We start from the raw sequence: 57,671 nt of genomic DNA, 5'->3' as shown, positions 1-57,671 counted from the left end.
GAAGGTAGTAAAGCCAGACAAGTTTTAGTACCAGACCTTACGTCTCTAGAAGTATTTTTAAATGAAGAACAAAACAAATAAATAAGTACAATGAAAAATTATTTTCTTTCTGTTTTTATGATTTTTGCTTTCGCGCAAGCGGTAACAGCACAAGATGCTAAGGCAGATAAATTATTAAGTGAAGTAGCAGAAAAATTTAAGTCTTACAAAAATGTAGCATTTACCTATAAAGGGAATTTTAAAAATCCTAAAACAAGCACAGATATGGATGTGCAAGGTGATGCAAAGCTAGAAGGAGAAAAGTACAATGTGAATTTTTTAGGCACAACGTATATCTTTGATGGTACAAAGCAGTATGCTGTAAACTCTGAAGACGAAGAAGTGACTATTTCTAAAGTAAGTAATGACGGTAATCAAATGATTACCCCTTCTAACATCTTAACTTTTTATGAAAAAGGATATTCTAAAAAATGGGATATCGTACAAAATGAAGGTGGTAGAAAAATACAGTTCATAAGACTTACTCCTATTAAATCAAACTCTGAATATAAGAATGTTTTACTTGGTATAGATGCTAACACAAAGCATATTTACAAAGCCATTATTACAGAAAACTCTGGAACAGTAGCTACATTTACATTAAAGTCATTAAAAACTAATGAACCTTTACCTAAGAATTCTTTTACCTTTGATAAAAATCAGTACAAAAACTGGTTGATTCAAGAGATGAACTAAATTGAAGATATTAGATCGATACATATTAAGCCAATACATAAAGACGTTTTTAAGCGTCTTTATTGTGTTAATGTTTATTCTTATCCTGCAAGCTATATGGTTATACATAAAAGAGCTAGCTGGTAAGGATCTCGATGTATTAACTATTGCAAAATTCTTATACTACTCTACTCCTGTTGCGGTACCTATCGCATTACCTTTAAGTGTGCTGCTAGCCGCTATATTAGTTTTTGGTAAAATGGCAGAGAATTATGAATTTGCCGCAATGAAATCTAATGGAATTTCACTGCAACGTGCGATGCGCTCCTTAACTTTTGTTATTCTAGGTATAGGAATCACTTCTTTCTTATTTGCTAATTCTGTTATTCCATGGGGTTACTTTAAACAAAGAAATCTGCGCGGTAACATTGCAAAAATGAAACCTGCCATGGCTATAGGACAAGGAACTTTTAACCAATTAGGAGATATAAATATTAAGGTAGGTAAAAAGTCTGGAGAAAACGGTGAGTTTTTAACCGACGTGATTATCCATAAAAAGAACCCTAGAAAAAATGGTAACTACACCGTCATTAAAAGTAAAAGTGGTGAGTTAAAAAGTTCTTTAAAGTCTAACATTATCCAATTAGTACTAGAAGATGGTAATTATTATGAAGACCTTTTTATAACAGAGCCTAAAAAAGCCAAAACGTCACCATTTGTTAAAACAGAGTTTAAAGAATACGCCTTAAACATAGATGTATCTAGATTAAACAAAGTAGATATAGATGATGAGTCTGTGACTGACAATCATAGAATGCTTAAAATTAATGAGCTATATAATCGTATAGATACATTCTCTCTTGCACTTACCAATAATTATAAAATATATAGAAGTAACCAGCACAGAACATGGGCACCTAGCACTATGGATCGTACTGCTGCGTTAGATACTATAAAAGAGAATCCTGAAGATTTACTGGCTAGCCTAAAAATATTTGACCAGCGTAGAGCACTGGATGTGGCGATGAGTAAAGTGCGTAGTCAGAAAGCCGCAGTTCAAAATAGAGAGGATCAAATTAAAGGAGAAGAATCTAGGCTTGCAAAACATGAAATAGAAATTCACAAGAAATATGTATTAGGTGTTGCCTGTATTATATTATTCTTTATAGGTGCTCCACTAGGCGCAATTATAAGAAAAGGTGGTATGGGACTACCATTAGTAATTGCTACTTTATTCTTTTTAACCTATCATTTCATTGGTATTTTTGCAGAAAAAGCAGCTACCGAGGGTGCATTCCCTGCATGGTTAGGTGCATGGTTAAGTACATTCATTTTATTCCCTATAGGTATTTACCTTACCTACAGAGCAACTACAGACCAAGGTATATTTAGTAATGAATTCAGCTTTAAGAAGCTGTTTTCAAGGCTTAAAAAACGCCCAAAATCTCCTAACGCTACCGCTTAATCGTTATCTTTGTAAGGAAGTCTTAAATACATAAATAATCATATTTAAGATGTTTTTTTAAATCAATAATTCCTTATGATTACTCAAGAAAAAGCCGCTCCTACCTTTCAATTAGACCGCATAGAAGATGCTATAGAAGATATAAAAAATGGTAAAGCCATTATTGTTGTAGATGATGAAAATCGTGAGAACGAGGGTGACTTTGTTGCCAGTGCTAGATCTGCAACACCAGAATTAGTGAATTTTATGGCCACACATGGTCGTGGATTAATCTGTGCCCCTATTACTGCATCTAGATGTAAAGAACTAGACCTAGCCATGATGGTGGTAAATAATTCTGATCCTATGGAAACGGCTTTTACCGTTTCAGTAGATTTAAGAGGCCATGGTGTTACGACTGGAATAAGTGCTGGAGATAGAGCATTAACTCTACAAGCAATTATTGATAAAGATACACAACCACACGACTTAAGTAAACCTGGACATATCTTTCCTCTAAAAGCTAAAGATGGTGGGGTACTAAGAAGAACAGGACATACAGAGGCAGCCATTGATTTTGCAAGACTTGCTGGTCATGAACCTGCAGGATTTATAGTAGAAATCATGAATGAAGATGGTAGCATGGCTCGTCTACCTCAATTAATAGAAGTTGCAAAAAAGCACAACCTTAAGTTAGTATCTATAGAAGATCTTGTTGCTTATAGAATGAAACATGATAGCCTTATCGTTAAAAAAGAGGACTTTATGTTAAAAACACGTTTTGGCGAATACCGTTTACGTGCTTATCAACAAACAACTAATGATCAAATTCACATAGCACTTACTCTAGGTGATTGGGAAAAAGAAGAAACCGTTCTTACACGTATGAACTCTACACAGGTTAACAATGACCTATTCTCTACCCTAACTAGTGATGCTGACAGAAAGATAGACGCAATGTTTGATCAGTTAAATAAAGAAGGTAAAGGCGCGATAGTATTCATTAATCAGCAGTTTGAGCCAGAAAACATGTTAGGTCGATTAGAAGAACTTAAAGAGCTCCAAGAAAACGGCGGTGTTAAGGCTCCTAGACGCAATCTTGATAATAAAGATTATGGGATAGGTGCACAAATACTTCATGATTTAGACATTACTAAAATTAAGTTGATGACTAATTCTGAGCAAAGTAAACGCATAGGTATAATAGGTTATGGACTAGAAATCATGGATACCGTTTCTTATTAGTTTAATTAAAATACCGCTTTCGCGAAAGCGAGACCAACATCATGGCATTTAATAAAATAACAGAGCAAGATTCTCATTATAATCATCTAGAAAAGATGAGCCCTAGAGAGCTATTACGTAGTATTAATGAACAAGATCAAACAGTAGCGACAGCTGTGGAAAAGGTGATTCCACATATTGAATCACTGGTGAAAGAAATTGTTTCAAAGATGAAAGCTGGAGGCCGATTATTTTATATAGGTGCTGGAACTAGTGGTCGATTAGGTATACTAGACGCTAGTGAATGCCCTCCTACATTCGGTGTTTCTTATGATAAAATTATAGGGATTATTGCTGGTGGTGATACAGCAATTAGAAAAGCTGTAGAAAATGCTGAGGACGATGAAAAACAAGCATTTAAAGATCTAGAAAAGCATCAAATAACTACCGATGATGTGGTTATAGGAATAGCCGCTAGCGGTACTACTCCATATGTTATAGGCGGTCTAGAGACTTGTAATTTAAATGGCATTACTACTGGATGCATTACTTGTAATCCAGGCAGTCCATTAGATAAAGTTGCTACACATCCTGTTGCAGTAGTTGTAGGCCCAGAGTTCATTACTGGCAGCAGCAGAATGAAAGCTGGTACGGCACAAAAAATGATTCTTAACATGATCAGTACCAGTGTTATGATTCAATTAGGCCATATAAAAGGAAATAAAATGGTAGATATGCAGTTAAGTAATGATAAGCTAGTAGATCGAGGTACACGTATGATTATGGAAGCGACAGGAACAAATTATGAAATTGCTAGAAAATTATTAATCGATCATGGTAGTGTAAGAAACGCTATTGAACATCAAGGAATTTGTTAATATTATGTCGCAAACATCTACAGATAGAGAAGTTTTAGGTAAAGGAGTTAAAAAGCTTGCAATAAGCGTGCTTTTTCTGTTTGCCGGTCCTATCCTTATATATATAGGAGCAGGATCTGAACATCCTATTATATTTCTAATGCCAGGGATAGTATTTGCATTACTGGCCATAGTATTTATATTTCAAGGAATCAATCTTATATTAGATTCTATGTTTAAATCAAATAAAACCAGATGATCAAAAGACACCTATTACTTGCATTTCTCATCATATTAACCAGCTGTAAAACAACCGAAAAAGAAAAAGAAGACAGCAGTGAAGCTAACACAGAAAACGTATTATCTATTCAAGGTAAAGCTACTAATCCAGATGGTATAAGTGGTAACATAAATATTATGGGCTATTTTGTAGAACCAGTAATAGGTGGTGAAATAACTAACAATGGTGCTTTTAAAATAGATTTACCTCAAGACTTTGATGTAGTTACGCATGATGCGTTTAACACATACAATTCTTCACCTGATGCAGAATATAATTTAGAATTTACTAGCGCCTTAGATAGTTTTCCAAATGCTAGCGAGTTGGATTTTACTGGTAAGGAAGAATTAATAGCCTATGCTGGTAAGTTCTTCAGATTTGAAATAATAACACCAGAAAAAACTAATTATATTTTTTCAGGTTCTAGTCAAAACTTTGTGGACTACGCGGTAGGAATAAGTGATGCTATTCCAGAAAAAGGATATCAACATTATTACATTTTTGCTAAAGGGCCTATCTCTATAATAGGTAATCAGGTTTCAGAAAATCTTTTTGAAGATGGCACCGACGAGACTTACTCTAGAACAGATTCTTATCAATTAGACATTCAGGAAGGATGGAATTTAATTAAATACGAAGTTTTATCTTTAACAAATAGCACTACCGGGAAATCTGCTATTGCAGAAACTAAAGTATCTACAGAAGATTTAACAAGTACTGAAATGACATGGCTAGTTAAATAGATAGAAAAGACATAGAAACAACGTTAAACGCATGTTAATATCGACAAAATACAATCTCTTAATTACTGACTATCAATATGTTAGGTTTTAAGATGTTAAAAATCGATTAAATAACACCTTAGAGCGAAAAAAACAGTTATTTTATTCTCCAAGTCTTCTTTTATTGTAGTTTTGCCATGTAAAAAAAACATGATGAAAAAACTATTACTTTTATTTATAGCCGCATTTACTATCGTTTCTTGTTCTATCGAGGAGACTAATGAAGATAGAGCAGATCTTGTAGATGTAACAGCGTTAAGCGAAGAAAGATTTATCAACTTTATGGAAGAAGACGCGTTATCTAACGGTTTAATTCCAGAAGCAATTAATCCAGATGCATCAGTTTATCCTTATGACATAGAATCTATTGTAGCCGTAAGCGATTTAAATAAATTATTACCTATTACAAATCCTGATTTTGGTAATTGTGTAGATCAAGATGGTGTTGACCCAGCAACTGGAGATAACGCTCTTAACTTTAAAATAGCAAAAGTACAAGATGGTATTTTAGGAGGTATTATCAGCACTAACACTAGATTTACTTACACATTAGAATCTACAGATGGATGGTATATCTATTCTGTATTTATGAATATCGATGAAGATTGTGATGATCTTCCATTAACTGCAGACGGTACTCCTAATGTATGTCGTTTCAATATCAGAAACTGTTTCGGTAGTAGAAAAACTAAAGTAACTTATACTTTTTCTGACAGCTGTATAGATGAATGTACTTGTAACTCTGTTTATGCGGTAGTATATAGACTTGATGACAATGGTCGTGTTAGTGAAAGTAAAGGAATTTGGATTGATGGTGACCAAGTTGGAGACTCTGCTGGAACTACAAATTCTTTCTGTAAAGATGATTGTGGAACAGGAGGAATTTCTAACGACAACTAGTATTTAATCGTAAAGTTTCAATTTTACATATATTCAAAAAAGCGTCCTTTAAGGACGCTTTTTTTTTGTTTATAATATAATTAATCTATAAAGAAACGTTTAGTTAAAGCATGATGCATTTTCGTAATTTTGAACTTTCTAAAAACACCATCTTGAAAAAACTCCTTTTCTTTATAGTTCTACTCATCTCATATACTGCAGTTGCTCAGCAAACAGTTAATGATTCTTTAATTAATGTTACCGGTGGCCTAAGAGAAATTAATGAAGATCTATTCCCTGGCGCAGTAATTTATTCTGGTAATGACAGAAAACAAGTGTTCGTACAACACAAAGGCATAGAAATGTGGTGCGATCGTGCTGTTTTATATCAAAAAGATAATTTTATTAGAATATTTAGAAACGTACGCATTCATCAAGGAGATTCTATAAAGATGAATTCAGAATATGCTGAATATAATGGCACTTCTCAACTAGCTTTTGCCAGTGGTGATGTTTTTATGAGAAACCCAGAAACGACACTGAAAACAGACACTTTATTCTTTGATCGTGCAAAGCAGGAAGCTTATTATAGAAGCGGTGGTACCGTAAAAGATACTGCTAGTACTTTAGAAAGCAGGATTGGACGTTATTTTATTAAAGAAAAACGTTATCAGTTTCTGGACGATGTGACTGTAACAAACCCAGAATACACCATAGATAGTAATCACCTTAACTTCTACACAGACACAGGACACACTTACATGTATGGACCTTCTACAATAAAAGGAAAAACCAGCACCGTATATTGTGAAAGAGGTTTCTATGACACTAGAAACGATGAAGGATATTTTATAAAAAACTCAAAAATAGATTATAACAATAGAACCGTCACTGGAGATAGCCTCTATTTTAATCGAGGTAAATCATTTGCTAGTGCGACTAACAACATAGTGGTAACCGACACTATTAATAAATCTATAATTAAAGGACACTATGCAGAAGTTTATAGAGCAAAAGATTCTGTCTTTATAACTAAAAGAGCCGTTGCCATTTCCATTCAAGATCAAGATAGTGTATATATACACGCAGACAGATTAATGGTCACAGGTCCAGAAAACGACAGAATAGTAAGAGGTTTTTATGATGTACGTTTATTTAAAAGCGACTTGAGCGGTAGATGTGACTCTATCGTTACTAGGCAAAGTAATGGACTTACTAAAATGATTACTAAGCCAGTGTTGTGGAGTGGCAACAGCCAGATGACAGGAGACAGCATTCATATTCAAAGCAACACCTTAACAGAGCGCCTAGACAGCTTGCACGTATTCTATAATGCTTTTATAGTAGATCAAGATAGCAGTGGTGGTTTTAATCAAATTAAAGGAAAGGAACTTATTGGTAAATTTAATGACTCTAGCCAGTTAGAAGTCGTTAATATTAACAAGAATGTTGAAAATTTAATCTATTCACGCAATGATCAACAAGAATTGATAGGTATCAATAAAGGTACTAGTGGTAGAATGGAGATTCTTTTTGAAAACAAAGAAATGACCGTTATCACAAATTATGATAATCCAGAAGATAATACATATCCTCCAGAAGAATTACCTGAAAACGCTCGTACTTTAAGAGGTTTTAAATGGCGAGGCGATGAAAGAATAATATCAAAAGAAGATCTTTTTAGAGATAAACCTAAACCTATATTGACCCCTATTCAAGGAATACCATTACCAGATATTGAAGAAGATTTTTTCAAAAAAGAAACACCATTCAATATCAATAAAAATTCAAGATTAAAAGAAGAAGATCTTAAAACCAGATCTACAGATACTCCTGATGCTATAAAGGAAGAGAAAGAAAATGAAAAATGATTTTTATACTTACCAAGCACAAACCACACCCTATGCACCTGGAATAGAAATATCCAGTGCAAAGGGAAATTACATCTATGATAAATCTGGAAAGAAATATTTAGATATGGTTGCAGGTGTAAGTGCGCTACCATTAGGACATTGTCACCCAGCCATTGTAAAAGCTATAAAAAAACAGGTAGATCAATACATGCATGTCATGGTTTATGGAGAATATGCTCAAGAACCAGCTGTATTATTGTGTAAAAAACTAGCCTCTCTCCTACCAGCTCCATTAGAAACTACTTATTTAGTAAATAGTGGAACCGAGGCTATTGAGGCTGCTATAAAATTAGCTCGTAAAGTTACAGGTAATTCACAAGTTATCGCTATGAAAAATGCCTATCATGGTAACACCTTAGGATCACTTAGTCTTATGGATTTTGAAGAGCGCAAAGCTCCTTTCAGACCATTACTTCCAGGTATCTCCCATATCAATTTTAATTGCCTGCAGGATTTAAAAAAGATTAATGAAAATACCGCAGCTGTAATTATAGAAAGTATTCAAGGAGGCGCCGGTTTTAAAATACCTAGTAACATCTGGGCACAAGAACTAAGTAAACGTTGTAAAGCTACCAACACTTTACTTATCGTAGACGAGATCCAACCTGGTATAGGTCGTACAGGCAGCATGTTTTATTTTACTCAATTAGACATTGTACCAGATATTGTCGTGACCGGTAAAGGACTTGCAGGAGGGCTACCCATTGGCGCATTAACCGCGAGTAGAGAACACATGTCTCAATTTACAAATTCACCGATGCTAGGACACATAACCACATTCGGAGGACATCCAGTAATTGCTGCGGCTGCACTAGCCACTTTACAAGAGGTTGAAAATGGTGGATACATGTCAGAAATGTTAGATAAAGAGTTACGCTTTCGCGAAAGCTTAACACATAAAAACATAAAGGAAGTAAGAGGCAAAGGTCTTATGCTTATAGCCCTATTGCCCGATAATAAGTTTACAACTCAAATAGTGGAAGAATGTAGAAATCGCGGTGTGATTTTTTTCTTATTATTATTTGAAAAGCGCGCTATTAGAATAACTCCACCGTATACCGTAACGAATTCAGAAATAGAATTTGCTTGTAAAACACTTATAGAAGTTACTGAAAGCTTCTATCCCAATTAACCCTAAAAAACTCTGTTTATAAGTTGTTGACAAGAGAAATCTTGTTTGTGCCTTTAATTTGGCAAAAAAATTGAACTTAGTAAAACATGAATTTTTAATATTCTATGTATGCATTTTGATTTAAATGATGATGAAGGTTTGAGCATAAAAAAGTTTGAACTCATGTTGAAGTCCAATGAGGTTGGATTCTTTGACAGTGGAGAATTTGAAGAGATAATTGAACATTATCTCGATGAAGGGAAAATGGTTTTAGCTCGCAAAGCCATTAGTTTAGGTATATCACAGCATCCATCGTCTGCAAATTTGAGGCTATTCAAGGCAGAGATGTATATTTTTGACGATCAGTTTACTCAAGCCGAAGAGGTTCTTAATGAGTTATTTGAAATAGAACCTCAAAATGCTGAAGTTTACATACAAAAAGCTAATATTTATTCTAAAACTGAGAGGCATGATAAAGCAATAGATCTATTAAAGATAGCTTTAGATTTAACGCTAGATCAGGCAGATGTCTATAATCTTATAGGAATGGAATTTCTTTTTATAGAAGATTACTCTAACGCCAAGGTTAATTTCATGAAATGCCTAGAGCTGGATGACACAGATTATTCTGCTCTTTATAATATCATTTATTGTTTTGACTTTTTACAAGAAAATCAACAAGCTATAGATTTTTTAAATTTGTTTTTAAATAAAAACCCTTATAGTGAAGTTGCATGGCACCAAGTAGGCAAGCAATATTTTGACATAAAAATGTATGAAAAATCATTAGCTGCTTTTGAATTTGCTATCATATCAGATGATCATTTTGTAGGTGCTTATTTAGAAAAAGGAAAGGTTCTTGAGAAGTTGGGCAGGTATAATGAGGCTATAGAAAATTATCAGATTACCTTAAAACTTGATGACCCTACATCATTTGCTTACTTGCGACTAGGTAAATGCTTTGAAAAACTAGGTGTAGATGAAAAAGCCATACACTACTTTAAAGAAACAGTGAAGGAAGATCCTTTACTAGATAAAGGATGGTTAGCCATTGTTAATTTTTACACCAAACGCCTCGATTATCAAAAAGCCCTGACCTACATTGAAAAAGCAACTGAAGTGGACAGTGACAATGCTTTGTTCTGGACGAAGTATGCATCTATAAACAGAAGGCTTAATTTTATAGAAGAGGCTGAATATGGATACAAGAAAGCTATTGAACTAGGTAATTATGAACTTTCTACATGGATCGATAGATGTGATCTTCTATTATCATTAGGCGAGTTAGACACCGCTATATTAAATGCTGAAAACGGATTAGAATTTTATCCACAAGAAGCAGAACTACTTTACAGAATCGCTGGCCTTTATTTAAAAAGTGGTGATTTAATAAAAGGAAAGTTTCATTTACAAAATGCTTTAAAAAATAATGCAGGGTACAAAACTATTCTAGAAGAGCTATTCCCAAATGAATACAAACTTCTAGATGTCCAAAAATTATTAAATAATTAAATTATGTTTTTCTTTAATAAATCTGTTTTTTTAGTCGATTTCCTAGAAGACGTTGTTGATATTCATAATCACATCTTGCCAGCTATAGATGACGGATCTAAAGATCTAGAAATGACGCAAGAAATGATAGGTCATTTTAAAGAATTGGGTTTTAGAAGCTGTATTGCAACACCTCATACCATGGAAGATTATTATGGGAATGATGCAAATGGGATCACTAAAAAATTTAATCAAACAAAACTAGCCTTAGACGCAAGCAATCACAGAGATTTTATCATTTCTGCTGCTTCCGAGTACATGATGGATGGTGAATTTGAAAATTTAATTGACACTAATAATTATTTATGTCTTCACCAGAATTACATCCTGACAGAGTTATCTTACTTTCAAAAACCTAACAACCTTGAGGAGTTAATTTTTAAAATGTGTCAAAAAGATTTAAAACCTATACTGGCACATCCAGAGAGATACCGTTATATTAAATCAATAGATGCCTATCAAGATTTAAAAGATCGAGGTTTTGAGTTGCAACTCAACTTACTATCCTTAACAGAACATTACGGAGAAGATTCTTTTCAAAAAGCTAAATCACTTCTTGATAAAGAGATGTATGAGTTTATAGGAACAGATGCTCACAAGCCTTCTCATTTAGAAAAAATAAAGATCATAAAAATTAAAAAGAATCAAATTGATTCAATAAAAAAGCTTGTGGAAAACCACAAGCTTATATTTAATATTTAAAATAGGAAGATCTTATTCAAAAGATTTTCCTTTTGAGAACTTCTTTTTAAGAAGGTCTAACCATGTTTTCTTTTCTTCTCCATAAGCATACCCATACTTATTACCATAACCGAAGTTAGCTAACTTAACGTTGTTTACAACTACCGCTACATTACTCAATTTCCCATCTTCAATAGTATCTGCAACAAATTCTAATAAAGAAGTGTCTGTATAATTTGCTCTTGTAACATAAGTTGTAACATCAGCATATTTATTAATCAATAAGGTATCTGTTACTAATATAGTTGGTGCGCTATCAATAATTACCAGATCATATAAAGACTTAGCCTCTTCAAATAAGTCCTTAGTTCTATCTTGCATCCATAATTCAGCTGGATTAGGTGGTATAGCTCCCGAAAGAATGATATCAAGGTTAGGATTAACCTTAGAAGTCATTGCTAACTCTTCTACAGTCAGTTGGTCATTTGTAAGATACTCTGTAACTCCTTTTGTTCTCTTTGATACGTTGGGTAAATATCTATGTAATTGAGGGTTTCTAATATCACCACCGATAAGTAATACTTTCTTTCCAGAGTATGCAAATGTATTTGAAACATTATATGAAACAAGTGTCTTCCCTTCACCCTTGATGGTAGAAGTTACCAAAATGATTTTAGTACCATCATGATTTAAAGCATTCAACTTATATTGAAGGTTGGTTCTTATAATTCTAAAAGACTCAGCTAAGACAGATCTATCGTTAGGAACAATATAATCGACACTATCCTTATCTAACTTAGGTACTTCACCTAATATATTAGCATTAGGTAAACCTCTCTCAACATCATTTCTAGACTCAATTTTGTTATAGAAAATGGACCTTCCATAAATTATCGCACCAGGAAGAACGAAACCAATTAGCATCATACCTAGATAAACAATTCTAGGCTTTGGTGATATTGGAGTTTTAGAAGCTAATGCAAAATCAACTATTTTAGCTTTAGGAGCAGTAACTGCAAGGGAAATAGCTGTAGTTTCTTTCTTCTCATTTAATAATAAATAAATAGCTTCGACAACTTCTCTGTCCCTTTCTATATATCTAGCTATTCTTTCATTTTCAGGAACTGTAGAAATTTTACCAGAGACAGAACCTAATTCCCTAGTCAGGCTTTGCTTTTGAATTTCTATGGAATTAATAGTATTGTTCAGAGATAAAAGAATAGCTTGTTTTAAGCTATCAATTTCGTCTTTTAACCTTTTAAGAATTGGATTCTCAGCTGTAGCATTATCTTTATACCTATTGTATTCTTGAACTAATGCATTATAACTAGAAGACGCTTGTTGAATGTTTAGATTTTGTAAACCAATATTTTCAGGAATAAAATCATAACTCTCTTTATTCAATTTATTCTTAATTAATCTAGCGATCTCTAACTGAGTCCTAGATTCAACTAATTCTCTAGTAATTCCAGCAGAAGACTCCAGATTTAAAGCAGATTCAGCTACTAAATCCGTTAATCTTTCCGTGGTTTTAAAAGTCTGTATTCCACGTTCTAAACTATCCAGATCTTTCTGAATATCGGCAAGGCGTTCATCAATGAATTTGGCCGTATTCTGAGCTACTTGATTCTTATCCTTTATAGCATCTTCATTAAAAACTGATACTAAATTATTCAGAATGTCTTCCGCTTTTTCTTTTACTGGATCCACTAAAGTAATTTCTAAGACACTTCCTCTTTTATCAGCTTTAGAAATATTTAGTTTAGATTTGAGAGATTTTGTAACATCGTTAATCGGTTTAATCGAAACCAATAAGTCCTTCCAGTTTTTGTCTTCTACTTCATTAATGTGGGAACTACCCCTTGAGTGATCGAAATCTGGTACTACTAGTAAATTTAATTCATTCAACTTAAAGGACGCACCATAATCATGTGTCACATAATTTAAATCTTCAATGAATTTGATTTCAAACTTAGTTTCATCTACATATCTAACCATTAGATCTATTGACTCAGGAATACCTCTAGATAAGGAATCATTTAAAATTGACAACTTTATAGGACTGTTCTTATAAACATTAGTAGACTTAATATTTCCAGTACGCGTATATACGATATTCAAATCTAGATTAGAAACCACATCATTTATCAACCTATTAGAATTTAAGATTTCTATCTCATTTTCTACGGTGTTAAATGAGCCACCTAAAACATCAATATCTCCTAAAGCAGAAAGCTCAGATAATCCACCACCACTCTGAGTATCTTTTATTAAAATTTTGGTAGATGCTACATATTCTTTACTGGCATATCTTAAATAAACAAACCCTAACAATAAAAAGATAAAAACACTGATTACAAACCAGGGCCAATATCTTAAATATTGATTAATCTGATCTTTAAGTGAAAGAGCCTGATTAGTCTCCATATTTGTAGTACTACTCATGTATTAATTATTTGAAAGAACGACTATTAATGATAACAATACCGATGCTACCGAAACGTAGAGAGAGGCGTTTCTATTAAAACCAGCTGCCTGAACTTGAGCATTATTAGGTTCTACTATGATCACATCATTTTGCTGAAGGTAATAATATTCAGAACCTATAAAATCAGAATTAGTAAGGTCTAATTTATGAACTTTTTGAACACCATCCACATCTCTTAACACGGTAACATTTTTTCTATTACCATAGATGGTTAAATCACCAGCCATTCCAATAGCCTGAAGTAAGGTAATACGATTATAATCAAAATTATAGTTTCCTGGTCTCGTCACCTCGCCTAAAACGGTAATCTTAAAATTAACAACTCTCAAATCAACAGTTGCATCCTTAACATATTCTGCTCTCAATCTATTTTGAATAGTATCAGTTAAATCTTTTCTGCTTATTCCTGCAGCCGTTATATCACCTAATAAAGGAAATGAAATATTACCCTCATTATTAACAAGGTAACCAAGAAGTTTATTTTGAGAAGTGATCGTCAAATCGTTATTAGCCGTTGGGTTTACAACTTGGTTAAAAGGCTGTACTAGTTTCATGTTCTCACTAGTCACGATAATTCTAAGAATATCATCCTTTTTTATAATAGATTCGTAATTCAACTCTCTTTCTGTTAACGCAGAGTCAATATCTTGAACATATAGAATCCTATCTTTGGATACACAAGAGGTGACCAAAGCTACAAAGATTGATATTAAAGATAATTTAATTAAAAAATTTTTCATTTTGCAAAGATACTTATTTCTATAATTTTACTTTCTTGTCTAGCAATTCAAACACGCTGTTTTTACTAATAAATTCAGGTACCATTTGCTTTATTTTCATAACTACTAAATCATCATTAAAATCCTGAGTTGCTATCTCAATTTCTTTTAGATAATTTGTCACTTTTTCGTAAATGTAAGGTTCGTCCTTAGCAACCATAATCTTTTGATGATGTGTCGGTAAGGTCTTAGAATCATCACTTAATAATTCTTCAAATAATTTCTCACCAGGTCTTAACCCAATTATTTTTATATCAATCTCTTCATATGGTTTAAAGCCTGATAACTTAATCATACGTTCTGCAAGATCCATTATACGTACAGGTTTTCCCATATCAAATACAAATATCTCACCTCCATTCCCCATAGTACCTGCTTGTAACACTAGTTGACAAGCCTCTGGTATAGTCATGAAATATCTAATAATATCTTGATGCGTCACTGTAACAGGACCACCGCTTTCTATTTGTTTCTTAAAATAAGGTATTACAGACCCATTAGAACCTAATACATTACCAAATCTTGTTGTGATAAACTTAGTAGAGCTATTAGAGTGTTGTTGTAGCGATTGTACATAAATCTCTGCAGCTCTTTTACTAGCTCCCATCACATTAGTTGGATTCACAGCTTTATCTGTACTTACCATTACAAATCTCTCGATTCCTTTACTAACTGCTAGATTTGCTAGATTAACCGTACCTAATATGTTAACAAATACTGCTTCTCTAGGATTGGACTCAATCATAGGAACATGTTTATATGCCGCAGCATGGAAAACAACCGAAATATCATTAGCTTCAAATACCCTTTCTAACCTTTCAATACGCCTTACATCTGCAAGAATAAATTTAAAGGCTACATTAGGAAACTTTTCTTTCAACTCTAGCTCTAGATCATACAAAGGAGACTCTGCTTGATCTAATACGAGTACACATTTAGGATTATAATCAGAAACTTGTCTTACAATCTCACTTCCTATAGAACCTGCCCCACCAGTGATTAAAACAACTCTATCTTCTAGATAATTAGAAATTTGACTATCATCAAGATGAATAGCTTCCCTCTCCAAGAGGTCTTCTATCTGAATCTCTTTGATCTTAGTACTAACATCTTCCTTATCTGTCCATTGTGTTATATCAGGAACATTAAATATTTTCAAATCATTTGCCAGCGCCTTATCCACCAACTCATTTTTTTGAGCTATAGATAATTGAGAACCAGCGATAATAAGCCCATTCACCTTCATAGGTGCGATTTTATCATAAAACTTACTACCATATTTAACGATAGGTTTCCCTAAAATTTTAATACGTTGATGATCATTTTTAAAAGAGATAAAACCGGCTAGGTTAAAACTTTGTGTCTTAGAAGTCGTTAATGCTTCAGCTAGTGCGATACTATCATCATTTACCCCTACTATTAAAACATCATAAATTTTCTGTTTACCATGAGACACAAAAGAGTACAATCTTTTAACCATCACTCTAAATAACAACAAAGCAACAAAGGTAGTTGTCATGTTGATAATCAAAAATGGCATTAAAAATATTTTCTGATCATAGATAAAATAATAGCCGTAATTCACAACTACTATTACCGTAGTACTGGCTATACAAGCAAATGCTATTTTAAATATATCTACAAAAGTACTGTGCCTAATAAGACCTGAATACGTACTAAATACAAAGAAAGATGCTAAATAAACAAGGGTAAAGAAAACTGCTTGTTGATAAATAGAAAGCACTTGATAAAAGCTAGTAGTAATATTTTCTACTACTAAAAATGAAACATAGAAGGATAACACAACTAGAAAAACATCTATTGCGACTACCATCCAACGTGGTAAATATCTCAAGTTTTTGAACTGCAGAGAATTATCTCCATTCCAAAAGATTTGAGCCAATCTATTTTTAAAGTATTCTATTTTCATTTTCCCTTGCGGCAAAAATAGTATAAAAAAAAGGGCAATGCGTTAAACATTGCCCTTAATTTATATAAGTTTTGCAGCTTATTATTTACGTAACAATTTTTTACCGCCTATAAATAAACCCTCCATTGTAGCAACTACTAGCCCTGGTAATACCGCCACATCCTCCACCTCAGGATCAAATGCTGCTTGAGCATTTGTTAAAACTGAAAATGTGACGATTACAAAAATCGCAAGTAAAATTTTATTTATTTTCATCTTTAGTTTTTTATAATTTTCTTTGTTGTCGCAACATTATCTTGTTCTATTTTCAACAAGTAAATTCCATTTTTCAGACTATTCATGTTTGTAACTTTTTCAATGCCGTTAGTCGATTCTTTTTGATAAGAAGCAATTAGTTGACCTAATGTATTATAAATAGAAATTTTCACAGACTCACCTACGATTAGGTTTCCAATGGTAACGTTATCTTCATTTACAGGGTTAGGATATACTTGTACCGCTTCCGCGAAAGCGATATCACCAACAGATAATGTGCTGTTTAAAAACTTCAATTCAAATCTGTTTTCATCCACACTAGCAGCAATAGCAGTATCAAAACTTATAGAGACTAGATTACTACCATTAACCATTAACGTCTCAGTACCTAAGAAATGATCTACAAATAAAGTTTGAAGATTAGTAAGTGCATTGTTGATGTCAAAAGTGTAATCAATAGCTGTTAAACCATTTAATTTTAAAGGTATCAATTCATTATCTACTGGCTCTAGTCTCTCGATAATACTCAATGAAGAATTCATTGCCTCAATAGATAAATTCTCATCAGGGTTTTGAAGTTTTACAGCACCCTTTGCGGTAAACGAGTTAGCTGCACTCAAATTAAATGACAGTAAAACACCATCTCTAGCTTTACCTGAAGCCAATTCTTGATCTGTATATAAAGAAACAGATATCTGTTCATTTACATTAGAATTACGATAGGTATTAGTAGTTTCAAAGCTAGTTGACTTATGAGACTCCTTGAAAGAAATACTTGGCGCAAGTGCAGCGGCATTGTCCCCATCTTCTGCCGTAGTAACAAAAAATGCCTGACCTGGCTGTACGAACTCACTAACCTCAGATGTTGTATTACTATTCCCTAATACAAAGTCATGAGTCACATAAGCACCTCTAGTCCCAATAGTTGGATCCCAAGCATAATACTGATTTACATCTATATCCACTGTAGCAGCATCATTTAAAACGCTATTTAGATTCACTTGCGCCTGGTATGGATTACCTACAAAATTAAAACCACCATCTGTAGTTGATAAACCAGTCGTTGTAAAATCTCCTAAGTACAATGATCCTTTAGAAATCAGAGTAGTACTTGATGACATAACATCAGCAGTTGTTAAAGAAACACTGCGATCTCCTCTAATTAAAACACGCATAGCATCACCTGCAGTTAAACTAGTAGAATTTGTAGCAGAAGTACTTTCCCAAAGTTGTGTATCTTCATTAAAGCTAAATGCAGATGGATTATTAGATCCAGACACATCAAAACCGTCAGCCATTGATCCACCTGTAATATGTGTACCATTTCCTGTTACATAACCTGCATCACCTACATTTAAACCACCTTGTTGCCAGTTATCATAAACGCTTCCTGTCATATTCACAGAAGAACCTATAAATCTAAATGCTCTTTGAGCAGGATAAAACTGCTCTACTTTCACATCTCCAGTTACTGTCCCAGCGACCACCTCTCTTACTACGGCGCTTTTACCATCTATAGATTTTAAAGTCAAATTATCATTTGTTGTTAAATCGCCTGAAATTAAATTTAAGAATCCATTCAGCTCAGCTGTATTGTTCAAATTCACATCACCTAATAAAGTTAAGGATTCTAAAACTCCACTTAAACTAATCTCTTGACTAGAAGGATTTGCAATCAATTGAATATTATCTAAAGCAATCTCATCAGAAGAGCCACTACCACTATCTGCAGAAGACCATGCTAATACATAAGTATCACCTGCAGCGATATTTAAACCTGTTAGGTCCATTGCAACTGCATTACGTTTCCATTCTTCAATCGCGTCTTGTCCTAACATAGAAGAAAGTGCCGCATCTGTCACCTCAGTAAGTGAAGATGTGTCTGCACCATGAGAAAATCTAAAATCATTTGCTCTATTCTCGTTATCAAATACATAAAAATCATAAGCCACGGATAAGTCTGTGACTACAGCACCAGTATTATTGGTGAACTGAAAAAAGATAGTCCCAGGTGTAAAGTCACTACCTGTAGGCTGTACTCCTAACGCATAATCACCTGCAGCTACTTCAAATGCATATATTCCACCTGAACCTACTCCACCGTCAGAAACTCCTTTTCCAAAATCATTACCTGACTGCTCATCTCCGAAGTCAGTTGTCGCATCTTGTAAACCTGTAATAGCAAAAGCGTCTGCATCTAACTGACCTGCAGCAGGGTTTAAAGCAAATCCTGAACCATCAAATGCTCCATTATTAACATGAAGTACTGTATTATCAAAATCAATAACATAAGCCGTATCCACAGCGTCTATTTGAAGACCTTGAGGTTGCGGATTCAATACTATGTAATTCTGCTCTGAACTTGTTGTCGTTTCTGGTGATGCATTTGCATCTATAGCAACTATTTGATAATACACCGTTGTTCCATCTGCTTGTGCAGCTATACTTGCTTGATAGGTATCACCACTAGATAATACCATAGCTACTGGAGTCTGATCATAAACACCAGAAGCAAAACCATATTGCAATTCCACACTACTCAATCCGTCTGCATCAGTAACATCTACATTTATCGTTACCACATCTGTAGAAGTTGGAGCAGCTGGACTATTTGAGATATTTGCTATAGAAGGCGCAAGATTAGCACTAGCTGGTAATGTAGTAATCTCTATTTCTTCTACTACCCATTCTTCAGCACCTAATCCTGTATTATCATATAAAAACGCAATATAAGCCTGACCTAGAATAGCAGAAGCGTCAACCACTGTTGTAGAAGATGCAGAAGATGAACTACCAGAAGAAGTATTATTAGGATCAAAAACTAAATCTGTCCAACTAGCCAAAGTGGGATCTCCTGACCCATTATAATCGGTAGAATATCTCAATAAGAATTCTCCTGCTTCATTTATATTATTACCAAAACGTTCTGAAGTGGTTACCTCTATTTGATTAAGACTTGCTACCGTAGGAAAACCAACAGGAACTTCAGTAATTAACCAATCTATATCTTCCGTACCTCCAAAACCATTCATAGTATAATCGCCAGATCCACAAATCCATGCGTCATCACCAGCTTGATCAAAAGCACCCCATTTATTATCACTACAATTATCAAAACTTTCTGTATACGGTAAAGAAATAGGCGCTACGTCATCTTCTAATACCGTTAATGCAAACGTATTATTTGTACCTGCAGCAGCCATATCGCCACCTACTACATTTTGAATTTCAAAAGTAAAATCTTTATCGAGTTCTTCAATCATATCATCCGTAACCGTTACCGTCACTATTTGATTCATAGAACTACCTGCAAGAAATGTAACCGATTGAGTAGTGTAATTATTAATGCCACTAGCCGCACCAGACGTAAGAACAACATCTGCAGTGGTAGCAGCAGTTGTAGATTCATTAGAAATAGAAACTGAAAGATCTACAGTTCCAACATCTTCATTTACCGCTAAAGAATTAGGATCAAACTGTAGTGATGTCGTTGCTGGGCCAGCAGTCATGTAAGTAACATCAAAAGTATCTATATAGATTCTGTTTCCACTACCACTCTCTCGTTGAAAAAATTCTACTTGAGAAAGTCCATTGATTCCATTTATGCTATAAGTACTACCACCTGCAACATTTACAGAGGTACCACTGTCCACAATAAATCCAGCATCCCCTATTCTAGATGAAGCATTTACGGTAACATCAGTTATAACTACTCCATTATTAGCATAAATCACAATAGAACCTCCTTTAGAAGCGTTTTGGTAAAGCCTCAATTGACTACTAAAAATACCTGGATTTGAAGATCCTGAATTTTTAAAACTCCCAAAACCGATATTTGCATCAAGCGCAACTCCTGGTGCAGCAGAATTTAAACCGGTAACAGCTCCTGAACTTGAAAAGTCATAAGATACTGTGGTTTGACCATTAGAAATGATTGCAGCAATAAACGCTACTAATAGTAATATTTTTTTCATAATATTTATTTAAGATCGTAAAAATAATGGGATTATAATTTAACAAGAATTTATATATATTAACTCTGCGTTAAGATATAAAAATTAATTGCAAAAAAATACGTATTATCAACTTACAACTACAACACATTAACTCTTAAAACGCTCCTTACAACGATTCAGCAGATATTAAAACAATACAGCCGGTGTTTTAAAACATCGGCTGTATAAAATATAAAATAAAATAATAGTTTTACTTACTAAATAAAGTCTTTATAGAGTTAGAGATTCTATCCCTATCTGCATCAGTTAAATTAGAACCAGACGGTAAGCACAATCCATTTTCAAATAAAGTTTCACAAACTCTATTACCATAATAAGGATAGTCTTTATAAAGAGGTTGCATGTGCATAGGCTTCCATAAAGGTCTAGATTCTATGTTATCTTTTTCTAGAGCTAGTCTTATATCTTCTCTAGTGATACCACCTGTTTTTGCTGCATCCACTAGAATAGCACTTAGCCAGTGGTTAGAACGTACCGTATCATCTTGCTCCTTGAGCACCTCAATACCTTCAATTTCTTTAAAAATATCTTTATAAAGGGCATTCATAGCTCTTCTTAAATCAATGTGCTTATCTAGAACTTCCATCTGTCCTCTACCTATACCAGCGCTTATATTACTCATGCGGTAGTTATACCCTACTTCACTATGTTGATAATGTGGCGCTGCATCACGTGCTTGTGTTGCTAGAAAAATGGCTTTATCTTTTACTTCCTTGGTCTTACACACCATGGCACCACCACCACTAGTGGTTATAATTTTATTCCCATTGAAACTTAATATTCCATAGTCACCAAAAGTTCCACATTTCTGACCCTTGTAAGTACTACCTAAAGCCTCTGCACTGTCTTCTATAATTGGTATTTGTTTCGCTTTCGCGAAAGCGTGAATCTCATCTACCATATACGGCATACCATATAAATGTACCGCAAGAATAGCTTTGGGCTTTTTACCGATTGCAATACGATCTTCTACGGCCTGCATTAATGCTTGCGGACACATATTCCAGGTATGCTCTTCACTATCTACCATAATAGGAATAGCACCTAGATACAATACTGGATTTGTAGTACCACAAAAAGTAAAACTTTGACATATCACCTCGTCACCTGGTCCTACACCAGCCTGAACAAGTGCCAGATGTATAGCTGCTGTACCACTACTTAAGGCAGCTACATGAGAATCCTGACCTTGATAAGATTCTAAATCCTTTTCAAAACCAGTTACGTTAGGTCCTAATGGAGCGACCCAATTGGTATCAAAAGCTTCTTTTACAAATCCGCGTTCTGCACCACCCATGTGCGGTGAAGAAAGCCATATTTTATCTTGAGACATAGTCGTAATTTATTTAAGCAAAGATAGTTTAGTTGAAAAGAGATTTAATAGTTAGCCCTATGATTTTTAAATCATATCCGACACTACGCTTTTTTAAGTAGTCCAGGTTCATGTTTACTTTATCAGGAAATATAACCATATCGTTATATAAAAGAGGCTCTACTTGTTGAGCAAGCAGCTGCTCCTCGTTACGGTACTTAATTGCCGCTAGGCTAGTTAAACCTGGTTTAAGCACAAGTACCTTCCTTTGTTCACCTTTAAGCATATCATAATAACCAGGCAAATCAGGACGTGGTCCTACAAAGGACATATCACCTTTGAGTATATTTATTAATTGAGGTAATTCGTCAATTTTAGTTTTTCTTAGAATTTTACCAATTGAAGTTACTTTACCATCTTTCATAGTTTGTAACTTATAAATGGTGAATGGGTCACCATACTGTCCTATTCTTATTTGGGTAAAAATACCAGTAGACTTGGTAGATAATGCTGCTAATAACAGTGAAACAAATAGAAATGGAAGGAGTGCAAGCAATAGAAGAATAGCGAGTATAAAATCTAGAATAGACTTCATACTGCGACCTTACTTCAATTCAATAGTAACAGCTCCCCAAGAATACCCTACACCAAAACCAGCTAACAATATCCTTTCTCCCGATTTAATACTATTTTCATCTTGTAAAGTTCTTAGAGCTATTTGTATGGTAGAAGAAACTGTATTCCCACAAAAATCCATACGAACTGGGAAACGATCTTTATCTACCTTAATCTTTTTTCTTAAATGATTTAACATATACGCATTTGCTTGATGAAATACGAAATGTTGTATATCATCCATATCTAATTCATTCTTCTGAATATTATTTTCAACAAGTTTGGGTACATTAAGTGAAGTGAAATTAAAAATTTCAGGACCGTTCATAAATAAATCTGCGTCAGATGTTGTATTACCATAATCATCCTTTATTTCTTCATTTAATAATTCTGGTTGTCTCATTCCCCCAGCTTTGACTATTAAATTTTCTGCACCAGAACCATCAGTTCCAAGATCAAATTGACCGATTTTTGCAGATAATCCATAAGGTTCGTTTGATATTAAAGTTGCACTTGCTGCATCTCCGAAAATTGTACGATTACCTTTATCCGATTTATTTAAAAATTTGCTGTAAGTTTCTCCACAAACAAGCAACACCTTTTTTGCAATACCAGAAGCTATCAAACCTTTAGCTAAACTTAATCCATAAATAAAACCAGAACAACCTAAATTAAAATCTAATGCTCCGCATGATTTTCTTAATCCTAGTTTATCTTGCATAATACAAGCACTAGTAGGTAAAAAGTAATCAGGGCTTTGTGTACAAAACAGTAAATAATCAATTGAATCTGCTTCAACACCATATTCTTCAAATAACTGATTTGCTGCTTTGACTCCCATATCTAAAGAAGTTTCATCTTCTCCAGCTATGTGACGTTCATTTATACCAATTTTTTTAGCTATTTTTTCTACACTCCACTCTGGAAATTCTGTTGCAAGATCTTCGTTTGTTAGAATTTTCTCTGGTAAATAATAACTAATATGATTTATATACGATTCTATCATCTTAATGTAAGCCCTCCATCTAATTTAATATCTGTTCCTGTCATCCATCTAGAAGCTGGTGATAAAAGAAATATCACAGTTGAGGCAACGTCTTCTGGTCTACCATAACCTCCAAGAGGGTAATTTTTTTTGTCTAACTCTATGTCTTCAGAACTACTATCAATCGATCCAATTAATTCAGTTTCAATCATTGCAGGTAAAATTGTATTCACACGTATTTTTTTAGGAGCAAGCTCCAATGCCATTGTCTTGGCAATACCACAAATTGCACTTTTACTAGCTGAATATGAGCTATTACCTATATAGGTTACTGCTGGACCTGAGATCGAAGAAATGAACACAATAGAAGATCCTTTATTTACTTTCTTTTGTTTAATTAAATGCTTAGAAAGCATCACGGGAGCAATAAGATTTATATCTAATATATTCCTAAAAGAATCTTCTTTTAAAAAACTAAATAACTGAGACTCCACGATTCCTGCAGAATGAACAACTCCATCTAACTTAGGTAAGTCTTTACAAAAATTGATTACTGCTTCACCATCGTTTAAATCAATTGAGTAAAAAGAGTGTCCCACGCCCTTTAATAAAGACATGGAGAGTTGTAAACGATCAACATTCCTACCTAACAATAATACTTTAGCTCCAAAATTGGAACATGCTATTGCTATGGACTTACCTATACCACTACTAGCACCTGTTACTAATATAGTTTTTCCCTCGAGGGAAAATAAATTATTATCCATTGTAAATACTATTATTAACCTTACAACCTGCACTTAATTGGATTATAGCACTAGCCCATGACAATCCTACCCCAAAACCACATAAAAAAAGTTGAGTAGGAGTATTTATAGATTTTATTTCAGTGGTTAAAGTTAAAGGAATACTAGCGCAGCTAGTATTTGCATAATCAAATAAACAGTAAGGCACTTGCTCTTCAGTGGCTTTAATTTTTTTTCTGATTTTTTCATTCATAAATCTATTTGCTTGATGCAAAATGAAATAATCAAAATCTTCAACTTTAGCTTCTTGAGAAAGCATAAATGCTATTATTGCTTTAGGCACCTTTGTTATCCCAAAAGAAAAAACATCCATTCCATTTAGATACAGTCGCTTTTCTGCATTAACATTATTCGACTTAAACCCTCCTTCCTCTACTTTTATAGCTTCACTACCAGAGCCGTCAGTATTTAAATCAAAAGTCATTTTTTCTCCAACATTAGATTTAACTAATAATGTAGCGCTTCCTGCATCACCAAATAAAGGATAGGTAGCAGAGTCATTTGAGCTACATAATTTAGAAATAGTATCTCCTACTAATAATAACGCCTTAGCATCTTTGTTTAATGAGTTAGATAATAAAGAAGAAATAATCGACAAACCATATACATAGCCAGAACATCCCATATTAACATCAAATGCGGCTACAGTAGACTTAAGGCCTAATCTATTTTGTAGAACAGTAGCACTAGCAGGTAAAATATAATCTGGTGTTTGAGACACAAAAACTAAAAATTCAATATTATCCTTTTCAATATTATTTTCTGAAATAAGCTTCTGAGCTGCATCACAACACAAATCAGCAGCTGTTTCATTAATTGCAATATGCCTATATCTAATCCCTGTATTTGCCAAAATCTTTTCTCCCTGCTGACTTTCAATATGCACATCGCTTAAATTATCCATCTTTACACTAGGTACAGACGTATAAACAGCACTTATCGAAACATTTACAACTTGGGACAATGACATATTTAAGCCTTAACTAATTTATATAAATCTTCTATAGTACTTGCTTTTTTGATATCATCACCATTTATCGTGATTTCATACTCTTCATCAATCATTGCGATTATTGAAAGTGCAATCATTGAATCCCACTCATCTAAATCCTTAAATGTAGTACTGTTATCAAACTCACTTCTTTCAGTTTCATCAAACTGTTCTGCAAAATTATTTATAAATTCTTCCATCTTCTTATTTTTTTTTCAAAGGTCGAGCCTTTTGGCAGGAATACCAAAATATTTCCTATTGTTCTTAATACTCTTTGTTAATAATGTATTTGCTAGTATAGTATTGTAATCCCCCATTTTTTTTCCTTGAATGATGCTTGACCCCATTGAAAAGGTATTAAAATTACCTAATATCACATCACCAGAAATCTGAACCCTAGGCATAAAACAATTAAAATCACCTATCATAGTATCGTGACCTACTGCACACATTGAATTGAAAAAATTAAAGTTTCCAATTCGAATTTCACACGATAAAATAGTACCATTAGCAATTACATTTCCTGTACCTATAATTGTACCATATTCAATATTTACTTTAGGGTGTATTAAATTAGGGTAGATATAAGAACGTTTTTGCGTAAGAGTTTCATAGATTTTACTTACAATTTCACGATTTGCTAAGCCAAATGTTATGTGCGTTTCGTCAACTAAATCATTCAATAAATCATTTATTGTTCCTTTGCAATAAATACCTGCAATAACTTCATATTCATTTTCGTAAGCATCATCATAAAAACCTACGACATGATATGTTTCTTCTACTTGATTTATAGCATTGATTAAAGTCCACAACTCTCGACCCAATCCACTAGCTCCTATAATCGCAATATTTTTCATCTTACCCTTTAAATGGTTTTGTCGTGGCTTGTCCAGCAGTGTTTATACCTTCAGAAACAAACACCTTTTTGACTGTTTTAAAAATAATTTTTAAATCTAAAAGAAACGATTGATGATCCACATACCAAACATCTAATTTAAATTTTTCTTCCCAGCTGATAGCATTTCGACCATTTACTTGAGCCCAACCAGTAATTCCTGGTTTAATATTATGTCTTCGCGCCTGTTCTTTTGAATATAATTTAAGGTAAGCTGGTAATAAAGGTCTAGGACCTACTATACTCATATCTCCTTTAATAACATTGAGTAATTGAGGTAGTTCATCTAGAGAGGTCTTTCTTATAATCAATCCCAATTTAGTCAGTCTTTTTTCGTCTGAAAGTAATTCGCCATTAAGACCTTTCTTATCGTTCATAGTTTTGAACTTAATAATTTTAAAAATCTCTCCATTTTTACCTGGTCGTAATTGCGTAAAAAATGCACTCCCTGAATTTGAAATAGATAAAATGACCAACACTATTATAAAAATAGGTGCCAATATTATAAATGCAAATAAAGCAATTATTATATCCAACAATGGTTTTATTAAATTTCTATACATCTACTTCAGAATTGATTCCATATACGTTACATACTTTTTGGCTAATACACTTCTATCAAAATGTTTAGTAGCATGAACGTATCCATTTTGTCCCATTTCTATGAGTCGTGCTTGATTTGATAGAGCACTTCTAATACCAGAAGCTATTTCTTCTGGATTTTCTGGTTCTACGTAAATTCCACAATCAGCTTCTTCTACTAGTTCTCTACTCACACCATCTATAGCTAGTAATGTAGGTTTTTTACAAGACATATAATCAAATGTTTTATTAGAATAAATAGTCTTAAATGTATCTACTTTTTTTAATACTGAAGTTCCCATGTCTGAAGCTAAAATATATTTGAACACTTCCGCTTTTGCTACAGGATCTCTAAATATAACGTTATCTAATTGACGTTTTTCTTTTTCCTCGATCAGCATTTGCTTTTCCATCCCAGATCCTATCAATTGAAAGACTACATTTGTTCCTCTCAATAATTCTGCCGTATCTAATAATTGAATTAAATGATTTGCAACACCGTGTGCACCTACGTAAGTAATAACAAATTTACCCTCTAGTCCTATTTCTTTTTTAAAATCTAGTTCGTTAAAATCATTTTGAATCGCTTCTGCAAGAGAGAAATCTGCGGCATTAGGAATGAATATAACTTTTTCTTCTGTAACACCCTTATTAATTAACTTTGTTCTAAAAGCAGGAGTAAGTACGTTGATCAACTTTGCTTTTTTGTACATAAATGCTTCAAACCAATAAGCAAATTTTATAATAACCTTACTTTGAAGTACACCTGTGTCTATGGCACTTTCTGGCCACAAATCACGAACTTCAAATACGAAGGGTATTCTTTTAAAAATTGATAATACATAAGCCGTTATTCCAACAAATAATGGTGGTGACGTTACTAATATAATATCATGCTTTCTTTTGACTTTAAACAATCCGACATAAATACTACTAAAAACAAAAGAAAAATACGCCCATAGTCTACCTAAAAAATTAACATTGTAACTTCCAGAAACATGAGTTCTGAACACATCTACATCTTTATAAAAACCTTTATCTTCAAAATAGTATTTCCCATTATAGCGTTCTGGTTTTTTTTCTCCAACACCCAAAAACATACCTGCAATAACGGTAACTTCATGCCCTTCAGCTGCCCATGATTTTGTCATCTCATTAAATCGAGAACCACCGCCGTCATTCTTCTCTAAAAAGTATTGATGTATAAGTAAAATACGCATTTATGCTTTGATATTTATTTGTGTATTAATAATTTGAGTCTCTGTAGCAAAGGTAACCTCTAAAGACGGCTCCTTCACACCATAATAACTGGAATACCATTTCTCAGTTAATATAGGTTCTATCACATTGCCATGCCCATCAACAGCGGTAAAACATACACATTCTTTATATTCAGGATTTAAATGCCAATGTTGTTTCATCACCGCATTTTTGTTTTTTGAAGTATGATCTTTTATAAGCCAAGTTTTACTTTCTTTATTTTTAATAACCGTCCTTTCATGTTTTATACCTCCTTGATGTCTAAAGGCTAAAACATGACCTTTAAAAATTATATTATCCGTATCTATTCTAAAAGTAGCTTTTGCTTTTTTGATCCATTTGAACCATATAAATCGACCTCCTTTTAACATCTGGTCGTTATCATCTATGGTTACCGTATTATGCCCGCTAGTACCTATAAAGTGTTTTAAATACTTTTCTTCTGTATTGTATTTATAACTACCACAATCCCATAAATAATTCACTCCATTTACCCATACATCTAAATGAAGATTATCTGCTTGTGCTGGTCTATCGTTGTAAGAACCGCAACGTATAAATGTTTTCACTTTACCCTCATTAGCGATATAATAACCTCCTTTTTCAAAACAGGATAGCACGCTTTGATCAATAGTTACAAATTTAGGATTATTAAGTCCATACCAAGCAAAGCTTTCTGACGGATAAAAAGCAGTGCCATTAAGTGTCATTCTTAAATCGTCTAATTGACTCGTATAATCACGATAATCTAATTCTGTAAACTTAAAAAACAAGGCTCCATCATTACTTCCATAATTAGGAAGTGTACCAGACGATACATCTAAGCATGCATCTAAAAAATCCAATGATTTCTGAGCCTTATTATAAACTTGATCATTAAAACGTAAACCGTTCAAATCATTAAGTCGTATACCCCAGGTAAGCAACTGTACTACAACTCTATGATAATTCATAGAATATTGTAAAAACGTTCCATCTTCGTAGATCTGATACTCTACCTCTTGCTCAAACCATTTTTTTCCTTTTTTACTCCATTCTTTTGTATCTGGAATAAAAGGATACAACAGTCCCGATAAATACAAGGTTAACGACTCGGTGATGGCATGGTTGTTACGCACGGCAATTCTTGAAAAATGAATATTTTGTCTAACGTGATGTAATTGCCAATAAATAGAATTAATGATCTTTTCAAATAATGACGAGGTGAGTGCTTCACTATTTTTATAATAATGTAAAGCATAGGTCCAGTTGAGAATACGTAAACTAATTTCCTGACTACACTTATATTGCGGACCTAAATTTATAGGATTGTTATCTATAAAGTTTTCCATCTCATTCATAACAAATTGAGATTGATCTAATCCACTATGATAATCATATCTAAGTATATCATATAAATAAGAGAATCTAGCTTTTTCCCAAACGAACTTTATATCACCAGCTTCTTTAGACAGGTCTGCGATTTGAGACCAGTGTTTGGACATATCATACTGAAAACCGTTACTCGGATTGACGGACCATTGCGTTTTGTCATTTAATTGTAGTTGCTGGCTATTAAAAAAAGTAATGTTGTTTTTAACGCTTTCGCGAAAGCGGTGTTCTAAGCCTACTGATAAATGTTTATCAAGCTTAATATCTTCTTTTGAATTAATTAAAAAAGGTATTTCTGATTTTTTCCAGTCTTCTAAACTTATGAAACTTTTAAATTCAGGAGAGGCCGGAAATTTCTTTTTAAACCATCCTGATTTCACTTGAATTAAATGCCACACACGAAAACCTATGTAGCGAAAACCCATGTTCCTTATAAAATCAAATAATAAATTAATTTTCAAAATAGGTTTTATTTAAAGATCATTTCTTTTAATGTAAAATCTTTTGAAACCCTTACCTCAGTGATTGATTTTTTACTAAAAGAAGATTTTAGAAAAGTAACATCTTGTAAAGGAGAGTTTATAGAATTACCAATAACATAATTATCATGTAAAGAAATATGATCAGGCATAATATCATAATTTTGATATGTAAGAAGACCTACATTAAATTGATCATAGAAATAGTTATTAAAGATTTCATTATTTGACACAGGATTGTAATTTGGCCCTCCAGTCATTAGTACAATATCTGGTCCCGTGTTACCTTTAAATATATTATCAAAAATCTTATGTCCCTTACCGCTTATCCTTAACGGAGTATTAGCATATGAGAATACATTTTCCTCAACAATAGAGTTGTCTGAACCTCTTAATGAAATTCCTGATCTACAATAAATAAATTGATTATTCACTAACCTTACTTTATCAGCTTTAACACTTACAGTTTCAGAATCTCCATGATATTTAAAAAAGGTGTTACTAGCCAAAGTACACTCTGCAGGTCCATCCCCTAGCCCTATTCTAACAGCCTCTAAAGCTTCTCCTTTTCGAGGTGCAACATTACCAAAAAAATTATTATTAATAATAGTTTTACGATTTTTACTTTGGACATGAATTATGGGAAGCCGATTCTTTTTTCCTTCAAATGAATTCTGAGTAATTCTTACCTGATTAGCATTTACATATATCCAATAAAATTGAGAATCACTATCTCTATCGTTAAAAGGTACACTATGTTCAAACTTACAGTTAGAAATCGTCACGTCATGGACACCAGATTTTTTTTTATCAATGTCTATTAGAGCTTTATTTTGCTTGTAGGTTATCTCATTATTTAAAAAGTGTAAATCTTTCAAATAAACATATGAAGCATTTACTTTTATGGCACTACAACCTTTTAAAACTGTCCCTGTAGAATCTCCTTTAAATACAAATGGGTGATCTACATCACCAGATCCATTTATGACATAAGTCTGGTTATCTATCAATTTAGGTAATTCATAAACACCTCCAGGTGTCGCCTCTATAACGGTTATCTCTTGGGAGGTACAAGATGTAGTCGTAATTAGTAGGCATACTAATATTAAGAATAATTTATTCAAAGTCTATCCATTTATTTTGTTTCAAGCTTTCTATTGCCGCAAATGAAGCTCTTGTTGTATTTACCAAAGAGTCCATTTCAATTAGAGAATCACCACCATTATTTATGTGATTAACCACTTGCTCAAACTGCGCTTTATGCCCTTTATCCATTTTAGTTTTCAACCCACTAAAACCTTTAAAACCATATGCTTTTAACTTTCTCCAGTTATCTAAAACTAAAGTACGTTCCTGACTATATATCTCTACGCGTTCTTTAGAATATGCTTTACTTCCGTTTGCAAAATAATTAATGACCCCTGTAGACCCATTTTCATATTTCAACAATAAAGTTGCATTATCTGTACTTTCCTCAGGATTTACACCCATAGCATTCATACATACCGATACCACTTTGCTACCTGTATAATAACTAATTAAGTCAATGAAGTGACATGCCTCTCCTATAATACGTCCACCACCTACTTTGAGATCATGTACCCACACCTCAGGTGGTATGGCACCAGCATTCATAGTTGCAATTACATTAATAGGTGTATCTCCATTTCCTATCGCTTTTTTCATTTGAACAGCATGTGGAGAAAATCTACGATTAAATCCTACAGTTAATGATGCATTTGCAGTCTTATAAACTTCTATAATATCGTTCAACTCCTCGTTATTTAAAGCGAGAGGCTTTTCTACAAAAACATTTTTACCAGCTTTTAGTGATTTAATCACCATAGGAGCATGTAGATTATGTCTAGTAGTTATCATAACGGTACTAACGCTACTATCTTTGAGAACTTCTTCAAAATCTGTAGTACTATTTGCTATATCAAATTTCTTTGCAAGAGTTGTTCCAGATAACCCACCTGAACTTATAATATATTGAAGATTTGCAGGGGCACTCTTCATTGCTGGTAACATGGTCATCTTTGTAAAATTCCCTGCACCTACTATAGCAATACCATTATTAGATGAAGTATTATTATTACTACTTATTTTAATAGTATTATTATAAACTGCATTGCTATAATTTAGTATGGAAGCAATAGATTTAGAACTACCTATCTCTCCATAAATATTTTGGAAATCTTTTAATTCAACTATTTCTGTAATCATTGGGTCTACCTCAATGAAATTTTTAGAAATTGAATTTAAAATAGTCTCAAAGTTTCTTTTCTCTGTCCATCTAACAAAAGGTAATGGATAATCTTGTCCTCTGTTTTCATAATCCTCATCATAACGACCTGGACCATAAGAACAAGAGACCTGAAAAGTTAGTTCCTTTTGATAGAATTCTGCACGACTTATATCTAGACCGATGACTCCAACTAATATGATACGACCACGCTGTCTAGACATTTGAGCAGCTTGAGAAATAACATCGTTAGACTTTGTAGAAGCTGTGATGATAACACCATCTGCTCCTACATTATCTGTAAGTTGCATAACAGTTTTAACAGGATCTTCTCCTTGAGCAGGATTAATAGTAGTAATACCCCATTTTTTTGCGAGATCTAATTTTGATTGATCAAAATCAATTCCTATAACATTACAGCCATTTGCTTTTAATAATTGCGCTGTCATAAGTCCTATAAGTCCTAAGCCAGTAACAACGATAGTTTCACCTATAGTAGGGTCACACAGTCTAATACCCTGCAAGCCTATACTTCCTATAACCGTAAACGCTGCTTGTTCATCTGATACATTATCAGGAATAGCAGCCACTAAGTTTTTAGGTATGCATACAAATTCGGCATGACCACCATTAGACGCAACACGATCCCCTACCTTAAATTCAGAAACACCTTCTCCTACTTCTATTACTTTACCAACATTACAATAACCTAATGGTAGAGGCTCTCCTAATTTGTTAAAAACGGTTTCCAGCGTAGGCATTAAACCATCCGTCTTAATTTTATCAAGAACCATCTTTACCTTGTCTGGTTGTTGTCTCGCTTTGGAGATCAAATTAGATTTTCCAAACTCAACAAGCATTCGCTCAGTACCCAAAGAAACTAGGGATTTAGTGGTCTGTATGAGGACGTGACCACGTTTTACTTTTGGTGACGGTAATTCTTCTAATATAGTTTCTCCTGTTTTAAAGGATTGTATAATTTGTTTCATAATGTATCTAATATCTTATTCCATTCTCCACGAGAATAATTGTAATTTTCGGCCTTTACATTTATATTTTTCAAAAATAAGATTTTAAAATCTTCAACATCTGTATATAAAATAAAGTTCTTCGGTTTATTAAATTGATTATAGAATTCAATAGCATAGTCAGCAGCATAAACAAATGCTGGCTTGCCAGTTTGTAAGAACTCAAAAATAGGCAATCCAACGGTTTCGTCTTTGGAAGTAAATATTAGAAAATCTACATTTTCATATAAATAAAACATTTCCGATCGAGTAATAGCTCCTATGGATTGAATGTTTTCGAAATCATTATCGAATATATCATTAGATTTATTTAATAATGTCAATACAGATAACTTTTCACTTACAAAAAAGTCTTTTAATTCATTTAAGAATGCAACATTTTTATGCTCCGATGAATACGATATAGGTAGTAAGCCATAATGATCAAAATTGGTATTCTTAGTAAATATTGGTAGTTTTTTTGTTTCAGGAATTGTAAATCCAGGCCAGCTAGAAATCACTTTATTTGAATCAAAATTAAAACTATTAATAAACTTATTTCTAATATATTCTGACTGCACAATAAATAAATTTTTTCTCAAAAATTTATTTATTATAAATCGATAAACCTTAATCTTAAAATCTGAATATGTACTATCTAATGCTTTGGCCTGATGGAAATAGGTAACACCCATATTATTAATAAAAAGATAATTCAAATTATTAAAACTAATAACCTTTAAAGGCTTATAAACGTTGATATATTTCCTAATTCCTAATATTGTAAAATAAATAATTTGAAAACCATTAGTTTTTAGCAACTTAAATGAGATATGACTAAAGTCAGATTGGAAAACAATTGGTGATAAAATCACAAAATCGTATTCTGACCTAACCTCTAGCTCCTTGACAAAAGTCTTTAAAATAGTTTCTGCACCACCAGTTTTGGCTGCAGAGGCATTAATTAATATTGTTTTTCTATATTTCAAAAATTATTGCTTTAAAATTATTTTTTTTTTATCAGAAACCTAAAGTATAATTTAATCCTCTTTTGTTTTAACATAGTTTATAGCAGAAATAAAACCGCTGACCATATTTGAATTAGTTCTTTTTTCTACATAATGGCTATAAGCGTTTTTAGCCAAATCGTTATATCCTGTTTTTTCTAATTCCAATAATTTCTGTTCGAAATCTTCAATAGAATCACAAATAAAACCATTAGTACCATCAATGTTCTCGACTTCCGGTGCGTGATAATCATTCCTAATACAAATCACAGGAACACCATATGAAAAACTATGAAGCACACCCAACCCTACATGACCTGGAGAAACATAACATTTTGCATTCATATATATTGTTTTCAACTCATCATTATTAATAGTACCAGGCTTGAAAATAACATTATTAAATACATTTAAATCTTTAGCAAACTGCTCCAATCTCTTTCTTTCTACTTCTCCATCACCAACAATGACTAACTTAACATCTCCAAAGACATCTCTATGATTAGATAATGCCGTAATAAAAATATCTAAACGTTTTCTGAACTGTAACCTACCTACGTACAAAAAATAACCGTCTTTACCACAATCGGTCAATTCATGATTAGGAATATGTATAGTGTTATGAGCTACAAATACCTGCTCTTTAGATAGACCATTCTTTATTAAAGTTTCCCTTCCTAATTCTGAATAGGTAACTATCGCTCCTACTTTTCTTCCTACTATTAATTTCAACTTGTTAGCAATCTTACTTTTCCCTAAACCATGACCCCAAAAAATAATCTTTTCTAAAGATTTATTAGAAAGTAAAAAGAAATTTAACCAATGAATATCAAAAGGAACAATAATTATATCGTTATTGTCAATGAGTTTTGAAAAATTAAAAATCCATTTAAAACCTGCTATTTCCTTTATTCGAGGTTTCTTCAGCATCTCAAAATCCTTATTAAAAGTTTTCTTGCCGTAATGAAGTAGCTGGAAAAACTTATAATTATTATACAATTCCATAAAGAAACTAACTCTATAAGCTCTCAGGTCAGGTTGTACTACTAAAATTTTTTTTGACATTTAATTGGTTGAATTTTTAAAAACATTATTTAAAACAACTACAAAAGGTATTGTAATAGCCGCATAAAGCAACCATAATTCTAATCCTGCGCCTCTAACAAACTGAATAAAAGTGGCATATAAGAATAAATAAAATATATTAATCCAACTATCAAGAGTATCCCCATTTACCACACTTAATACCAAACGCTTGTAAAACTGGTGTACTACTTTAAATAAAATAAACAAAAATATTAGTCCAAAAATATGAAAATTCCAAAAAACTTCTCCATAAATAACTACAGGTAGCGACCCTCCTATACCTCTAAAACTTGGCTGAAATTTTTGTGTGTAAATATTCACCATGCTCTCAGGTTTATCAGGAAAAACCGATCGAGGAATTGGAACAAAAAGTACTTTAGCAAAGGTACTGCCATAAAGCAAATCAACTTCTTCATTATAGACGTAATTCAAAGCGTTAGATGAATTACCATAAACAGTAAATATTTCAAAATTTGCTGATAGTGCGAAAACTGCATAATCTGAAGTTACATATTCAATTACATGTGTGGATGCTTCTAATGGATCTTCTACGTTAAAATTTCCATAACCTCTCATTATAGAAGAAATAATAATTATGTAAAAAACAGAAGTAAATGCAGCAATTATTAATAAAACTTGCTTGAATCTGAACTTAATTACCAACCTATGGCTTACAATCTCATAAAATACAATTAAAATAAACACAAAAAGAATTTCACGTTTTGAATCAAAACTACCTATAACGAACAGAGATAGCATAATCAAATAACTAATTATCCTCCAAATAATCTTAAGCTGTTTAACCGTAATAATAATAAAGATTGATATAGCTAATTTGAAAACGTAACTAAAATCTCCTCTACCGCCTATTAACGCTAAGTCGATTTTAAAACTACTAAATATAATTAAAAAAAGTAAAAGAGCAATTAGCCGAAATATGTTAAAATTTTGAATGACAGGCTTTTCATGATATTCGTCTAGCTTAATTTCACTAATTGTTAAAGACACAACTAAATTACATAACGTAAAAAATACCGTAATAAATTTAACGCTAGAATAACCATTAAATGCATCATGGTACTTAGTCACAAACTCACTTCCTACGACCAACAATCCATGACCGCCGAAAAAACTCAAATTCAAATATGCTAAAGCGAGAAAGGCTGGTGAAAAGAAGTATAAATAATTATTATTTTTTTTGTAAATAAAAATAGTAACAGCAGCTAATTGAATTAAATATGTCCAATACCCATAATCAATAATAGCTTGCTCACTAAAAATTAAAGTGAGTAGTAATAGAATAATATAAATTACTATGATTTTACCAAATCTCATATTTCATTAATTAGTTTACCCTTTTTCAAAGATATATGTATCATAAAAATTAAAACTAATACAGCTAGACCGAAAAGATGTAAATTAATTAATTGAAAAGCGTAAAGTAAGATAAACACAGAAAGAAAAACAAAGTAAAAGAAATCAATTTTTATAACAGATCTTAATGATACAATGGTGAATATACAAGCCTGAATCAAATAACTAAAAATAGTGACCCAAACAGCAGCTAGTATACCATAATAAGGAATCAAAACAATGTTAAGAACTATATTAAGCACTGAAGTTATAATTGAAATAGTAGCTATACTCAATGAATGCTTGCGATAAATCAACGTGTAATTAGATTTCAAATAAAATGGCAATGCTAAAAATCCAGATGCAAGCAATGGTATCAGGTAAGACACTTCTATGTATTGGTCTTCATATATATATGCTAATAAAAATTCGCCTATTAAACTTAAAATAATTAGCGCTAATAACCCAGTTGACAATGAGTACATTAAAAACTTATTTAGCAATAAATTTCTTTTAAGCTCATTTTCTTGTTTATAAATTAGTGGTTCTATATAAACTGAAATACCAATATAAGCAAAGCTCATGCTAGAAGCGATAGCATAAATGAAAGTATATTGCCCCACTTCTGTTAAAGATAAATATTGCTCTAAAATAAATTTATCCGCATTTCCTAGAAGGTTACCGGCAACACCATGAAAAATAAATGGCCACGAAAATGCCAATAACGATAGTAAAGTTGATTTATTGAATTCTTTTCTAGCGGAGGTTGAGTAAATCATCTTCCTATTAAACCAGATTAAAATCAGATTTGACAAGATTGCACCAAAAAGATAGGCATAGAAACTGCCCGTAAAATAAATACCTACTATTACTAATAGTATTTTTAAGATTTGAAATATTAGTCTGAATTTAAAATATTGTTTATGCATAGAATCTACTCTATACATATTTAAAGCTATTAGATTATTTCCTTGCAGATATACTAGAATAACAATAAGAAATAGGTCAGGAAAATATTCCAATCCAAAAAAAGAATTTGAAGGAGAAATTAAGTAAACGATCATAATTACAAATAGCAATAATACATGAACACAAGTATTAACTATAAATATTGTTGATCTGAAAATATTTTTATCCTTAGTATCCGAATAAAATCTCAAAACAGCTCTTTCTAACCCTAGGAAAAGAATCAATGGTAAAATAAGCTCCATTGCCACTATAAGTCCTATTTTACCTACTTCATCAACTAATAATAGTAACGGCAGTAGCAAGAAGGTAAGCTTATTGAGTCCTTTACTTACACCCTCAACTACTCCGTATGACAATATTCCTTTTAACACTATTATTTATTTACCCCAGCAAAATCTAATACAATTTTATTAGAGTTTACAGGTAAGTTAGAAAATTCTTTGTGCGCAACTAAATAAACCACGATGTCAGCTTTTTCAAAAGCTTCTTTATAATCTGTAAGCTTAAATACTTTATGTGAAGCAATATTAGGTTCTACGATATAGTACTCTTCATCATTAGCATCTTGCAATACTTTTTGTGCTATATATTTAGCTGGAGATTCTCTCAAATCATCAATATTTGGTTTAAAAGCAAGTCCCATAATTGCGATGCTTGGTTTTGTACCGTGATCTAATTGAAATTGAAGTTTAGCATTCTTAACTTGCTCAGCACACCAAAAAGATTTATAGTTATTTATTTCTCTCGCTTTACCTATTATTTGTGACTCCATAGGGAAATCTGCCACAATAAAATAAGGATCTACAGCAATACAGTGTCCTCCTACACCACAACCAGGTTGTAAGATATTTACACGAGGGTGTTTATTTGCTAGCGCGATAAGCTCCCATACATTAATATCTGCCTTAGCACATATTAGTGATAATTCATTTGCAAAAGCAATTTGAACGTCTCTTGATGAATTTTCAACTAATTTACACATCTCAGCTGTTCTTGCATTAGTAGGATGTAGCTCTCCCTTCACATATGCTCCGTAAAAATCTAAAGCTTTTTGAGTACTTTTCTCATCAACACCACCTATAACTCGATCATTATAAACTAATTCATGCATTACATTCCCTGGCAAAACTCTTTCAGGGCAATAAGCGATAAACAATTTATCTTTTAATTCAGGACGCTCTGTATAAATCAAATCCATCATTTTTTCGGTAGTCCCAATAGGCGAGGTAGATTCTATAATGTATAAATCACCTTCTTTGAGCAAAGGAAGCACGCCTCTAGTGGCAGCTTCTACAAAAGAAATATCTGGTTCATTTTTATCCTTAAAAGGAGTAGGTACCACTATCAAATAATTATTCGCCTCTACTGGTTTTACATCCGCTTTTAAAAAACCTCCTTTTACTGCTTTGGCAACTGCTTGATCTAAAGCAGGCTCAATTATATGAATTTCTCCACGATTAATCGTATCGACTACATCTGGATTAATATCAACTCCATGAACATTAACTCCATTTGACGCTATTAACGCTGCGGTAGGTAGACCTATGTAACCTAAACCAATCATTACTACTTCTGGTTGCATCTAATTATTTTTGATTTTTAATAAATTCTACAATACGCTGACAGGCTTTACCATCACCATATGGGTTATGTAACTTACTCATTTCTGCAAATCTATTTGGATTATTGAGTAAATCAAGTGTTTCAGAGACTATTAATTCTTTATCAGTACCTACTAATATCACTGTACCAGCCGCTACCGCCTCTGGCCTTTCTGTAGTGTCTCTCATTACAAGAACTGGCTTTCCTAAACTAGGAGCCTCCTCTTGCACACCTCCACTATCTGTAATAATTAACTTAGATCTATTCATTAACCAAATAAAATCTTGATAAGCTAATGGATCGATGAGCATTATATTATCTACATCCTTCAAGATGCGATTGACTGGCTCTTGTACTTTAGGATTTAAATGAACCGGATAAATAATTAAATGCTCAGGTGTTTCTACTGCGATCTCTTTTAATGCTTCACATATTCGTATAAAACCTGCTCCATGATTTTCTCTACGGTGTCCTGTTACTAAAAGCACCTCTTTACCTCCTATCTGAGCATCTAACTTATTTATAAGTTCACTAGGATTTTCATTAACTTTATTTACACTTTCTATTAAAGCATCTATAACCGTATTACCAGTGACCAAGATATGATCTGAAGAAATACTCTCTCTAAGTAAATTCCCCTCAGAAGTAACTGTAGGAGCAAAATGGAAATCCGCTACTCTACCGGTAACTTGACGATTAATTTCTTCAGGAAATGGAGACCACTTATCATTTGTACGTAGTCCAGCCTCTATATGACAAACTTTAGATTGATTATAAAAAGCCGCTATACTGGTAGACATCGTTGTGGATGTATCTCCATGCACAAAAACATAATCTGGGTTAAACTCCTCTAAAACAGGCTTTAAGCCCGTAATAATATCTGCCGTTAAAGAATATAAATTTTGACCTGGCTTCATTAAATTTAGGTCAAAATCAGGTGATATGCCAAAGAATTCTAAAACCTGATCTAACATTTCCCTATGTTGCGCAGTCACACATACTTTGGTTTCAAAAAACTCTTTATTTTTCTGAAACTCTTTAACCAATGGTGCCATTTTTATAGCTTCTGGCCTAGTTCCAAATACAATTAATATTTTTTTTAATAATGCCATTATGGTAATCTAATTAATAAAATTATAAAAGATGCTGCGTATTGACATCAACCTTATTAGATGTTAGCTTCAAACACTTATAAAACATCTTGCTCAACTAAACAAAGTGATAAATATTTACAAACTAGCCTTTGCCTAATTTGTAAAAATCAAAGCCAATAGCTCTCATTGATTCCTCGTCTAAAACCTGTCTACCATCAAATACAAATGCAGGTTTAAGCATGGAATTATATATGTCTTTCCAATTATAATTATTAAACTCGTCCCATTCTGTCAACAAAGCGATAGCGTGTGCATTTTCCATTGCATCATAAGGTGATTTTGAAACCCTAACTAATCTCCTGTTTTCTTCCATGCTTCTTGACCCTAGATACTCTAGATCTGAGAAAACCTGGTCTTCTGTCACCTTAGGATCATATATAACTAGTTCAGCTTGTTCACTTAATAGATAATCAGCTACATAAATAGCAGCAGATTCTCGAGTATCGTTGGTATCTTTTTTAAATGCCCATCCCAATATCACTATTTTTTTACCAGAAACCGTATTAAATAATGTTTCTACTATTTTTTTGGCAAACCTTCTTTTCTGATGATCATTCATAATAATCACTTGCTCCCAGTAATCTGCAACTTCATGTAATCCATAAGATTTAGAAATATACACTAGGTTTAAAATATCCTTTTGAAAACAAGAGCCTCCAAATCCTACAGAAGCTTTTAAAAATTTAGAACCTATTCTACTATCAGCACCTATAGCTCTCGCAACCTCATTCACATCTGCCTCAGTCACTTCACATAATTCTGACAAAGCGTTGATGCTACTTACTCGTTGCGCCAAAAAGGCATTAGCCGTTAACTTTGACAGTTCTGATGACCAAACGTTAGTCGTTAATATTTGATCTTTAGGCACCCAATTAGAATACACATCTACCAATGCTTGTTGTGCTAATCTTCCTCTATCGGTCTCTTCACCACCTATTAGAACTCGATCTGGGTTTAACAAATCACTTACCGCAGTACCTTCTGCCAGGAATTCTGGATTTGAAAGAATATCAAAATTTACACCATTTCCAGTATTATCAAGAATACGTTTAAGAGCCTCTGCAGTACGAACAGGCAACGTTGATTTTTCTACGATAATCTTATCCGTAGTGGCAACTGCTGCTATTTGTCTAGCACATAACTCTATATATTTTAAATCTGCTGCCATCCCTTTTCCTACACCATATGTCTTGGTAGGTGTATTGACAGATATAAATATCATATCAGCATCTTGGATAGCTCTATCAACTTCAGTAGAGAAAAATAAATTTACTCCTCTAGTTTTTTTCACGAGTTCTGATAACCCTGGCTCATAAATAGGAATATTATCTGTATTGGGATCATTCCATGCTGCAATACGGCTTTCATTTATATCGACAACATTAACAGTTATATCAGGACATTGTGCAGCAATCATTGTCATCGTTGGACCACCTACATATCCTGCTCCTATACAGCAAATATTCTTAATACTCATATTATAAATTTTGATTGGCAAAACTACCTAAAATACTTTTAACATCATACACCACAGAAGATTCATTCAAATATTCTTTAAAGTCTATCCCCTTGTACACACTATGACCTACCGTTAAAACGATAGCATCATATTTATCTTCTCTTAATTTATTATCACAGACTAAATCATACTGCTCAAACACCTCTTTGGTATTCGCTAGAGGGTCATGGAGTTTTACATCTACACCATACTCTAATAAGTCTTTTACAATATCAGCAGATTTTGTATTACGAACATCAGGGCAATTTTCCTTAAATGTGATTCCTAACACTAACACCTTACTATTTAATATATCAATATTATTTTTGAGCATTAACTTTATTACTTGACTAGAAACATAAGAAGCCATACTATCATTTACTCTTCTACCTGCGAGAATAATCTCTGGATGATACCCTACTTCTTGTGCCTTTTGAGCTAAGTAATATGGATCCACCCCTATACAATGACCACCTACGAGTCCTGGGGTAAATGGAAGAAAGTTCCATTTAGTCCTCGCCGCAGCTAGCACATCGTTAGTATTAATTTCTAAACGATTAAATATTTTTGCTAGTTCGTTTACAAAAGCTATATTAATATCTCTCTGAGAGTTCTCAATTACCTTAGCAGCCTCAGCCACTTTAATTGTAGGTGCTAGATGTGTCCCGGCAGTGATAACACTTTTATACAAGTCATCTATATCCTTTGCTGACTCAGGAGTACTCCCAGAGGTAACTTTAAGAATTTTCTCTATCGTATGTTTTTTATCACCAGGATTAATACGTTCTGGAGAGTAACCAACAAAAAAATCTTTATTTAGAACAAGGCCACTAACTTCTTCTAAAATAGGCGCGCACTCTTCTTCTGTCACACCAGGATACACAGTAGATTCATAAATAACTACATCTCCACTTTTAAGAAATTTACCAATCGTTTTACTAGCTTCAAACAAGGGACTAAGAATAGGTTTATTATTTTTATCTATAGGTGTAGGTACAGTAACTATGTAAACATTAGAATCTGACATATCTGCTTCTACAGATGAGCAGTAGAGCCCTTTTTGATCATCGTTCGAACTTTTCAAAACATCCAACAAAACACTAGAATCTAACTCTAATGTATTATCTACGCCATTATTTATCTCTGCAACACGTGATGCCTTAATATCAAAACCTACCACACTAAATTTAGTAGCAAACAACCTAGCTAGCGGTAACCCAACATAACCTAAACCTATTACCGTTATTTTTTTATTCATTTTATATAATTGAAAAGTAATTATCTCGCTTTCGCGAAAGCGAAATTAAGAATTATAAGTTAGACCAATACCAGTCCACTGCCTTATCTAAACCTGCTTTTAAATTAAATTGAGGTTGATAACCTAATAACCTTTTTGCTTTTTCAATAGAAGCCAAAGAATGAGGAACATCTCCTGCTCGCAATGGACCATAAATAGTTTCTACGTCTAAAATAGTTTTATCATGCTTAGATAACGACTGTTTTAATAAATCGATCAACATATTAAGATCCGTACGACCCCCATAAGCAACGTTAAAAACGGTGTTTACAGCTTCAGGATGATCTGCAAGCATTGCTTTTTCATTTGCCTGAATTACATTATCAACGTAAGTAAAGTCTCTAGAATAGGTACCGTCTCCATTAATAGTAGGAGATTGTTTATTCATCAATTGCTTAGTAAAAAGCGGAATAACAGCAGCATAAGCACCATTAGGATCTTGTTTGCGACCAAAGACATTAAAATATCTTAACCCAATCGTGTTTAAACCGTAGGTTTTATAAAACACGTCTGCATAAAGTTCATTCACATATTTTGTGATTGCATAAGGTGATAATGGCTTACCAATTACTTCTTCTACCTTAGGCATACTTTTAGAGTCTCCATAAGTAGAAGAACTCGCAGCATAGACCATTTTCTTGACACCTGCATCTTTACTAGCTACTAGCATATTTAAAAAACCACCGACATTTACACCGTTAGAAGTTACAGGGTCTTTTATCGATCGAGGGACGCTACCTAAAGCTGCCTGGTGCAATACATAATCTCTTCCTGAAACTGCCTTATGACACGTATCAATATCACGTATATCTCCTTTTATAAAAGTAAATTTATCTTTTTCTTGAAGAGGTTCTATATTACTCATATGACCTGTTGCAAGATTATCAAGACCTAACACATCGTGTCCTTTCCCAACAAAATATTCACAAAGATTACTACCTATAAATCCAGCAGCACCAGTAACTAGTATTTTAAATTTCATAAGATTTAATAGAATAATTTAGCATTATTACTCAATGGTATAAATATTTATCTATGAAGGTTAAGTTTATTCACTTTTCACAATATTATACGTTCATTACTTTATTTATTACGCAACACCACTTGCTTTATATAATCATAGTAATCCCCTTTTAAGTCTTTTACCTGCAATTGCAGCTCTTCTGGAGATATCCATTCTTGCAACATAGCTATTTCTTCGAGACAAGAAATTTTCAGCCCTGTCCTTTTCTCTACAGCTTTAACAAACTCTGTAGCTTCTGTCAAAGCCTCGTGCGTACCTGTATCTAACCAAGCAAAACCACGACTTAATATTTGCATATCAAGAGATTCTTCTTTTAAGTAATACTGATTTACAGCAGTGATTTCTAGCTCTCCTCTTTTAGATGGCTGAAGTCCCTTGGCTATTTTTATAACTGAATTAGGATAAAAATAAAGTCCAACAACTGCATAGTTAGAGTTGGGATTCTCTGGTTTCTCCTCGATACTCGTTACATTTCCTTGCTTATTAAAGGTCGCTACCCCATAACGCTCAGGATCTTTTACATAGTTACCAAAAACAACTGCCACATGATCCTCCTCTACTTTTTGAACTGCACGTTCTAATAAATCAGAAAAACCTGCACCATGAAAAATATTATCTCCTAGCACCAATGCTACAGAATCATCACCTATAAAATCTTCTCCTAATATAAAAGCTTGTGCAAGTCCATCAGGACTAGGCTGTACCTTGTATTCTATCTGTATACCAAACTTACTACCATCACCTAATAAGCGTTCAAAATTATGAATATCACTTGGAGTAGAAATTAATAAAACCTCTCTAATTCCTGCCTGCATTAGAACAGACAGTGGATAGTACACCATAGGCTTATCGTAAACAGGCAACAATTGTTTACTTACCACTAGTGTTAGTGGGTGTAATCGAGTACCAGATCCACCTGCTAGAATAATTCCTTTCATAATTATTGGTATTGGCTATTATAATAATCTTGATATGTTCCTGTCATAATATTCTTTAACCATTTATCGTTATTCAGATACCAATTAATGGTACGTTCTAATCCTTCTTCAAAATCAAGTGATGGCACCCAATTGAGTTCAGCACTTATTTTAGTCGCATCGATAGCATAACGCAAATCATGTCCAGGCCTATCCTTTACAAAAGTAATAAGCTTTTCACTTTTACCTACCTCGTTGTTCAGTGCCTGATCCATCTTCTTACAAAGCAACTTTACAAGATCAATGTTTTTCCATTCGTTATGACCTCCTATATTATAGGTCTCTCCTCTTTTTCCATTATGAAAAACAACATCAATAGCCCTAGCATGATCTTCTACAAATAACCAGTCTCTCGTGTAATTACCATCTCCATAAACAGGCAGTGACTTTTCTTCTATTATATTGTTAATGAATAGAGGAATTAATTTTTCCGGAAACTGAAAAGAACCGTAATTATTTGAACAGTTAGAAATAACAATAGGTAATTTATAGGTCTCCCCATAAGCTCGAACAAAATGGTCTGAACTAGCCTTTGAGGCAGAATATGGAGAATTAGGATCATAAGAAGTCTCTTCAGTAAATAAACCTGTAGCACCGAGAGAACCATATACTTCATCTGTGCTTATGTGGTAGAAAACACCATCAGAATCTGTTTTGTATTTTTTATAAGACTCTAATAAATTAAGTGTCCCTATTATATTAGTTTTTGCAAATGATAACGGATCTTTAATAGAACGATCTACATGAGACTCTGCTGCTAGATGAATAACACTATCAAATTTAATCTCTTTAAAAACCTTATCTAACTCCTCACCGTTTGTAATATCAATTTTAAGGAAATGATAATTTGGAGATTTTTCTACATCTATAAGATTTTCTAGGTTACCTGCATAGGTTAGAGCATCGAGGTTATAAATATCATAATCAGGATACTTATTTACAAATAAACGTACCACATGTGAACCTATGAAACCAGCACCACCAGTAATCAATATCTTTTCACCCATATAATTAAAGTATAATTTTATAACATTTTCGCTTTCGCGAAAGCGGAATCTCCACAAAACACAAATCTACAAACAACTTTTAACGAATAGTACTATATCCTTATTCAATTAAAAAACATCATAATTAGTCGAGAGCGAACAAAACTCATTCAACATCCTTTAAAAAATACTTTAATTTTACAAAAATTTAAAACTTTAAATCGATGGTGTTTTCAATATATTTATATATTTGCATTTGAAAGCAAGTTAAAATACTTATGAAAAAATTAGTTACATTATCATTTATAGCATTAGGGTTTTTAACCTCTACTGCTCAGACTACAGAAGAAGTAGAATCTGTATCAAACGGACCAGACCTTAAACATTGGGCAATAGACTTTGGGGCTGGGGTTAACAAACCAGTTAGACCATTATCTAGTGGCGCATTTACTAACACTCCATCACTTTACCAAGTTGATTTAGGTGTAAGATATATGTTCAACAACAAATTTGGTGTTAATGCTGATTTCGGTTATGACAATATCGAAGGAGATAAAGAGAGTATTGACTTCCAATCTGACTATTACAGATTCACATTAGAAGGTGTTGTTAATGCGGCAGAAGTATTAGGAGCAAGAGAATGGACACAACGTTTTGGACTATTATTACATGGTGGTATGGGAGTTTCTTTCCTTAAAGGGTCAGAGCCTGTGGAAACTGAAACTGATCACATGCTTAACTTTCAAGCAGGTGTTACTCCGCAAATTAAGTTAACTAATAGTTTAGCATTATTTGGAGACCTTTCTATATTAGGTCACGTAAGACAAGATCTTACTTTTGATGGTGTTGATAGAGGTACTTTAAGAGGTTTTGACGGTTTTCTTGTTAACGCATCTGTTGGTATTACTTTATACTTAGGTTCTGGAGATACTCCAGCTGATTTTGCTGAAAGCCCAATCAATGCTAAAGTTGAAGATATCGCAGCTAAGATGGAGAAAATGGCTCAAGAAAATGCTGATGATGACCAAGACGGTGTACCTAACTATTTAGATAGAGATAACAACACTGAAAGTGGTGTACGTGTAGACAGTAAAGGTCGCGCAATTGACTTAAACAAAAACGGTATTCCAGATGATATGGAAAGCGCTTTAGATTCTCGTTTTGCTACATCTTCTGACTTACAAACTGCAATTGCTGGTAATAACGGTGCTAACGGTAACAGTAAGAACCTTGTGAAGCAATTAATCAACGAAGGTTATGTAAATGTATACTTCAAGTTCAATAGTACTAAGCCAGCTACTTTCTCTTTAGGAGCTATCAATACTATCGTTCAATACATGAAAGACAACCCAAGTGCAACTGCAACTCTTACAGGTTTTGCTGATGAAATAGGAAGTCCTGCTTACAACAAAAACCTTTCTGAGCGTCGTGCTAAGATGGTTAACGATGTATTAACTGCTGCTGGTATCGATGCAAGTCGTTTAAGCCATAATGGTGACGGTGAAGATGCATCTGTTGATAAGAACAGTGCTGAAGCTAGACAATTAGTAAGAAGAGTTACTTTTAGAGTTAACTAATAGTACTCAAGTCATATTAAATTTAAAAGAGCCGCAAATTGCGGCTCTTTTTTTATGTCTAATTTTAAAGTAATCTTTGAATTATCAAAGATACTTATAGCAAGAGCTCACTTACTTACTTACTTACTTACTTACTTACTTACTTACTTACTTACTTACTTACTTACTTAGTTAAAGCGTATATCATCATAGCTTAGATAGACACTCTTTACATTAACTCACCCAATATATATCCTTAAACTAGAATAAGATCTATCAATTTATCGATTTCTAATTGCTACACAAATCATAATATCAAAGCATCTTATCATCACTTCATAAGGACAAACTATAAGACTATTAAGCTCTTCTTTTCATTAAACCGGTAAATTCCATACCTAATAGATTGCGAACTTCTCACATCTACCTTCTTTAAATAAGAATATCACAATCGATATTTAACATACAAAAAAAGGTTACCGAGTAAACGATAACCTTTTAACCATGTAATTTATACAAAAGCGATTACTACTTTTTACTCTGTATGTATGCTTTTACTTGTTTTTCTAAAACGGTTAATGGTAATGCACCACTAGTAAGTATTACATCATGAAACTCCTTGATGTCAAAATCTTCACCCAGATCAGCCTTCGCCATTTTTCTTAAGTCCAAGATCTTATTCATACCAACCTTATAAGCCGTAGCCTGAGATGGCATTACTATATGGCGTTCCACCATCTTCACAGCATCTATCTCTGCATTAGGTGTATTAATTGCATAATACTTAATTCCATCATCCCTACTCCATTTTTTAGTATGAATCCCTGTGTCAACAACAAGTCTACAAGCCCTCCATAGTTCCATAGCTAATCTACCAAAATCACTATAAGGATCTTCATACTTACCTATTTCCTTTGGTATCAATTCAGAATAGAGTCCCCAACCTTCTACATAAGCCGTATAAAAACTATGTTTTCTGAAATCTGGTATTCCTTCTAATTCTTGAGCAATAGCAATTTGCATGTGATGTCCTGGTATACCTTCATGGTAAGCCAGGGCTTCCATTTGATAACTAGGCATTGCTTTCATTTTGTATAAATTCGCATAATAAGTTCCTGGTCTACTACCGTCGATAGCAGGCTGTTGATAGAATGCTTTTCCTGCACTTGCTTCACGGAAAGCCTCCACCGCTTTTACTTTTATATCTGCCTTAGGCTTAGTAATAAATAGTTGATCCAGGTCACCCTTCATGTCTTCTATAATAGCTGTAGCTTCTTTTAAATACTCTGCTTTTCCAAATGCATCATCACTGTAATAAAACTGCTTATCTTCTCTCATAAACTTGAAAAAATCATGAAGAGAACCATCAAAATTCACTTTCTTCATAATCTCTTTCATTTCTCCATGTATACGCGCCACTTCAGAAAGACCTAATTTATGAATTTCATCTGCAGTCATATCAGTAGTCGTAGTTTGTTGTAAAGCATGTTCATAAAACTCATCACCTTTAGGAAATTTCCATACACCATCCTCCAAAGTCGCCCTTTGTTGCTGATTTTCTAAAGTCGCTATTAATGTTTCATAACCTGATTCTACTTCGTTTTGAAGTGCTAGTACAGCTTCTTCTTCTAGTTGTTTTTTCTCTTCTGTAGACAGTTTTAATTTAGAAATCTTATTTAAAAAATCTTCCATTAACGTACTGTTATCCTTACTATCGTTAAACGGATAGCCATCAATAACATTCCTACTGTCTTTTAACACATGATGAAACACAAAACGTGGCATCATAATACCATTATACTCTCTTAACTTTAAGTTCTCAGATAGCTGCTCAAAAAGTGGTTGGATTCCCTTTAATCTAGATATGTACGCCTTTGCATCAGAAACGCTATCTATCCTGTGTTGATTTATCAAGAACGCAGGAACTTCAGACTGCATTCCATGCATTTGATTTACTGGATAGGTGTATAATCTGTAATCAAAGTTTGCGATTTCTTGTTTCTGCTTTTGATAATATAAATCATAACTCAATCGATCTTGACCGGTAAGTCCTTCTTTATGAATAGAATCTCGTAAATAAGCTAACCTTCTTTCTGCTATCTTCTTAGATTCTAGTTCGTATTCTGATGATATATCAGTCCACTTTCCATAATTCTCTTTGCTTCCCATAGAAGTTTGCATCTGTGGATCACGAGATAAATCTTCATGAAATTGAACAGCTAGCCAGTCATTAAATTGGGCAGCTTTCTCTGTACTATTTGCTTTTACAAAAGCGGTATCTTTCCCTCCTTCTTTACAAGAAATAAGCAGCACCAGGGCTACTATAACTATTATTTGTTTCATAAATTGATATTGAACCCTAAAGATACTCTAACAAAAAAACCGATTCAAAATTGAATCGGTTTTTAAGAAATTTTTAAGGTTTATTAATTATTCTTTTAAGCCTTTCTTTAACCACGCTGCATATTCTTCAATATTTGGGGTGTAATCAATGGGTTTATGATCTTTAAGTTTGTTTCCGTTTTTATCTAAAATAGCGTAATAAGGTTGAGCAGCTATATTATACTCACGCTTCTGAAATTCGTACCACTTATCTCCTATTGTTCTTACTTTTCCGTCTAAAATTTCAGACTCATATTGTTCTTCTTTAGGCAAATTATTAGCGTCATCTACATATAAAGAAATAAGTACATATTCATCTTTTAACATTTTTAAAATAGCTGGATCTGACCAGACTCTCTCCTCCATCTTACGACAGTTCACACAAGCCCAGCCTGTAAAATCTAATAAAACTGGTTTTCCTACCTTCTTAGCATAATTAACACCTAATTCATAATCATTGAAAGCAACAATATCATGAACAGTAAGGTGCGCACCTTCTGGAATAATTAAATTAGAATCTAACTCCTTATAACCAACACCTCTAGGAGATTCAGCATAATTTAAAGGTGGTGTAAACCCTGATACGATTTGCACAGGTGCTCCCCATAAACCAGGAATTAAATAAATTGTAAATGATAAAACAATAAGACCTAACAATAATCTCCCTACTGAAATATGACTCTCAGGACCATCATGCGGAAGTCTTATTTTACCAAATAGATATAATGAAAGACCTCCAAAAACAGCTATCCATAATGCTATGAACACTTCTCTATCTACAAAATGAAATTGATAGACTAAATCTGCCGATGATAAGAATTTTAAAGCGAGTGCTAATTCTAAAAATCCTAAAACAACTTTTACCGTATTTAACCAGCCGCCTGACTTAGGCAAAGAATTCATCCATCCTGGAAAAATGGCAAACAATGTAAACGGTAATGCGAGTGCTAGTGAAAATCCGAACATTCCTATAATAGGAGCAATACCACCTTTTGACGAAGATTCTATAATTAACGATCCTACAATAGGTCCTGTACAAGAGAAAGAAATAATTGCTAAGGCTAAAGCCATAAAAAAGATCCCTACTACACCTCCTTTATTAGAATTTGCATCCATCTTGTTAGCCCATGATTGAGGCAATGTGATTTCAAATGCACCTAAAAAGGAAGCAGCAAAAACTACTAGAATAGTGAAAAAGGTAAGATTCACCCATACATTAGTCGCAAGAGCATGTAGTATCCTATCTCCAAAAACTGCTACAACAACAGTCCCTAGCAAAACATAAACCACTATTATAAAAAAGCCATACAAAAAAGCTTTCCCTATTCCCGATGCTCTATTAGCACTTTGCTTCGTAAAAAAACTAACCGTAAGTGGTATCATCGGAAAAACGCATGGTGTAAGAAGCGCAGCAAAACCTGAAAGGAATGCAACTATAAAAACACCCCAAAGACTACGGTCTTCATCTTCTCCATGAGTATCCTCTTTTAATTCTTCGTTATTTTTTTTTTTAGATTCTTCTTCTTTTACCTTTCCGGCGTCAGTAGTATGCTCTTCTTGAATGTCTTTCTCCTTAATAGAAGATGCGTCTGGAGCATCGGCTACTATAGGCTCCTTATCATCATCAAGATATTTTTCTATAATATCAAATGCTCCTGCAGGTATTACTACCTCTGGGTTTAATTTAAAACTTATTCCTACTCCAGTAGGACGCAAACACATCTCGTCATCACAAGTTTGATAAAAAGCTTTTGCAATTATATATTCTAGGTCTGAATCTAAAACCTTTATCTTCTGTTTAAAAACAGCTATATCAGTAAACTCATACACATTAAATTCCCATATATCAGAATAAGCAGTATAAGATCCTGTTTCTTTATTCTCTCCTATCAATTCTATTTTACCTTCTACATCATAGAAACTAATGCTAGTAGGTATAGGGCCAGAATTCTCTTCTGGTAATATTACTTGAGAATTAATGTGCCAGCCAGGTTCCATGGTGGCAGTTGTAATTAATTCATACTCATTATCGGTTAACTTTATAACCTCACCAGACCATGAAACAGGATCTTCTTGAGCGGTTAACTGTAAAGAAACTAGAGCTATTAAAGCAAAGAGAAATTTTCTCATAGTTTTATTGTTATTTCTATAATGGATTGTGTTCTACTCGTTATGGTATGGTTCTTACTGGCTCTTTTTCCTACTAGCCATATAAGATCGTTACCACTTGTCAATACTAAGGCTTTTTCTCGTTTTAAAGAAGAGATTTTACTATCCGTTAATAAATCACTTATTAACTTACTTCCTTTCATTCCATAAGGCTGCATGCGGTCTCCGTGCTGCCATGTTCTTAATATTAACGGCATTATTAACTTACTAGTGTCTAGAAATAGTTTATTCTTACTACTGTTACTCTTCACATAAGTAAGTAAATCGTTATTCTGTATATGTTTTATTTCTAAATTCACCTCTGTAGTAGTAATAGTTGTGGTTGTTTCATCAATCTCTATGCAAACCTCATTGATATGATTTGCTTCAGAAAGTATTAAAACATCGCGATCTTTTACTAACCTCATCTCTCCAGATTTAATAGCTTTTCCATTCTCTGAATCTAAAAGCTTAACTGCATCTTGTATATTAAAACGGTACTCTTTTAGAAGTTCAAAAAGATAAGCATCAGGTTTTAAAGTCTCTTTTAATAACTCGATATTAATTTCTAGATTACCTGAGATGGTTTTTGTTCCGCTTTCGCGAAAGCGTGCCACCTCAACATCTTGCAACATTTCTGAATTTTTAAGATAGCTCAAAGTATTAGAAAAATTATCTTCTAAGTGTGGTAACGAATCATGAAGTAAGGGAATTACATCGTGCCTTAACTTATTGCGTAAATACTTAGTAGAGCTATTGCTGCTGTCCTCACGCCACTCGATATGATTATCTATAGCATAATCACTTATCTGTTCTCTAGTAAAAGGCAATAAAGGTCTAGAAATAAAACCATTGCGCTCTCTTATTCCTGTAAGGCCATGCAGTCCAGCGCCACGTCCTAGATTAATTAAAAACGTCTCTAATTGATCATCTAGATGGTGTGCCACTAGAATATGCTGGAACTTATTATCTACAGCAATTTTATCAAAAGCATTGTATCTCAAGTCTCTAGCAGCCATTTGAATAGATATATTTCTATCTTGAGCTACTTGCGATGTATCAAAATGCAATACATGTAGTTTACGATCTAAATCTATAGCCATTTCTTCTACAAAAACCTGATCTCCATCACTTTCTGAATCTCTTAAATGGAAATTACAGTGAATGAGTTCAAAATTTAAGTCCAATTGATGTAGTAAATGAGCTAAAACCGTACTGTCTTTTCCACCACTTATTGCAACGGCAATAGATGCTGTAAAAAATTCTGGAAAATGATTTTGTATATGATTTTTAAACGCTGCTAGCATGGTACAAATTTAATCAAAGTATACGCCTTGTAGCGCTAGCACTTCTATTAATGCTTTGGCTTTTAAAAAACATTCTTCATATTCTTTTTCTGGTACTGCAGCTGCTGTAATCGCACTGCCTACAGAAAAAGATAATGACTTGGATTTTTCATTATATAAAATAGTACGTATCACCACGTTAAAATCAAAATCGTCTTGAGGTGTAAAATAGCCTATTGCACCACTGTACAGCCCTCGTTTAAAAGATTCATTTTGTTCAATAATTTCCATAGCACTTATTTTAGGTGCTCCGGTCATACTACCCATGGGAAATGTGCTGGTTATAGCGTCTATAGAATCATATTTACTATCTAGTTGTGACACTACTGTACTTATCATTTGATGTACTTGCTTAAAGGCGTACATTCCAAAAAGCTCTTCTACCTCTACGCTACCTTTTACAGCTGTTTTAGAGAGGTCATTTCTTACCAGGTCTACGATCATCACATTTTCTGATCGCTCTTTAGGATCGTGAAAAAGAAATTCCTTTAGTTTTTCATCTTCAACAATATGAGCAGATCTTCTTGCTGTTCCTTTAATAGGTTGAGAAACTAACTGCCTATCTGTTTTTTTTAAATAACGCTCTGGGCTGGCGCAAATAGCGTAATGCTGATTAAATCTAGCATAAACAGCAAATGGCGGCTCACTTATCTGATTTAAATGGTGAAATGCTTTTTGAGTATCAAGTTCTACCTTTTGAGCATAAAATTGTGTGCAAAAATTTGCTTCATAAATATCACCTCTATGAATGTGATCTAAAAAAGTATGCGCTTTATTTAAATAATCTTCTTTAGTATCTCTTGCTTTTAAAGGTACCGGTCTTACTACTTTTTTAAACGAAGTAAGTGAATGAGTTTCTATGTTAGAAATTAATTCTTGCGCCGCAGGTTGTGAAGTAATAAAAGAATGTAGTTTCAACTCTTTTGTTGAAATCTCAAAAACCAATTCTGGCACAAAAAAACTCAAATCTGGAAATTCTAATAGGTCTTGTTTTTCAGTTTTCAGATCTTCTAATTCATTTTTAAGGTCATAACCTAGAAAACCGAACATCCAGTCTTTATATTCTGCCTTAAAAGCAGCTAACTGTTCAAAAGCACTTCTTGTTTCACAGCTTATACTATCTATAGCGCCTACTCCTATCAGCGACTGATAAGAATCATGTGCAAGATTTCCATGGTTGCTTTCTAGATAAACGAGGTGCTTTTCTGACTTAAAAAACGACAGCAATTTCTGTTTAAAAATAGTAGCATCTTCTAAGGCAAACCGATGGAGTTCTCTTTGTTTCATGATCTAACAAAGGTAAGAGTTGTAGAGAAAGCAAAAAGCTATTTCTTACAGAAATAGCTTTTACTTAAATTGGAATATTTTAAATATTTTTAAAAACGATATTGGATACTACCTCTTATAAATAATGGAGTCCCAGGTGTGAAATGAATTTCTTCTACTGACTGTGCCTCGCTAGCAAGTCTAGATTCTGTTGCAAACTGTGTTTCATTCCACTCTACATCAAATAAATTCTGTACTGCCATACCTAATCTTAAGTTATCAGTAAGGTCATAATTTACATTAAAGTCTGCTACAAAATAGCCCTCTGCAACGATGCTATTATCTTCATTTGCAGCTCTATCACCTATATAGCGGTAACGCAGTCCAGCATTAAATCGTTTATAATTTTTAAGACTTATCCCACCTGTAGAAGTAAACTCTGGCGCAAGCGGTATATAATCTGCACCATCTGGTTCATTAATCGCCCTAGCGTGTGCATAATTAAGGTTAGTGTCTAAAAACAAGAAGTCTGTAAGCTGGTATTTTACACCTAGATCAAAACCATAACGCTCTGTCTCGCCACTAGGTTCTACAATTCCTGCATCTCCTACATAAACAAATTCTTGTTCTAAAAACAGATACCATAGCGCTCCATTTACCACTAGATTATCACTAGCTTTCCATATAGTACCTAGATCAGATCCATAAGATTTAGGTAGAATATCATCTGCTCCATTTTCTAAAACTACTCTAGTATCATTACTGTGCATACCTACGCCATTGTGCAAGTAAACTTTTACATTGTCATTTACCTCATAATTGAAATTCAATTTAGGCAGTAACGCAGTGGCAGTTTGTGACTGTGTATCAAATGTTTCAGTTAACGCGTCTTTGTAGACAAATTTGAATCGCTCTAATCTTAATCCTGCATCTATCAATAATTTATTTACCGATAATTCGGCACCTACAAAGAGTGAAGAGTTAGTTTCATTAATATCTCCTAATTGTATATCCTCCAGTACTGTTCTTCTATTTAAAGTTCTTGATAATCCTGATGCGTCAGTTCTATCATTTCTTAAACCAAAACCTGCTGTAAGACTTAGATCATTTGCACCAAGTTGAGTATCATATGTATATTTAGTTTTAAAACCAGCCATATCACGAGATTCTTGCTGTTGTATCTGATCTCCATTTATAGGATCTTCTAAAAAGAAGGTGAAATTTGAATATAAGAGAAAATCATAGTGAGAATAAAACATCGTAGTTTCTAACTGTTCCTTATCACTTATGTCCATGTCATAATTAAGGACTATGTTAGTTCTAGATGTAGAACCACCTTCTGTGTCGTCTATAGCACCAAAACGATCTATTAAACCACTATCTACAGCACGCTGTGGTATCTGTCCACTCGCGTCCCACTCACTGTCAAAATGAGATAAACTTAAACTTAGTCTATTTCCTGAATCTGTAGTATGGTGTAATTTTCCGAATAAATTGATTCTATCAAAATTTTGTGGACTATCATACGGCCCGTCAAAGGTCAAATACTCTGTTGCAACATAAGCCGTCGTATGAGCATTGTCTACTAATTGCACTAGACCTAAATAACGCTGATGGTTAAAATCACCTATCTCTACGCTTATCTTACTCTCGTCTAGATAACTTTTAGTCTTAAAATCTACGTGTCCTGCAGTGGCAAAGTTACCTACGCTCTCATCATAACTACCTACTCCATAAGAGATGTTATTAATAGTTTCTGGTATAAGGAAATGAAGGTCTGCATATCCTTGTCCATGTGCATGAGACACCATATTTACTGGCATTCCATCTACATTAATAGCGATGTCTGTACCGTGGTCTATATCAAAACCTCTTAAGAAAATCTGCTCTGCTTTACCTCCACCGGCGTGTTGTCCTATAAAAAGTCCAGGTACTGTTCTTAAGATTTCTTGAGAAGAAGTTACTGGATTAATTTGTAAATCTACATTGGCTAGAACATTGAGTGTTTCTACATCGTTACTTATAGTAATCGCATCTAGATCTAAAGAAGATGGATTCAAAGTAATTTGTAAAATATCTTTAGGATTAGTTACAACAATAGAACTCGCCTCATAACCTATATGAGAGAACTTCAGCTCTTCTTCTTGCTCCACATTGTCTATGGTAAAAAAGCCTTTAGCATTTGAGTGAGTATGTGTGCCAGACTTCATGTGTAAAACATAAACATCTTTTAATGGTTGTCCATTACTATCTTTAATAAAACCAGTAATTGTATGGGCAACAATAAACTGTGTAGAAAAGAAAAAGGCAATAAATAATACCGCTTTCGCGAAAGCGGAGTAGGAAAAAATAATCTTCATGGATCTGTTAAGTTAGTTGTACTAAATACGTAACTAGATCTTAAAGAGTTTGCTAATGAAATGTTTGTCTAGTCCTAAATAACCGATACAGATTATTAAAGGATTAAATTTATTATTTAAATCTCAATGAAGCTAGCTTCGTTGAGATTTTTTTGATTTGTATGTTTTTCTTGTTAATTGATTTTGTTTGTGCATTTGAATAGGT

The 57,671-nt window shown here is 33.3% G+C and carries 46 protein-coding genes (1 of these 46 running past the window's edge); 13 read left to right on the top strand and 33 right to left on the bottom strand.

Annotation, left to right across the window (positions count from 1 at the left end; genetic code table 11):
• The 12 genes from ABJF08_RS12915 to ABJF08_RS12860 all read left to right on the top strand — a co-directional run.
• Nucleotides 1-81 carry the end of a DNA translocase FtsK gene (locus ABJF08_RS12915; RefSeq protein ID WP_348116661.1) on the top strand. It extends 2,370 nt beyond the left edge of the window, so the window shows 81 of its 2,451 coding nt (coding positions 2,371-2,451); its start codon lies off the left edge, out of view; its stop codon occupies nt 79-81.
• A 9-nt stretch (nt 82-90) separates the two neighbouring features.
• Nucleotides 91-735 (top strand): outer membrane lipoprotein carrier protein LolA, encoded by a 645-nt coding sequence (locus ABJF08_RS12910; RefSeq protein WP_348116660.1) that lies wholly within the window; start codon nt 91-93, stop codon nt 733-735.
• A 1-nt stretch (nt 736) separates the two neighbouring features.
• On the top strand, nt 737-2,179 hold the full coding sequence (locus ABJF08_RS12905; RefSeq protein WP_348116659.1) for an LptF/LptG family permease: 1,443 nt from the start codon (nt 737-739) through the stop codon (nt 2,177-2,179).
• 75 nt (nt 2,180-2,254) lie between these two features.
• A complete protein-coding gene (ribB, locus tag ABJF08_RS12900) occupies nt 2,255-3,403 on the top strand; it encodes a 3,4-dihydroxy-2-butanone-4-phosphate synthase (RefSeq protein WP_348116658.1) in 1,149 nt (382 codons plus the stop codon).
• A 41-nt stretch (nt 3,404-3,444) separates the two neighbouring features.
• Complete coding sequence (gene murQ / locus ABJF08_RS12895; RefSeq protein WP_348116657.1) at nt 3,445-4,260, top strand: N-acetylmuramic acid 6-phosphate etherase; 816 nt, start codon at nt 3,445-3,447, stop codon at nt 4,258-4,260.
• Between the two features lie 4 nt (nt 4,261-4,264).
• Nucleotides 4,265-4,498, top strand: a complete 234-nt coding sequence (locus ABJF08_RS12890) for a DUF6095 family protein (protein ID WP_348116656.1) — start codon at nt 4,265-4,267, stop codon at nt 4,496-4,498.
• Entirely contained in the window at nt 4,495-5,262 is a 768-nt protein-coding gene (locus tag ABJF08_RS12885) for a hypothetical protein (protein ID WP_348116655.1), read from the top strand. The genes ABJF08_RS12890 and ABJF08_RS12885 overlap by 4 nt, the downstream gene beginning before the upstream one ends.
• Before the next feature lie 192 nt (nt 5,263-5,454).
• The gene (locus tag ABJF08_RS12880) at nt 5,455-6,201 is read left to right on the top strand and encodes a hypothetical protein (protein WP_348116654.1); all 747 of its coding nucleotides are present in this window, start codon (nt 5,455-5,457) and stop codon (nt 6,199-6,201) included.
• 152 nt (nt 6,202-6,353) lie between these two features.
• Entirely contained in the window at nt 6,354-8,051 is a 1,698-nt protein-coding gene (locus ABJF08_RS12875; protein WP_348116653.1) for an OstA-like protein, read from the top strand.
• Nucleotides 8,041-9,225: an aspartate aminotransferase family protein gene (locus ABJF08_RS12870; RefSeq protein WP_348116652.1), complete on the top strand. Its 1,185-nt coding sequence runs from the start codon at nt 8,041-8,043 to the stop codon at nt 9,223-9,225. Before ABJF08_RS12875 ends, ABJF08_RS12870 begins: the two co-directional genes overlap by 11 nt.
• A 108-nt stretch (nt 9,226-9,333) precedes the next feature.
• Nucleotides 9,334-10,716 (top strand): tetratricopeptide repeat protein, encoded by a 1,383-nt coding sequence (locus ABJF08_RS12865; protein WP_348116651.1) that lies wholly within the window; start codon nt 9,334-9,336, stop codon nt 10,714-10,716.
• Between the two features lie 3 nt (nt 10,717-10,719).
• Nucleotides 10,720-11,457, top strand: a complete 738-nt coding sequence (locus tag ABJF08_RS12860) for a CpsB/CapC family capsule biosynthesis tyrosine phosphatase (RefSeq protein ID WP_348116650.1) — start codon at nt 10,720-10,722, stop codon at nt 11,455-11,457.
• 12 nt (nt 11,458-11,469) lie between these two features.
• Here ABJF08_RS12860 and ABJF08_RS12855 read toward each other — a convergent pair whose 3' ends face one another.
• The 28 genes from ABJF08_RS12855 to rfbB form a co-directional block, all read right to left on the bottom strand.
• The gene (locus ABJF08_RS12855; RefSeq protein ID WP_348116649.1) at nt 11,470-13,881 is read right to left on the bottom strand and encodes a polysaccharide biosynthesis tyrosine autokinase; all 2,412 of its coding nucleotides are present in this window, start codon (nt 13,879-13,881) and stop codon (nt 11,470-11,472) included.
• 3 nt (nt 13,882-13,884) lie between these two features.
• A complete protein-coding gene (locus ABJF08_RS12850; protein WP_348116648.1) occupies nt 13,885-14,664 on the bottom strand; it encodes a polysaccharide biosynthesis/export family protein in 780 nt (259 codons plus the stop codon).
• A gap of 19 nt (nt 14,665-14,683) precedes the next feature.
• Nucleotides 14,684-16,633, bottom strand: a complete 1,950-nt coding sequence (locus ABJF08_RS12845) for a nucleoside-diphosphate sugar epimerase/dehydratase (RefSeq protein WP_348116647.1) — start codon at nt 16,631-16,633, stop codon at nt 14,684-14,686.
• Nucleotides 16,634-16,714: 81 nt separating this feature from the next.
• Complete coding sequence (locus ABJF08_RS12840) at nt 16,715-16,888, bottom strand: hypothetical protein (protein ID WP_348116646.1); 174 nt, start codon at nt 16,886-16,888, stop codon at nt 16,715-16,717.
• Nucleotides 16,889-16,890: 2 nt separating this feature from the next.
• Nucleotides 16,891-20,862, bottom strand: coding sequence for a T9SS type A sorting domain-containing protein (locus tag ABJF08_RS12835; protein WP_348116645.1), 3,972 nt, complete (start codon nt 20,860-20,862; stop codon nt 16,891-16,893).
• A 232-nt stretch (nt 20,863-21,094) separates the two neighbouring features.
• On the bottom strand, nt 21,095-22,237 hold the full coding sequence (locus ABJF08_RS12830) for a DegT/DnrJ/EryC1/StrS family aminotransferase (RefSeq protein ID WP_348116644.1): 1,143 nt from the start codon (nt 22,235-22,237) through the stop codon (nt 21,095-21,097).
• A 28-nt stretch (nt 22,238-22,265) separates the two neighbouring features.
• Nucleotides 22,266-22,811 carry a sugar transferase gene (locus ABJF08_RS12825; RefSeq protein ID WP_348116643.1) on the bottom strand — a complete coding sequence of 182 codons (546 nt, stop codon included), beginning with the start codon at nt 22,809-22,811 and terminating at the stop codon, nt 22,266-22,268.
• Nucleotides 22,812-22,820: 9 nt separating this feature from the next.
• Entirely contained in the window at nt 22,821-23,837 is a 1,017-nt protein-coding gene (locus tag ABJF08_RS12820; protein WP_348116642.1) for a ketoacyl-ACP synthase III, read from the bottom strand.
• Nucleotides 23,834-24,583: an SDR family oxidoreductase gene (locus tag ABJF08_RS12815; RefSeq protein ID WP_348116641.1), complete on the bottom strand. Its 750-nt coding sequence runs from the start codon at nt 24,581-24,583 to the stop codon at nt 23,834-23,836. Before ABJF08_RS12815 ends, ABJF08_RS12820 begins: the two co-directional genes overlap by 4 nt.
• Nucleotides 24,576-25,592, bottom strand: coding sequence for a ketoacyl-ACP synthase III (locus tag ABJF08_RS12810; protein ID WP_348116640.1), 1,017 nt, complete (start codon nt 25,590-25,592; stop codon nt 24,576-24,578). Before ABJF08_RS12810 ends, ABJF08_RS12815 begins: the two co-directional genes overlap by 8 nt.
• A gap of 2 nt (nt 25,593-25,594) precedes the next feature.
• Nucleotides 25,595-25,813, bottom strand: coding sequence for an acyl carrier protein (locus tag ABJF08_RS12805; RefSeq protein WP_348116639.1), 219 nt, complete (start codon nt 25,811-25,813; stop codon nt 25,595-25,597).
• 15 nt (nt 25,814-25,828) lie between these two features.
• Nucleotides 25,829-26,473: a hypothetical protein gene (locus ABJF08_RS12800; RefSeq protein WP_348116638.1), complete on the bottom strand. Its 645-nt coding sequence runs from the start codon at nt 26,471-26,473 to the stop codon at nt 25,829-25,831.
• A gap of 1 nt (nt 26,474) precedes the next feature.
• A complete protein-coding gene (locus tag ABJF08_RS12795) occupies nt 26,475-27,074 on the bottom strand; it encodes a sugar transferase (RefSeq protein WP_348116637.1) in 600 nt (199 codons plus the stop codon).
• Nucleotides 27,075-28,313, bottom strand: coding sequence for a glycosyltransferase family 4 protein (locus ABJF08_RS12790; RefSeq protein WP_348116636.1), 1,239 nt, complete (start codon nt 28,311-28,313; stop codon nt 27,075-27,077).
• Nucleotides 28,314-30,149, bottom strand: a complete 1,836-nt coding sequence (locus ABJF08_RS12785; RefSeq protein WP_348116635.1) for an alginate lyase family protein — start codon at nt 30,147-30,149, stop codon at nt 28,314-28,316.
• A gap of 44 nt (nt 30,150-30,193) precedes the next feature.
• Nucleotides 30,194-31,327: a chondroitinase-B domain-containing protein gene (locus tag ABJF08_RS12780; protein WP_348116634.1), complete on the bottom strand. Its 1,134-nt coding sequence runs from the start codon at nt 31,325-31,327 to the stop codon at nt 30,194-30,196.
• Entirely contained in the window at nt 31,320-33,437 is a 2,118-nt protein-coding gene (locus ABJF08_RS12775) for a bi-domain-containing oxidoreductase (RefSeq protein ID WP_348116633.1), read from the bottom strand. Before ABJF08_RS12775 ends, ABJF08_RS12780 begins: the two co-directional genes overlap by 8 nt.
• A complete protein-coding gene (locus ABJF08_RS12770) occupies nt 33,434-34,444 on the bottom strand; it encodes a hypothetical protein (protein ID WP_348116631.1) in 1,011 nt (336 codons plus the stop codon). Before ABJF08_RS12770 ends, ABJF08_RS12775 begins: the two co-directional genes overlap by 4 nt.
• A 51-nt stretch (nt 34,445-34,495) precedes the next feature.
• Nucleotides 34,496-35,527, bottom strand: a complete 1,032-nt coding sequence (locus ABJF08_RS12765; RefSeq protein ID WP_348116630.1) for a glycosyltransferase — start codon at nt 35,525-35,527, stop codon at nt 34,496-34,498.
• Complete coding sequence (locus tag ABJF08_RS12760) at nt 35,528-36,883, bottom strand: hypothetical protein (RefSeq protein WP_348116629.1); 1,356 nt, start codon at nt 36,881-36,883, stop codon at nt 35,528-35,530. It abuts the gene before it with no gap.
• On the bottom strand, nt 36,880-38,241 hold the full coding sequence (locus ABJF08_RS12755) for an oligosaccharide flippase family protein (RefSeq protein ID WP_348116628.1): 1,362 nt from the start codon (nt 38,239-38,241) through the stop codon (nt 36,880-36,882). The genes ABJF08_RS12760 and ABJF08_RS12755 overlap by 4 nt, the downstream gene beginning before the upstream one ends.
• 2 nt (nt 38,242-38,243) lie before the next feature.
• Nucleotides 38,244-39,452 carry a UDP-N-acetyl-D-mannosamine dehydrogenase gene (gene wecC / locus ABJF08_RS12750; RefSeq protein ID WP_348116627.1) on the bottom strand — a complete coding sequence of 403 codons (1,209 nt, stop codon included), beginning with the start codon at nt 39,450-39,452 and terminating at the stop codon, nt 38,244-38,246.
• Between the two features lie 4 nt (nt 39,453-39,456).
• Nucleotides 39,457-40,584 (bottom strand): UDP-N-acetylglucosamine 2-epimerase (non-hydrolyzing), encoded by a 1,128-nt coding sequence (gene wecB / locus ABJF08_RS12745; protein ID WP_348116626.1) that lies wholly within the window; start codon nt 40,582-40,584, stop codon nt 39,457-39,459.
• Between the two features lie 124 nt (nt 40,585-40,708).
• Nucleotides 40,709-42,103, bottom strand: coding sequence for a UDP-glucose 6-dehydrogenase (locus ABJF08_RS12740; RefSeq protein WP_348116624.1), 1,395 nt, complete (start codon nt 42,101-42,103; stop codon nt 40,709-40,711).
• A gap of 1 nt (nt 42,104) precedes the next feature.
• Nucleotides 42,105-43,382: a nucleotide sugar dehydrogenase gene (locus tag ABJF08_RS12735; protein WP_348116623.1), complete on the bottom strand. Its 1,278-nt coding sequence runs from the start codon at nt 43,380-43,382 to the stop codon at nt 42,105-42,107.
• 52 nt (nt 43,383-43,434) lie between these two features.
• The gene (locus ABJF08_RS12730) at nt 43,435-44,403 is read right to left on the bottom strand and encodes an SDR family oxidoreductase (RefSeq protein WP_348116622.1); all 969 of its coding nucleotides are present in this window, start codon (nt 44,401-44,403) and stop codon (nt 43,435-43,437) included.
• Nucleotides 44,404-44,504: 101 nt separating this feature from the next.
• Nucleotides 44,505-45,383, bottom strand: a complete 879-nt coding sequence (gene rfbA, locus ABJF08_RS12725) for a glucose-1-phosphate thymidylyltransferase RfbA (RefSeq protein ID WP_348116621.1) — start codon at nt 45,381-45,383, stop codon at nt 44,505-44,507.
• Nucleotides 45,384-45,385: 2 nt separating this feature from the next.
• Nucleotides 45,386-46,429 carry a dTDP-glucose 4,6-dehydratase gene (gene rfbB / locus ABJF08_RS12720; protein WP_348116620.1) on the bottom strand — a complete coding sequence of 348 codons (1,044 nt, stop codon included), beginning with the start codon at nt 46,427-46,429 and terminating at the stop codon, nt 45,386-45,388.
• A gap of 257 nt (nt 46,430-46,686) precedes the next feature.
• Here rfbB and ABJF08_RS12715 point away from each other — a divergent pair, with 257 nt between their 5' ends.
• Nucleotides 46,687-47,985 (top strand): OmpA family protein, encoded by a 1,299-nt coding sequence (locus tag ABJF08_RS12715; protein ID WP_348116619.1) that lies wholly within the window; start codon nt 46,687-46,689, stop codon nt 47,983-47,985.
• Between the two features lie 507 nt (nt 47,986-48,492).
• On the opposite strand, the gene ABJF08_RS12710 is transcribed toward ABJF08_RS12715, so the two are convergent.
• The 5 genes from ABJF08_RS12710 to ABJF08_RS12690 all read right to left on the bottom strand — a co-directional run bounded on the left by ABJF08_RS12710 (nt 48,493) and on the right by ABJF08_RS12690 (nt 57,466).
• Entirely contained in the window at nt 48,493-50,307 is a 1,815-nt protein-coding gene (locus ABJF08_RS12710) for a DUF885 domain-containing protein (RefSeq protein WP_348116617.1), read from the bottom strand.
• An 87-nt stretch (nt 50,308-50,394) separates the two neighbouring features.
• Nucleotides 50,395-52,476 carry a cytochrome c biogenesis protein CcdA gene (locus ABJF08_RS12705; protein WP_348116616.1) on the bottom strand — a complete coding sequence of 694 codons (2,082 nt, stop codon included), beginning with the start codon at nt 52,474-52,476 and terminating at the stop codon, nt 50,395-50,397.
• Complete coding sequence (tilS, locus tag ABJF08_RS12700; protein WP_348116615.1) at nt 52,473-53,801, bottom strand: tRNA lysidine(34) synthetase TilS; 1,329 nt, start codon at nt 53,799-53,801, stop codon at nt 52,473-52,475. The genes ABJF08_RS12705 and tilS overlap by 4 nt, the downstream gene beginning before the upstream one ends.
• A 9-nt stretch (nt 53,802-53,810) precedes the next feature.
• Nucleotides 53,811-55,127 (bottom strand): chorismate-binding protein, encoded by a 1,317-nt coding sequence (locus ABJF08_RS12695; RefSeq protein ID WP_348116614.1) that lies wholly within the window; start codon nt 55,125-55,127, stop codon nt 53,811-53,813.
• 89 nt (nt 55,128-55,216) lie between these two features.
• Nucleotides 55,217-57,466 (bottom strand): TonB-dependent receptor, encoded by a 2,250-nt coding sequence (locus ABJF08_RS12690; protein ID WP_348116613.1) that lies wholly within the window; start codon nt 57,464-57,466, stop codon nt 55,217-55,219.
• Nucleotides 57,467-57,671 lie beyond the last annotated feature (205 nt).

It is taken from the genome of Nonlabens sp., from assembly GCF_039941875.1.
In the GTDB taxonomy this organism is placed as follows: domain Bacteria; phylum Bacteroidota; class Bacteroidia; order Flavobacteriales; family Flavobacteriaceae; genus Nonlabens.
This window is presented reverse-complemented; position numbering and strand designations above follow the sequence as displayed.

Excerpts from the sequence above, each read along its gene's own strand:
- ABJF08_RS12910 (WP_348116660.1), top strand. The coding sequence starts at position 91 with ATGAAAAATTATTTTCTTTCTGTTTTTATGATTTTTGCTTTCGCGCAA.
- ribB (WP_348116658.1), top strand. The coding sequence starts at position 2,255 with ATGATTACTCAAGAAAAAGCCGCTCCTACCTTTCAATTAGACCGCATA.
- murQ (WP_348116657.1), top strand. The coding sequence starts at position 3,445 with ATGGCATTTAATAAAATAACAGAGCAAGATTCTCATTATAATCATCTA.
- ABJF08_RS12890 (WP_348116656.1), top strand. The coding sequence starts at position 4,265 with ATGTCGCAAACATCTACAGATAGAGAAGTTTTAGGTAAAGGAGTTAAA.
- ABJF08_RS12885 (WP_348116655.1), top strand. The coding sequence starts at position 4,495 with ATGATCAAAAGACACCTATTACTTGCATTTCTCATCATATTAACCAGC.
- ABJF08_RS12880 (WP_348116654.1), top strand. The coding sequence starts at position 5,455 with ATGAAAAAACTATTACTTTTATTTATAGCCGCATTTACTATCGTTTCT.
- ABJF08_RS12870 (WP_348116652.1), top strand. The coding sequence starts at position 8,041 with ATGAAAAATGATTTTTATACTTACCAAGCACAAACCACACCCTATGCA.
- ABJF08_RS12865 (WP_348116651.1), top strand. The coding sequence starts at position 9,334 with ATGCATTTTGATTTAAATGATGATGAAGGTTTGAGCATAAAAAAGTTT.
- ABJF08_RS12860 (WP_348116650.1), top strand. The coding sequence starts at position 10,720 with ATGTTTTTCTTTAATAAATCTGTTTTTTTAGTCGATTTCCTAGAAGAC.
- ABJF08_RS12855 (WP_348116649.1), bottom strand. The coding sequence starts at position 13,881 with ATGAGTAGTACTACAAATATGGAGACTAATCAGGCTCTTTCACTTAAA.
- ABJF08_RS12850 (WP_348116648.1), bottom strand. The coding sequence starts at position 14,664 with ATGAAAAATTTTTTAATTAAATTATCTTTAATATCAATCTTTGTAGCT.
- ABJF08_RS12845 (WP_348116647.1), bottom strand. The coding sequence starts at position 16,633 with ATGAAAATAGAATACTTTAAAAATAGATTGGCTCAAATCTTTTGGAAT.
- ABJF08_RS12840 (WP_348116646.1), bottom strand. The coding sequence starts at position 16,888 with ATGAAAATAAATAAAATTTTACTTGCGATTTTTGTAATCGTCACATTT.
- ABJF08_RS12835 (WP_348116645.1), bottom strand. The coding sequence starts at position 20,862 with ATGAAAAAAATATTACTATTAGTAGCGTTTATTGCTGCAATCATTTCT.
- ABJF08_RS12830 (WP_348116644.1), bottom strand. The coding sequence starts at position 22,237 with ATGTCTCAAGATAAAATATGGCTTTCTTCACCGCACATGGGTGGTGCA.
- ABJF08_RS12825 (WP_348116643.1), bottom strand. The coding sequence starts at position 22,811 with ATGAAGTCTATTCTAGATTTTATACTCGCTATTCTTCTATTGCTTGCA.
- ABJF08_RS12820 (WP_348116642.1), bottom strand. The coding sequence starts at position 23,837 with ATGATAGAATCGTATATAAATCATATTAGTTATTATTTACCAGAGAAA.
- ABJF08_RS12815 (WP_348116641.1), bottom strand. The coding sequence starts at position 24,583 with ATGGATAATAATTTATTTTCCCTCGAGGGAAAAACTATATTAGTAACA.
- ABJF08_RS12810 (WP_348116640.1), bottom strand. The coding sequence starts at position 25,592 with ATGTCATTGTCCCAAGTTGTAAATGTTTCGATAAGTGCTGTTTATACG.
- ABJF08_RS12805 (WP_348116639.1), bottom strand. The coding sequence starts at position 25,813 with ATGGAAGAATTTATAAATAATTTTGCAGAACAGTTTGATGAAACTGAA.
- ABJF08_RS12800 (WP_348116638.1), bottom strand. The coding sequence starts at position 26,473 with ATGAAAAATATTGCGATTATAGGAGCTAGTGGATTGGGTCGAGAGTTG.
- ABJF08_RS12795 (WP_348116637.1), bottom strand. The coding sequence starts at position 27,074 with ATGTATAGAAATTTAATAAAACCATTGTTGGATATAATAATTGCTTTA.
- ABJF08_RS12790 (WP_348116636.1), bottom strand. The coding sequence starts at position 28,313 with ATGCGTATTTTACTTATACATCAATACTTTTTAGAGAAGAATGACGGC.
- ABJF08_RS12785 (WP_348116635.1), bottom strand. The coding sequence starts at position 30,149 with ATGGGTTTTCGCTACATAGGTTTTCGTGTGTGGCATTTAATTCAAGTG.
- ABJF08_RS12775 (WP_348116633.1), bottom strand. The coding sequence starts at position 33,437 with ATGAAACAAATTATACAATCCTTTAAAACAGGAGAAACTATATTAGAA.
- ABJF08_RS12765 (WP_348116630.1), bottom strand. The coding sequence starts at position 35,527 with ATGTCAAAAAAAATTTTAGTAGTACAACCTGACCTGAGAGCTTATAGA.
- ABJF08_RS12760 (WP_348116629.1), bottom strand. The coding sequence starts at position 36,883 with ATGAGATTTGGTAAAATCATAGTAATTTATATTATTCTATTACTACTC.
- wecC (WP_348116627.1), bottom strand. The coding sequence starts at position 39,452 with ATGCAACCAGAAGTAGTAATGATTGGTTTAGGTTACATAGGTCTACCT.
- wecB (WP_348116626.1), bottom strand. The coding sequence starts at position 40,584 with ATGGCATTATTAAAAAAAATATTAATTGTATTTGGAACTAGGCCAGAA.
- ABJF08_RS12740 (WP_348116624.1), bottom strand. The coding sequence starts at position 42,103 with ATGAGTATTAAGAATATTTGCTGTATAGGAGCAGGATATGTAGGTGGT.
- ABJF08_RS12735 (WP_348116623.1), bottom strand. The coding sequence starts at position 43,382 with ATGAATAAAAAAATAACGGTAATAGGTTTAGGTTATGTTGGGTTACCG.
- ABJF08_RS12730 (WP_348116622.1), bottom strand. The coding sequence starts at position 44,403 with ATGAAATTTAAAATACTAGTTACTGGTGCTGCTGGATTTATAGGTAGT.
- rfbA (WP_348116621.1), bottom strand. The coding sequence starts at position 45,383 with ATGAAAGGAATTATTCTAGCAGGTGGATCTGGTACTCGATTACACCCA.
- rfbB (WP_348116620.1), bottom strand. The coding sequence starts at position 46,429 with ATGGGTGAAAAGATATTGATTACTGGTGGTGCTGGTTTCATAGGTTCA.
- ABJF08_RS12715 (WP_348116619.1), top strand. The coding sequence starts at position 46,687 with ATGAAAAAATTAGTTACATTATCATTTATAGCATTAGGGTTTTTAACC.
- ABJF08_RS12710 (WP_348116617.1), bottom strand. The coding sequence starts at position 50,307 with ATGAAACAAATAATAGTTATAGTAGCCCTGGTGCTGCTTATTTCTTGT.
- ABJF08_RS12705 (WP_348116616.1), bottom strand. The coding sequence starts at position 52,476 with ATGAGAAAATTTCTCTTTGCTTTAATAGCTCTAGTTTCTTTACAGTTA.
- tilS (WP_348116615.1), bottom strand. The coding sequence starts at position 53,801 with ATGCTAGCAGCGTTTAAAAATCATATACAAAATCATTTTCCAGAATTT.
- ABJF08_RS12695 (WP_348116614.1), bottom strand. The coding sequence starts at position 55,127 with ATGAAACAAAGAGAACTCCATCGGTTTGCCTTAGAAGATGCTACTATT.
- ABJF08_RS12690 (WP_348116613.1), bottom strand. The coding sequence starts at position 57,466 with ATGAAGATTATTTTTTCCTACTCCGCTTTCGCGAAAGCGGTATTATTT.